This window comes from Nocardia araoensis NBRC 100135, from assembly GCF_000308435.1.
Lineage (GTDB): Bacteria > Actinomycetota > Actinomycetes > Mycobacteriales > Mycobacteriaceae > Nocardia > Nocardia araoensis.
On the sequence record NZ_BAFR01000007.1, the window covers coordinates 1 to 43655 of the forward strand.

The window sequence follows — 43655 nt, forward strand, 5'->3', positions numbered from 1 at the left end:
GAGCACGAGGTAGCCGTTGGCTTCGGTTTCCCCGCGTTGGACCGGTTTGCCTTCTTCGTCGACGACTTGGGCGGAGATGCCGGGCAGCGGGGTCATGGCGGCGCCGGGTTTGGCGGCGGTGACGCCGGGCAGCGGGGAGATCATGATGGCGCCGGTCTCGGTTTGCCACCAGGTGTCGACGATGGGCGTGCGGCCCGCGCCGATGACCTCGCGATACCAGCGCCACGCCTCTGGGTTGATCGGCTCGCCGACCGAGCCGAGCACGCGGATGCTGGACAGATCGTGGGCGGCGGGTATTTCCCTGCCCCACTTCATGAAGGTGCGCACCAGGGTGGGGGCGGTGTAGTAGATGGTGACGCCGTATTTCTCGACGATCTGCCAGTGGCGGTGTTCGTCGGGGAAGTTGGGTGTGCCTTCGTAGACGACTTGGGTGGTGCGGTTGGCGAGGGGGCCGTAGACGATGTAGCTGTGTCCGGTGACCCAGCCGATGTCGGCGGTGCACCAGTAGATGTCGTGTCCGGGTTTGTGGTCGAAGACGTTGTGGTGGGTGTAGGCGGTTTGGGTGAGGTAGCCGCCGGTGGTGTGGAGGATGCCTTTGGGTTTTCCGGTGGTGCCGGAGGTGTAGAGGATGAACAGGGGGTGTTCGGCGTCGAAGGGTTGGGGGTCGTGGTGGGGTGCGGCGGTGGTGACGGTGTCGTGCCACCACAGGTCGCGGCCTTCGGTCCAGGGGACTTCGATGCCGGTGCGGCGCACCACCAGCACATGTTCGACGCTGGAGGGGGTGTCGCCGTGGGCGTAGAGGGCCTCGTCCACGGCTTCCTTCAAGGGTGCGGCTTTGCCGCGCCGCCACTGGCCGTCGGTCGTGATGACCAGGCGGGCTCGGGCGTCGTCGACGCGTTGGCGTAGCGCGGTGGGGGAGAATCCGGCGAAGACGACGGAGTGGGTCAGGCCGAGGCGGGCGCAGGCGAGCATGGACACGATGGCTTCGGGCACCATCGGCATGTAGATCGCCACCCGGTCGCCCGGGACCAGACCCAGTTCGGTGAGCGCGTTCGCGGCCCGGCAGACCTCGTCCCGCAACTGTTCGTAGGTGATGGCGCGTGCGTCGCCGGGTTCGCCTTCCCAGTGGATGGCGACCTGGTCGCCGTGTCCGTCCAGGACGTGGCGGTCCACGCAGTTGTAGGCGACGTTGAGCTTGCCGCCGACGAACCACTTCGCCACCGGCGCCTCGCTCCAGTCCAGCACCTGGGTGAACGGTTCGTGCCAGTGCAGCCGCCCAGCCTGTTCGGCCCAGAACGCGTCGCGATCGGCTGCCGCCCGCTCGTAGAGCCCCGCGTCGGCGTTCGCCTGTGCGGCGAACTCCGCGCTCGGCGGATACGAGTCCCTGTGGTCGGCGCTGGTTTCAGTCATCTCGTCTCTTCTTTCCACGTAGCCTGAGCGCACGATTCGACGCAGCCGAGTTCGACAGTAATCAACTGTGACCCACGCCGCGTGCGGTGTGTCGACCGGGTTTCGCCCGCGTCACGCCGCCGTGCCCGCTCCCGGGGGGCCGCCTCGACGAAGGCAATGCTCCGGCCGTGTGGGCATTTCCGCAGGAAACTCCGGGTGTTTCGGCAAAGTTGCCGGATCGGTAACAAGTACAACGAACTCGGATCAATCAGGTGACAGTGCCCGTGCCGGTGGTTACTCTGCCAACCACACAGGGGGATCGCGTCGGCATGCGCTGACGGGCCTCCCGCGGGTGCCGATCGGCTCCCACCTTCTCGCACCGGGAGGACGCGTTGAAATTCCACAGAGCGATGGCGCTGACCGCGGCGGTCGTACTGGCCACGAGCCTCGGGTTGTCCGCATGTTCCTCGGGCGACGGCGCCGATGCCGACCTCGTCACCGTCAACGGTGGCGAGCCGCAGAATCCGTTGGTGCCGACCAACACCAACGAGAACATGGGCGGGCGCGTGGTCGACCGGCTGTTCGCGGGCCTGAAGTACTACGACGCCGACGGTAAGGCGCACGACGAGATGGCGGAGTCGATCCAGACCGCGGATCGGAAGAACTATCGGGTCACCATCAAACCCGGCTGGAAATTCAGCGACGGCACTCCGGTGACGGCGAAGTCGTTCGTCGACGCTTGGAACTACGGCGCGCTCGGCACCAACGCGCAGTTGCAGAGCTATGTGTTCGGTCCCATCGTCGGTTTCGACGAGGTGTCCGCGGAAAAGCCGACGGCGCAGACGATGTCGGGCCTGAAGGTGCTCGACGACCGCACCTTCACCATCGAACTGAAGGCGCCTTCGATCGATTTCGAGACCGAACTCGGGTACGCGCCGTTCTATCCGTTGCCCGAGGCGGCGTTCAAGGACATGAAAGCGTTCGGGGAGAACCCGATCGGCAACGGCCCCTACAAGTTCGCCCGCGCCGGTGCGTGGGAGCACAACGTCAAGATCGATCTGGTGCCCAACCCGGACTATCCCGGCGGTCGCCCGGCGAAGAACAAAGGGCTGCGGTTCGTGATGTACCAGTCCTTCGACACCGCCTACGCGGACCTGCAGGCGGGCAACCTCGACGCACTCGACACGGTGCCCGACAGCGCGCTCACCTCCTACGAACAGGATCTCGGCGACCGCGCGATCACCAAGCCGACCGCTCAGAACCAGCACATCGGCATCCAGACCAACGTCGCGCACTTCTCCGGCCAGGAAGGACTGCTGCGGCGCCGGGCGATCTCGATGGCGATCAACCGGGAACAGATCGCGCAGAACATCTTCCACGGCACCCGGATCCCGGCGCGCGACTTCACCGCGAGCACACTGCCCGGCTTCGACCCGAACCTGCCCGGCGCGGAAGTGCTGAAGTACAACCCCGACGAGGCCAAGAAGGTCTGGGCGCAGGCCGACGCCATCTCGCCGTGGTCGGGCCGCTACGAGATCGCCTACAACTCCGACGGCGGCCACCAGGCCTGGGTGGAGGCGGTGGCCAACAGCGTCAAGAACACCCTCGGCATCGACGCCATCGGCGTGCCGTACCCGACGTTCAAGAACATCCGCGACGAGGTGAACGCACACACCATCAACAAGGCCTTCCGCTACGGCTGGCAGGGTGACTACCCGACCATGCTGCAGTTCCTCACCTCGCAGTACTACAGCTACTCCGACACCAACAACGTCGACTACAAGAACCCGGAATTCGACCGCCTCCTCGATGCCGCCTTGGCCGCGCCGACCCAGGACGAGTCCTACAAGATCGTCGCGCAGGCGCAGGCCCTGCTGATCAAGGACCTGGCCGACGTCCCGGTGTTCGACTACGTGGCCGCCGCGGGCCGCTCCGACCGGGTGCGCAAGGCCGAACTCGCCTGGAACGGTCTGTTCGACTTCGAGAACATCGAGAAGTAGCCCGCTGGCCGCAGGGCGTCCGCGGGACGCTCCGCGGTCCTGTTCAGGAGGCGAAATGGCCTGGTATGTCGGGCGGCGTCTGCTTCAGATGATCCCCGTGTTCCTCGGTGCGACCCTGCTCGTCTACGCCCTGGTGTTCCTCGTCCCGGGCGACCCGATCCACGCGCTGGCCGGTGACAAGCCGATGACACCGGCCGTGGAGGCGCAACTGCGGGCGCGCTACCACCTCGACGAGCCGTTCCTCGTGCAGTATCTGCTGTACCTGAAGGGCATCGTCACGCTGGATTTCGGCACGGCCTTCTCCGGCAGACCGGTGCGCGACGAACTCGCGCGCGCGTTCCCGATCACGCTGAAGCTGGCGTTCATGGCGGTGCTGATCGAGTCGGTCTTCGGCGTGCTGTTCGGGCTGATCGCCGGGCTGCGCAAGGGCAAGCTGTTCGACTCGGCGATGCTCGTGATCAGCCTGGTCGTGATCGCGGTACCGGTCTTCGTGGTCGGCTTCCTCGCACAGTTCCTGCTCGGCGTGAAATGGGGGATCGCGCCCGTGACCGTCTCGGGTAAGGCCACGGTCGGCGAACTGCTGGTGCCCGCGATCGTGCTCGGCTCGCTGTCGTTCGCCTATGTCCTGCGTTTGACCCGGAACTCGGTGGCGGAGAACATGTCCGCCGACTACGTGCGCACCGCGACCGCCAAAGGCCTCGGCAGGCCACGTGTGGTGACCGTGCACATCCTGCGCAACTCGATGATCCCGGTGGTCACCTTCATCGGGGCCGACCTGGGCGCGCTGATGGGCGGCGCGATCGTCACCGAGGGCATTTTCAACATTCCCGGTGTCGGCGGCACGCTCTACCAGGCCATCACCAGGGGCGAGCCGCCGACGGTCGTCTCCTTCGTCACGGTGTTGATCGTCATCTTCCTGCTCACCAACCTGATCGTCGACCTGCTCTACGCCGCACTCGACCCGAGGATCCGCTATGCCTGACCCGACCGCAGGTCCGCGCCGCGGCCAGGAGCACTTCGTCGCGCCGCCCGACGAGGTCGAGGTGCTCGCCACCGACGCCGTGTTGGACGCGGGCGCGCCGACCAGCATCTGGCGCGACGCGTGGCGGCAGCTGCGGCGCAACCCGATCTTCGTCGTCGCGGCGGTGCTGATCGTGTTCGTGCTGATCGTGGTGATCTGGCCGGGGCTGTTCACCGATCAGGACCCCCGGTACTGCAACGGCGACTTCAGCATGGACCCGCGCGGCGCGGGCCACCCGTTCGGTTTCGACAAGCAAGGGTGCGACATCTACGCCCGCACCGTCTACGGAGCGCGGGCGTCCGTGCTCGCCGGTGTCGGCGCGACGCTGCTGTTCGTGCTGATCGGGGGAACGCTGGGCGCGTTGGCGGGCTTCTACGGCGGCCCGCTGGACTCGATCGTCTCCCGGATCGCGGAGATCTTCTACGCGATTCCGTTGATGCTGGCCGCGATCGTGATCATGCAACTGCTGGACGCCCGCACGATCTGGACCGTGATCGTCATCCTCGCCTCGTTCACCTGGCCGCAGGCGGCGCGGATCGCCCGCAGCGCGGTGATCCAAGCGAAGAACAGCGACTACGTCACCGCGGCGAAAGCATTGGGCGTCTCCCGGATGCAGACCCTCGTGCGCCACGTGCTGCCCAACGCGGCGGGACCGCTGATCGTGGTGACCACGTTGTGGCTGGGCGTCTTCATCGTCACCGAGGCGACGCTGTCCTATCTCGGCGTCGGTCTGCCGCGCACCGTGGTGTCATGGGGCGCGGACATCGCCACCGGTCAGAAGGAGATCCGCACCTCGGCCATCCTGTTCTATCCGGCGGCGGCGCTGGCGCTGACGGTGCTGAGCTTCATCATGCTGGGCGACGCCGTGCGCGACGCCCTCGATCCGAAGGCGAGGAAGCGATGAGCGAGGCCGACCGGCCGCTGCTGGAGATCACCGGTCTGAACGTCGGTTTCACCGCCGACGGCAAGCCGGTGCCCGCGGTCCGTGATGTGAGCCTTTCGGTCTATCCGGGCCAGACCGTGGCCATCGTCGGGGAATCGGGCTCGGGAAAGTCGACCACCGCGCACGCCATCATCGACTTGCTGCCCGGCACGGGCCGGGTCACCTCCGGCTCGATCCGGTTCGACGGCAAGGAACTCACGGCGGCCTCGAAACGCGAGATCCTCGCGGTCCGCGGCAGCGGCATCGGCCTGGTCCCGCAGGATCCGATGTCGAATCTGAACCCGGTGTGGAAAATCGGGTTCCAGATCCGGGAGACGCTGGAGGCCAACGGCATCGCGAAGGGCAAGGCCGCCGCGCGGCGAGCGGTGGAGCTGCTCGAGGAAGCGGGCATGCCCGACGCAGAACGCCGGGTGAACCAGTATCCGCACGAGTTCTCCGGCGGGATGCGCCAGCGCGCGCTGATCGCCATCGGTCTGTCCTGCCGGCCCAAACTGCTCATCGCCGACGAGCCGACCTCCGCGCTGGACGTGACCGTGCAGCGGCAGATCCTCGACCATCTCGAACGGCTCACCGCCGAACTCGGCACCGCGGTATTGCTCATCACCCACGATCTGGGCTTGGCGGCGGAGCGGGCCGAACACTTGGTGGTGATGTATCGCGGGCGGGTCGTGGAGTCCGGGCCCGCGCTGCGGATCCTGCGCGATCCCCAGCACCTGTACACCAAGCGGCTGGTGAGTTCGGCGCCGTCGCTGGCCGCGCAGCGGCGGTCCGCGGTGCGGCAGCGAGCCGAGGTCCACGCGCGGGCCGTGCAGGTGGCAGCGGCCGATACGGCACTCGCGGTGGCGCCGGACGACGTGCTGGTAGCCGAGCACCTGACGAAAACGTTCGGTATTCGCGATCGCACGCCGTGGAAGTCGACCGAGTTCGTCGCGGTGGACGATGTGTCGTTCCGGCTGCGGCGCGGGTCCACCACGGCGATCGTCGGTGAATCCGGCTCGGGCAAGACCACGGTGGCGCAGATGGTGCTCGGACTGCTCGCACCGACTTCGGGCACGGTCACGTTCGACGGCAAGGACGTGACCACCTTGGACCGCAAGGCCGCCTTCGCATTCCGGCGCCGGGTGCAACCGATCTTCCAGGACCCGTACGGCTCGCTCGACCCGATGTACACGATCTACCGAACCATCGAGGAGCCGTTGCGCACCCACCGGATCGGCACCGCCGAGGAACGGGAGGCGACCGTGCGGGAACTGCTCGACAAGGTCGCACTGCCGACGGGCGTGCTGCGGCGCTACCCCAACGAGTTGTCCGGAGGGCAGCGTCAGCGGGTGGCGATCGCGCGGGCGCTAGCCCTGCGGCCCGAGGTGGTGGTGTGCGACGAGGCGGTGTCCGCGCTCGACGTGCTGGTGCAGGCCCAGATCCTCCGTCTGCTCAACGAGCTGCAGGCCGAACTGGGACTGGCGTATCTGTTCATCACCCACGATCTGGCCGTGGTGCGGCAGATCGCCGACGACGTGCTCGTCATGCAGCGCGGCAAGGTGGTCGAAGCGGCGACGACCGACGAGGTGTTCGACGATCCACGGCAGGAGTACACGCGCAAGCTGCTCGACGCGATCCCGGGACGCGATCTGCTGGCCGGGTAGCGCGGATCGGCCCTGGCGGGCGCAAGTAGCCTCGTATGCCGTGACCGATCCGCTACAGCCCCTCGTCGATCTCCCCGGTGTCCGGGACGCGGCCGACCGTGCCCGCGACGCGCTCGCCGAGGTGCACCGGCACAAGGCGAACCGGCGTGGGTGGCCGACCACGGCGGCCGAGGCCGCGGTGCGCGCGGCCAGATCCTCGGCGGCCATCGATGGCGGCAGCACGGACATTCCCGCCGACGGCCGCGTCGCGGACCCGATTCTGGCCGGTTCGCTGCGCGTCGGCCAAGCGTTGGACGGGGACGCGCTGCGGAATCTGGTCGGCACCTGGCAGCGCGCTCCGCTGCAGGCGCTGGCGCGGCTGCATCTGCTCGCCGCGGCCGATCTGATCCCCCACGAAGAGTCGCTCGGCAGGCCACGCGGCGACTCGGGCGTCGCGCAGCGGCTGGATCTGCTGGCGCAGACGGTGCTCGGCTCGCGAGCGCCCGCGCCGGTGCTCGCCGCCGTAGTGCACGGTGAGCTACTGGCGCTGCGGCCGTTCGGATCGGCCGACGGCGTAGTCGCGCGAGCGGCCTCCCGGCTGGTCGCGGTGTCGAGTGGGCTGGACCCGCACAGCCTCGGTGTACCGGAGGTGTTCTGGTTGCGCAGGCGCCAGGCGTACCTGGACGCGGCCGCGGGATTCGGAACCGGGGATGCCGAGGCCGTCGGCGGCTGGGTGATCTTCTGCTGCGGGGCGTTCGAGGACGGTGCGCGCGAGGCCACATCGATCGCCGACTCGGCGGCGGGATAACCCCCGTACACGTTCAAAGCGGGCGGCGTTGTCTGTCGACCTCACCGCCCGCTAGCACGGACTACCCGGTTACCAAGCGTGCTAGGTGGGTTGTGTTCTGCGGCCTCGGCGACAATTCGGGCACCGAGCGGTTCATCCCCGCAACCTGTGCGAGGCCTTCGCCGTCGACTATCCGAATTTCGCAGGCCCACAACGCTTCTGCCCTTGTCGCGGCGCGCTCCGCGTGGGTGCCTGGTGTCCGTGCTGGGAAGGAGGGTCGGGAGACAGTGCCTTCTCTTCCGGTGCTGCCTTGGCCTTCCGTCCTTCCGTAGTTACCTTTCTACACTGTGACTGCACTCACATCAAGAGATCCGAGAACATTGAATAATCGGCGTTTTTCTCGGCGTTTCGTGGTTAAATGCCTGGTCCGCGGCCTCGTCTGCCGAGTCGACTGAGGTGCCGGCAAGCATCTGGCGACCAGTTGTGGCGGGCTGCCCGAGCGTCCGTTCTCAGCGTCGGCGGCGCAGCATTCGATAGCTGATCGCGCCGGCCACCACCGCGCTCAAGCCGACCGCCGCGGTGGCCGCGAGCGTCGTCGAGGACGGAGCTTGGAAGCGCGCCCACAGCGACACCGGGTTGGAGAAGGTCAGGATCGGCCAACCCCGCGCGGTGGCCTCGCGGCGCAGATTGCGATCCGGGTTGACCGCGGTGGGGTGCCCCACCGCGGCGAGTAGTGGTAGGTCGGTGATCGAGTCGGAGTAGGCGTAGCAGCGGGACAGGTCGTACCCCTCGCCTGCGGCGAGTTTCTCGATCGCGGTGACCTTGCCCTCCCCGTAGCAGTAGAACTCGACCTCGCCGGTGTACTTTCCGTCCGCGACGACCATGCGGGTGGCGGCGGTATGCGAGGCGCCGAGCGCTTCGGCGATCGGGCCCACGATCTCCTCGCCGGAGGCGGAGACGATCACCACGTCGTGCCCCCGGATCTTGTGGTCGGCGATCAAGTCGGCCGCCTCCGCGTAGATCAGCGGATCGACCAGCTCGTGCAACGTCTCGGCCACAATGGATTTCACCTGTTCGACGTCCCAGCCCGCGCACATGCTGGTCAGGTGGGCGCGCATCCGTTCCATCTGGTCGTGGTCGGCGCCCGACAGCAGGAACAGGAAGTGGGCGTAACTGCTCTCGAGGACGGCGCGGCGGTTCAAGAGGCCCTGCGCGTAGAAGGGCTTGCTGAATACGTACGTGCTCGACTTCGCGATCACGGTCTTGTCCAGATCGAAGAAGGCCGCGACGCGATGACCTGTAGTGGCTGAGTGGTCCACCCGACCAGGATAGGCGGCGGTATGGCGTCCGCTCGGCCAGGCGGGCGGATCGGACCCGCCGCGCCTGTTGTGTGGCCGCCCTGCCTCGATCGGCCTCGAGTGGGCGGCGGCTGGGCCGCGGTTACCGCCGTTCGGCACGGGTGGACCGCATGGCGGCGCGGCCGCGGGCAGCGCGGCGATGGAGTTTGCCCCGCAGACGCCGAGGCCGCGACGGCCACAAAGATGTCCGTCGGCAGACTTGCGTTGTGGCCGGGGCTTGGGTGTAGTATTGCTGGCACCTGGACATGGTCCAGGCGCGTTCAGCCCGACCCCCCGGGGCTGAACCCCGACGGCCCCAGCCTCCTCCCCCCCCGGCTGGGGCCGTCCTCTATTTCCAGGACAGTGCGGTACCTCACCGGCTCGGATGGTTGTCCACAGCCCCGGAGTTGTCCACATTCGGCAGATCGCCTCTTCTATCGCTGTTCGCGTTCGGCCACGCTGACCTGCATGAACCTCGATACATCGGAGCCGAGCGGGCCTGCGCCCGCCCTCGTGCTGATCGGTGACGACCGCCTGCGCGACGAAGTCCGGCGTATCGCGGCGGCCGCCGAACGGCCACTCGACGAGCGGGCCCAACTTGTCGGCCGGCATTCCTGGACGAGCGCTCCGCTCGTGATCCTGGACACCGACGCGGCGCGTGCGGCGGCAGACGCGGGGTACCTGCGCCGAGCCGGCGTGGTGGTGGTAACCGATGGTGAGCCAGGTTTGCTCGACTGGCAGGCCGCCGCCGCGGTCGGCGCGGAGCGGGCTATCGCCCTGCCCGGCGCGGCGGTGGGGCTTATCGAGATGTTTGCTGAGTACGGCGAGCAGCGCGCGGGCGACGGCGTGGTCGTCGCCGTCGTCGGCGCGGGCGGAGGAGCCGGTGCGTCCACCCTCGCCGTCGCGATCGCGCTGCGCGCCGCAGCGGAGGGGTTCCGGCGCGAGACCTTGCTGGTCGATGGCGCACCCTTCGCGGGTGGTCTCGACCTGCTGCTCGGTATCGAGAACGCGGCGGGGTTGCGCTGGCCCGACCTGGTGGTGGAGGACGGTCGGGTCTCCGCGACCGCGCTGCACGGCGCCCTGCCCGTCGCGGCGCCAGGACTCGCGGTGCTGTCGTGTGGGCGCTGCGGTGCGGGACGATTGCCACGTGCGCTCGGTGCGCCCGCGGTTCGCGCTGTCATCGAAGCAGGCCGTACCGCAGGCGATTTCATAGTTTGCGATATTTCCGGTGAGCGCGGGCCGCATGCCGACCAGATGCTCGACTCGGCGGACCTCGTGGTGCTGGTCGTTCCGGCTCGGCTGCGTGCGGTCGCCGCCGCCGAAGCGGTGTCGGCCCATATCGCGCGGCGAAACCCGAACCAGGGGTTGATCGTTCGCGGCCCGGCGCCCGGCGGCCTGCGCGCAGCCGAGGTCGCCGAAGTGCTCGATCTCCCGCTGCTCGCCGCCGTTCGCGCACAGTCCGGTCTCGCGCATCGGCTGGAGCGCGGCGGGATGTCGGTAGGCCGCCGCGGCCCGCTGCGCGATGCCGCCGACGCCGTGCTCGGCGTACTGAGCGCGCCGCCGGGACAACGGCGGTGAGGAAAGGGCGATGAGCGCGATACTGACCAGCGAGCTGTTGGACCGGGTACGAGAGCGCTTGGCGGGCGAGACCGGCGACCCGGATCCGGCGCAGGTCGCCGCCGCGATCCGCGCCGAGGCGGGCGGGGTGCTCGGCGACACCGACCTGCTGCGGGCGCTGCGGCTGCTGCAAACCGAACTCACCGGCGCGGGCGTACTCGAACCGCTGCTGCACGATCCCCAGGTGGCCGACGTCCTGGTGACAGGTCCGGAAGCGGTGTGGATCGATCGCGGGCACGGTCTGGAGAAGACCTCGATCACCTTTCCCGACGAGGCCGCGATCCGGCGGCTGGCGCAGCGCCTGGCACTGTCGGCGGGGCGACGACTCGACGACGCGCAACCATGGGTGGACGGCCGACTGTCCGGAACCGGTGCGGCATCGGGAGATTCGTTCGGGGTCCGCTTGCACGCGGTCCTCGCGCCGGTCGCGCACGGCGGCACATGTCTGTCGCTGCGCGTACTGCGTCCGGCCACCCAGGGGCTCGCCGCACTCGCCGCGGCGGGCTCGGTGCCCGCCGCCGCGAAGCTCCTGCTGGAACGAATCGTCCTGGCGAGACTGGCGTTCCTCGTCGTCGGCGGTACCGGGGCCGGGAAGACGACGCTTCTGTCCGGCCTGCTCGCCACGGTGGACCCCGCCGAGCGGATCGTCTGCGTCGAGGACGCGGCGGAGCTCGCGCCCCCGCATCCACACGTGGTCCGGCTGGTGGCCAGGACCGCGAACGTGGAAGGCGTGGGTGAGGTCACCGTGCGAGACCTGGTTCGTCAAGCGCTGCGCATGCGGCCGGACCGGATCGTGGTCGGCGAGGTCAGGGGCGCCGAGGTGGTCGACCTGCTGACCGCGTTGAACACCGGACACGACGGCGGCGCGGGCACCGTGCACGCCAACTCGCCGCAAGAAGTCCCCGCCCGGCTGGAAGCCCTCGCCGCACTGGGCGGTATGGATCGAGCGGCGCTGCACAGCCAACTCGCTGCCGCGGTGCAGGTCGTCCTGCATGTGCACCGCCGATCCGACGGCTCGCGCGGGCTGCGCGAGATCGGCCTCGTACACCGCACCGGCGACGGGCGCGTGCGGATCACACCGGCCTGGCACAGCACCGGTGCGGCCCCCGCCGCCGCGGACCTGGCCGCCCTGCTCGCTGAACGGCTCGACCGATGAGCGGCGCGGCGTTGTGTCTTGCGCTGGCGCTGATCCTGGTCCCGGCGCCCCGGTCGCGCCGTCGGTTCGGGCAGTTGTTCACCGCGCGCATCGAGTACCGAATGCTTCCCTGGCGCTTGTTGTCTCGGTTCTGTGTGGGTGCTGTCGCGGTGATCGTGCTCGCCGTCTTCGGACCCGGTTCTTTCGTCGCCTCCGGTCTGGTCGCCGGCACGGTCGGGCTGCGGACCCGCCGAGGGGTGCGGGACCGGCGCCGGAATGTCGAGCAAGGGCACCTGCTCGCCGCCTTGGAGGCCGTGATCGCGGAACTGCGGGTGGGGGCGCACCCGAGCGCCGCCGCCGAAGCCGCCGCGCGCGAGGTGCGGGGCGATCCGGTGCGCGCCCTCACCGTTGGCGCCGCCCGTAGTCGGCTCGGCGGCTCGGCGGCGGAGGGTCTGCGCCGACCGGATTCTCCGATCGCCGCGGAACTCTCCCGGGTCGCCGGGGCCTGGCAGGTGGCCGAACAGCACGGCTTGGCGCTGGCCGAGCTCCTGTCGGCGGCCCGATCGGATCTCGCGGGCCGCATCAGATTCCACGGCCGCACCACCGCTGCGCTGGCCGGCGCACGGGCCACCGCCGCGGTCCTTGCGTGCCTACCGTTCCTCGGCATCGCCCTCGGCCAAATGATGGGCGCCGCACCGCTGCGCGTCCTGTTCGCCTCGCCCGCGGGGACGGTGCTGTTGCCGCTCGGCGCGGGCCTGGCCTGCGCGGGCCTGCTGTGGACCGATGCCATCACTCGAAAGGTACTGAGATGAAGGCGTTCTCGACGACGAGTCGCGGTCGGCCAGAGCCGTCGCCGCGTTCACGGCCGGTTTCGGTCGGCGTGGAAGGCCGGTTCGCCGGCACGCCAGTGACAAGCGTTGTGAGTGTGGTCGCCGCAGGTGGTACGGCTCGTCGAAGCCGCGGCCCGGTCGGCAGTTTCCTCCGGCTCCGGCGACTGCTGGTCGGCCTCATCGTTACGCGTGTCGGCGTTGCCGCGGCGGTGATGCGCGGTACCCCGCCGCGTGGCCTGACGGTGGGCCGCACGGGAAGGTGTCACACAACCAGGAAGGCTGCTGATGGCGTTCACTCCGGGGACGGCGCTGCCGTTGCTGATGATGGCGACCGCACTGGTACTTCTGCCGAGTCGAGTGGCCGTGAGCAGAAGATTGCGCGCTTTCGACCGGACGCTCGACGCACCGGTCGAGGCGTCGCGCCGAGCGAACCAGGAGACCGATCCGCTGGCTGTCGCCTCGGTTCTCGATCTGCTGGCCGCTTGTCTGCGCGCCGGGCTTCCCATGGCAGGGGCGGCGCGCGCGGTGGCGCCGGAGGCGCCGGAACCGCTCGGCGAAGCACTGCGACGGGCAGCGGACCTGCTGGCCCTCGGTGCCGACGCCGCCACGGCCTGGCAGCAGGTGGCACGGGATACGAGGGGGCGTCCCGGGGCCGAGGAAATCGAGTCGCTGGCCCGGATGGCGCGCCGTTCGGCGCGGTCCGGGTCGTCCATGGCGGCAGCGGTCACGGAGCTGGCCGAGCAGCGCAGAGCCGCGGTCGAAGACATCGCGGCCGCGAAGGCGGAGCGCGCGGGTGTCCTGATCGGCGGCCCTTTGGGGCTGTGCTTCCTCCCGGCCTTCGTGTGCCTCGGCATAGTGCCCGTGGTGATCGGCTTGGCGGGCCGAGTGCTCGACGGCGGGCTGCTGTAGCTCCGCACCGAGCCGCGACCGCGCTGCCCATCGTGTCGGCAGGGCAGGGCTGGCTCATCGCGCAGGTGCGGCGGGCCGGGCGTCCCGCGCTCATCGCTCCACCTCGAACCGCAGCGGGAGATACGCCGCCGGGCGGGATCCCACTGATCACAGGGACGGATCAGGTGCGCGGTCGTGCGTTCGTGCATCGCCGCTACCGACATCGGCCGGGGAGGCTGACGCGTCGCCGGTCGATCTGCCTACGGCTCGGCGGCTCGGCGGCGAGCCGGGGATTCGGCGGTTCGGTGGCTGCGTCGGGTCCGGCGGTCGGTGGTTCCTGGAACCGGGCACTGCTGGTCGGCAAGCGCTCGCGGTCCGTTGCGGACCGAAGCGTAGGTGACCGTGCTCGGGCGGCGGCGCGTGCCGGATCGGAGAAAGCGTGCTCGTGCGGACCGGCCGCACGGGCCGGAAAGGAGGAATCGGGTGCGTATCCAGGGGGTCGCGAGGTCCGTGGGCCGCAGGATGAGGGCTGTATATATGGGCCTGCGTGCGCGAGCGCTACGGGCGATGGTCGCGGAGGACGGTATGAGCACGGCGGAGTACGCGATCGGCACGATCGCGGCGGCGGCTTTCGGCGCCGTGCTGTACGGGGTGGTGACGGGCGACAGCATCGTGAACGCGTTGACGAAGATCATCGACCGGGCGCTCAACACATCGGTGTAGCCGTCGCCGCGCCGGCGTTCGGCGACGATCGGGGAGGGGTGACGATCGAGGCGGCGCTCGCGTTGACCTCGGTCGTCGCCACTGTCGTGCTCTGTCTCGGGGCGCTGCTGGCGGCGTCGACACAGGTGCGCTGTGTCGACGCCGCCCGCGAGGCCGCCCGCCTGACCGCGCGGGGCGATCACGCCAACGCCCGCCCAGCGGCCGAGCGCATCGCCCCGCCGTCGGCAGACATCGCGGTCCGCACCGAGGGCACCCGTGCGATAGCCGTGGTGTCCGCGCGAACCCCGCTTCTGCCGCTGCTCACCCTTCGCGCGGAGGCGGTCGCGACCCTCGAGCCCGGAGCCGCCGAATGAGGGCCTCTTCGGCGCTACGGGTGCGCGATGAGCAGGGTCTGGCCACCGTGTTCGCATGCACGGCGCTCGTGGCCCTGATCGGTGTGACGCTCCTGATCGCGCAGGTAGGAGCCGTGGTGGTGGCGCGGCATCGGGCGCAGGCGGCCGCCGATTCGGCGGCATTGACCGCGGCGGGCGCTTTGGTCGATGGCGTCGACGCCGCATGCGGCGAGGCGGACCAGGTGGCACGGCGGATGGGTACGCGAATCCGTCTTTGCGAGGCCGCGGAGTGGGACGCCACGGTGGTGGTGGAAAGGAATGTACCAATAGGTCTGTACGGTGATCGCATCGTTCGGGCGAGTGCGCGGGCCGGGCCGGTTGAAGAGTGACGGAGTTCGATACACGGTCGGCCCCGCGTCGCTTCCAGTAGCGGAAATCGGAAATTCTACTGGCCGGTTTAAAAGCAGCCTCGGGGAATTACCCGCGCGGACCCGGATATCGAAAACGAAGGAATGCGGGTACCCGCAATCGATGAAGTGGCAATAGTCTAGTTAACATGAATCTATTCCTTTTTATTCGCCAGGGCTGAAGCAGAGCCATTCCACTGGGAGGTCTCCCAGCCTTCTCGGCATGTGCGCTGGCAAGGTCGACAATTGGTCACATGTCCGACTCTGCGCCGTCACGAATCGAGTGAGGCCTCCGCGCCAGTGGACAGTTCGGCGAGCACGGCGGTGAGCAGGCGTGCCGCTGCCGCCTTGTCCAGGGGGTGGTTCCCGTTGCCGCATTTGGGCGACTGGACGCAGGACGGGCAGCCCGCGGTGCAGCCGCACGACTCGATCGCCGACAGGGTCGCGGTGAGCCACTGCCGCAGTTGGGCGAACCCGCGCTCGGCGAATCCCGCCCCGCCGGCCTGGCCGTCGTAGACGAAGACGGTGGGCAGTCCGGTGTCCGGATGCTCGGCGGTGGATACACCGCCGATATCCCACCGGTCGCAGGTCGCCACCAGGGGCAGCAGGCCGATCGCCGCGTGCTCGGCCGCGTGCAGCGCTCCGGGGACATCCTGGGGTTCGATCCCCGCCAGTGCCAGCAATTCCGGCGTCACCGTGTACATGACCGCCTTGGTCGGCAGGGTCTGCGGCGGCAGGTCGAGGTCGACCAAGTCGAGCACGTCGCCGGTGATCAGCGTGCGCAGATAGCCGATCACCTGGCTGGTGACCCGGACCCGGGCCAGTCCGGCCGTCACGTGACCGTAGGCGCGGTGCTCGGTCACCGTGTCGATGACGATCGAGGTCACCTGGCGCGCGCTGGTGGTCCAGCCGGGCTCGGCGGCGTGCACGAAGGCCACGCCGTCCTCGAGCTCCAGCTCGTCGACCACGTAGGTCTCGCCCTGGTGCAGGTGCACGGCGCCCGGGTGCAGCGTCGCCCTTGCCCGCCCCGCATCGGCGGTGCCGAGCAGCCTGCCGGTCTCGCCGTCCACGATGGCCACCGGTGTGCCGATCCCGCCCCGGACGTCCACCGCGTCGTGCGGCTGTGTCTCCGCGGTCACGTACCAGCGCGCCCGATCTCCCGTTCCACGCCGTCTGATCAGCCCTTTCGCCGTCAGCTCCGCCAGCACCTCGCGGGCGCCGAGTTCGTTCACCTCCGCGTCGGTGAGCGGCAGCTCCAGCGCGGCGCACAACAGCTGCGGGCCGAGCACGTAGGGATTGCGCGGATCGGTGATGGTGGCCTCGACGGGCTTGCCGAGCAGCGCCTCCGGGTGATGGACCAGGTAGGTGTCCAACGGATCGTCCCGCGCCACGAGCAGCGCCAGCGATCCCTGCGTGCGTCGTCCCGCCCGCCCGGCCTGCTGCCAGAACGACGCAACCGTTCCGGGAAAACCCGAGATGACCACGGCATCCAGTCCCGCGATGTCGACGCCGAGTTCCAGTGCGTTGGTCGTGGCGGCGCCCAGCAGCGACCCATCCGACAGGGCTGCTTCCAGGTCACGCCGATCCTCCGCGAGATAACCGGCACGGTAGGACGCCACGCGCGCGGCAAGATCGGGATCGACCTCGCCCAAGAGCCTTTTCGCGTCCATCGCGGTCAACTCCGCGGCCCGGCGGGATCGCACGAAGGTCAAGGTCCGCGCGCCTTCGGCGACGAGATCCGCCATGATCCGCGCCGCCTCCGCGGTGGCGGGCCTGCGCACCGGCGCGCCGTTCTCGCCGGTCATGGCGGTGAGCAAGGGCGGCTCCCAGAGGGCGATCGTCCGTGGTCCATGCGGCGATCCGTCCTGCGTAACCGCGGTGCAGGGCGCACCGATCAGGCGTGCCGCGGCCGCCGCGGGCTCCGCGGAGGTCGCCGAGCAGAGCACGAACACGGGATCGGCGCCGTATCGTGCGGCGATCCGCCGCAGCCTGCGCAACACCAGCGCGACGTGCGAACCGAAAACACCGCGATAGGCGTGGCACTCGTCGACCACCACGTAACGCAACCTGCGCAGTACCCGTGCCCAGCGCTGGTGTGATCGAAGAATGCCCAGGTGAAGCATGTCCGGATTGGTGAAGACCCAGCGCGCGTTGGCGCGTACCCACTGCCGGATCTCGGCGGGCGTATCGCCGTCGTAAGTGGCCGGATGGATGTCGCGCAACGGACCTTCGTGGGTGAGCGCGCCGAGCGCGCGCAGCTGATCGGCGCCGAGTGCCTTGGTCGGCGACAGATACAACGCGGTGGCCTTCGGATCGGCCTGCAGCGTCGTGAGCACCGGAAGCTGATAGCCGAGCGATTTGCCCGAGGCGGTTCCGGTGCTCACGACGACGTGTCGTCCTCGGAACGCTTCCTCCGCGGTCTCCACCTGGTGACGCCACGGAGCCGCGACGCCCGTCTCGCGCAATGCCGCGACCACGTCCGGCGATGCCCACGCGGGCCACTCGGAGTGCTGGGCTGCCCGCGCGGGCAACTCGGCCACGTGCGTCAGCCGAGGGTCACCTTCGGGCCCTCCGGCCAGGACACGATTCAGCAACGATGTCCCGTAGGTGAGCTCGGTTCCAGGCCGCCCGCGCAGCGCCGAGTCGGGCGGATTCACGAGCCGAACCCCGCAACACGCTCGGGGAGTGTGAAACGTGTGTGTCCGGGAAGCGCCACCTGCCATTTCGATACCCAATAGCGACCTGGGTCACAGCTTCTTTGCTGAACGTCGACTCGGTTATCACCAGGCAAACGAACCTCGAGTCTGGATTCCGCCATTGTGTCCCTCACCTGCGCATTCGCAAGATCAACTTTTTTGCAAATTGTCGGTAACTCGACTGTTGAATTGCCCGAAGACATGGTTCACTGGTTCCTGGTCGCAAGCTTCTGTGTTCGAGGGACGGATCCAAAGTCCAAACCGTCAGCAGGATCGATGTTGCGAACGGTGTGCTTGGTGCTTTCCTGCAGGGGGAACCAACAGTACAGCGGTCACAACGGACCCGGTGGACGAACCCAGTTGTCCGCCGTTCCGGTAAGAAAAGAGAAGGAACAGAATGGCACAGGGAACTGTGAAGTGGTTCAACGCGGAGAAGGGGTTCGGCTTCATCGCGCCGGAGGACGGCTCCGCTGACGTCTTCGTCCACTACTCCGAGATTCAGGGTTCGGGTTTCCGCACCCTCGAGGAGAACCAGAAGGTCGAGTTCGAGGTCGGCCAGGGCACCAAGGGCCCGCAGGCCACCGGAGTGCGTGCGCTCAGCTGAGCGGCGCAAGGATCCACAGCTCGTCCCTCACCACCGGCAACGGGGTGAGGGACGAGCTATATCTGGGGTAGTCACGGCCCGTGTGAGCCGGCGGAACGGGTCCGCCGAGCATGCCGCGGCGCAGGTGTGGCGAAACGACAAGGCATACTGATTCGAACTCACGGGCGTACGCTCGGTGGTTCGAGTCGCAAGCACTCGACCACACGCGGCGTCACGGTATAAACGTGTCTGGTGCGGTGTTCAGCCGTCGCAGCCGCTCACCCCAGCCGCGCACAGCGGGAAACGACGCAGCGCGGGTCGATCAGGAAAGGTGTATTCGCCGGTGGCAACACGAGACCTCGGTGCAGCCGACCAGGGCCGTCCCCTGCGTCGTCTCGTGATCGTCGAGTCCCCGACCAAGGCCCGCAAGATCGCGCCGTACCTGGGTCGTAACTACACGGTCGAGGCGTCGGTCGGTCATATCCGGGATCTGCCGCGCGGTGCGGCCGATGTCCCGGCCAAGTACAAGGGTCAATCCTGGGCGCGTCTCGGCGTGGACGTGGACAACGACTTCGAACCCATCTACGTCGTGAGCCCGGACAAGAAGGCCAAGGTCACCGAGCTCAAGAGTCTGCTGAAGGACGCCGACGAGCTCTACCTGGCCACCGACCCCGACCGCGAGGGCGAGGCGATCGCCTGGCACCTGCTGGAGACGCTCAAGCCCAAGGTGCCGGTCCGGCGGATGGTGTTCCACGAGATCACCGAGCCCGCCATCCAGGCCGCCGCCGCGGACACCCGCGACCTCGACAACGATCTGGTGGACGCCCAGGAGACCCGCCGCATCCTGGACCGGCTCTACGGCTACGAGGTCAGTCCCGTGCTGTGGAAGAAGGTCATGCCGCGGCTGTCGGCCGGCCGCGTGCAGTCGGTGGCCACCCGGGTGATCGTGCAGCGCGAACGCGAGCGCATGTCGTTCCGTTCGGCCGAGTACTGGGACATCGCCGCCAAGCTCGACGCGGGCAACGGCGAGGAAAGCGACGCCACCAACCCGAGAACCTTCGGTGCGCGACTGGTCACCGTCGACGGCGCGCGGGTCGCCACCGGACGCGATTTCGGCTCCGACGGCCGGCTCAAGTCCACCAACGGCGTCGTCGTGCTGGACGAAGGCTACGCGCGCCGCCTGGCCGAAGCGCTGGACGGCGCCGATCTGGTGGTCTCCTCGGTGGAGGCCAAGCCGTACACCCGCAAGCCCTATCCGCCGTTCATGACCTCGACGTTGCAGCAGGAGGCGGGGCGCAAACTCCGTTTCACCTCCGAGCGCACCATGCGGGTCGCACAGCGACTGTACGAGAACGGCTATATCACCTATATGCGAACCGACTCGACGACGCTGTCGGAGTCGGCCATCGCGGCGGCGCGTGCGCAGGCGACCCAGCTCTACGGTTCGGAGTACGTGCACCCGAGCGCGCGGCAATACAACCGCAAGGTGAAGAACGCGCAGGAGGCACACGAGGCGATCCGTCCGGCGGGCGACACCTTCGCCACGCCAGGTCAACTGCACGCGCGGTTGGACAACGACGAGTTCCGCCTCTACGAGCTCATCTGGCAGCGCACCGTCGCCTCTCAGATGGCCGACGCCAGGGGCACCACGCTGACGCTGCGCATCACCGGCGTCGCGGGGACCGGCGAGGAGTGCGTGTTCTCGGCTTCCGGTCGCACCATCACGTTCCCCGGCTTCCTGAAGGCCTATGTGGAGAGCGTCGACGAGGAGGCGGGCGGCCAGTCCGACGACGCCGAGTCCAGGCTGCCCGCGCTGGAGGAAGGTCAAGCGGTCACCGCGGTCGAGCTGAATCCCGATGGGCACAGCACCAATCCGCCCGCTCGCTACACCGAGGCGTCGCTGATCAAGACGCTCGAAGAGCTGGGCATCGGCCGCCCGTCGACGTATTCGTCGATCATCAAGACGATCCTCGATCGCGGTTACGTCTACAAGCGCGGCAGCGCGCTCGTTCCGTCGTGGGTGGCGTTCGCCGTGATCGGCCTGCTCGAAGAGCATTTCGGCCGACTGGTCGATTTCGACTTCACCGCGGCGATGGAGGACGACCTCGATGCCATCGCCGGTGGACGCGAGCAGCGCGGAAACTGGTTGTCCAGCTTCTACTTCGGCGGCGATCACGGGGTGGAGGGCTCGGTCGCGCGGTCCGGCGGTCTGAAGAAGATGGTGGGGGACCGGCTCGACGACATCGACGCCCGCGAGATCAACTCCATCAAGCTGTTCACCGATGCGGCCGGACGAGACGTTGTCGTCCGGGTCGGCAAGTACGGGCCCTACCTGGAGCGGATGGTCACCGATCCGGATGACCCCGAAGGCAACGCGGTGTCGCAGCGGGCCAACCTGCCGGACGATCTTCCGCCGGACGAGCTGACTCCCGAGGTCGCCGAGAAGTTGTTCGCGACTCCGCAGGAGGGCCGTTCGCTCGGCGTCGACCCCGAGTCGGGGCACGAAATCGTCGCCAAGGAAGGGCGTTTCGGTCCGTACGTCACCGAGGTCCTGCCCGAGCCGCAGGCCGAGGAGGGACAGGAGCCCGCCAAGAAGACCGCGAAGAAGGCCGCGGCGCCCAAGCCGCGCACCGGCTCGCTGTTCAAGTCGATGGACCTGGCCACCATCACGCTCGACGACGCGCTCAAGCTGCTGTCGCTGCCGCGCGTGGTGGGCACCGACCCGGCCAGCGGCGAGGAGATCACCGCGCAGAACGGGCGTTACGGCCCGTACCTGAAGAAGGGCACCGACTCGCGTTCGCTGAACACCGAGGACCAGATCTTCACCGTCACACTGGAAGAGGCGCTGAAGATCTACTCCGAGCCGAAGCGCCGTGGACGGCAGGCATCGAGCGCCGCTCCGCTGCGGGAACTCGGGAACGACTCGGCCACCGGCAAGCCGATGGTGATCAAGGACGGCCGCTTCGGCCCGTACGTCACCGACGGCGAGACCAATGCGACACTGCGCAAGGGCGACGAGATCGAATCGATCACTCCGGAGCGGGCCATGGAACTGCTCGCCGACCGGCGGGCGCGCGGACCGGTGAAGAAGACCGCCAAGAAGGCCGCGGCGAAGAAGGCGCCGGCGAAGAAGACCGCCGCGAAGAAGACCGCCGCCAAGAAGGCGACCACCACCAAGACGGTGGCCAAGAAGACCACGGCGCAGAAGGCGGCGGCGAAGAAGACCGGCGTCGGGAAGTCCTGAGTTCCCAGTCGTGGCCGCGGCCGTAGCCTGAGCGCCATGAGTACCGAACAGGAGCGCGAGGATCTGATCGCGATGCTCGCCGACCAGCGCGAGATTTTCCGGATCACGCTGCGCGGCATCGATGACGAGCAGGCGCGGCGGCGGACCACGGTGAGCGAGCTGACCCTGGGCGGGCTGCTGCACCACCTGATCAGCTGCGAACGGCACTGGACCTCGGTGATCGTGCGGCGGGACGAGAACGCGGAGCTGGACGTCTCGAAGTTCGGCGCCGAGTACGTCATGGCGGACGACGAGACCGTGGCCGGCCTGCTGGCCACCTGGGACGAGGTCGCCGCGGCGACGGCCGAGCTGATCCGTTCGGTGGACAGTCTCGACACCTCGATCCCCACCCCGACGACGCCGTGGACGCCGGAGCGGATCTGGCAGTCGGTGCGCTACACGGTGCTGCACATCTTGCGGGAGATCGCGCATCACTCCGGACACGCCGACATCATCCGTGAGGAGCTGGACGGGGCGAACAGTACGCGGCAGCGCGCTTCCTGATCCCGGACCCGGGACGCGCCGTGGGCCGCGGTCACGCCGGCGCGGCCGCGGGCAGTGGCGGACCGGCGTGCACTGCCACCGAACGCGGTTGTCGCGAGTTCGGTATCGGGACCGAGCTGTCGGTGGCGGCGGCTAGGGTGTACGCCGTGGCGGGAGTCTTCGATCGGTTGGTCGGCCAGGAGGCGGTCGAGTCCGAGTTGACGGCTGCCGCCGTCGCGGCCCGCGGGGGAGTGGTCGAGGGCGCGATGACGCATTCGTGGTTGTTCACCGGCCCGCCCGGGTCGGGCAGATCCGTTGCCGCGCTGTGCTTCGCGGCTGCGCTGCAGTGCACCGATCCGGCAACGCCCGGGTGCGGCAGGTGCCACGCCTGCACCACGACCATGGCGGGCACGCACGGCGACGTTCGCCGGGTGGTGCCGGAGGGGCTGAGCATCAGCACCAAGGAGATGCGCGAGATCGTGCAGGTGGCCTCGCGCAGGCCGAGCACGGGGCGCTGGCAGGTGGTGGTCATCGAGGATGCCGACCGCTTGACCGAGGCGGCGGGAAACGTTCTGCTCAAGGTCGTCGAGGAGCCGCCGGACCGGACGGTGTTCCTGCTCTGCGCGCCGTCGGTGGACCCCGAGGACATCTCCATCACGCTGCGCTCTCGATGCAGGCACGTGCACCTGGTGACGCCATCGGTGGCCGCCATCGCGCGGGTGCTGCGCGAACGCGACGACCTCGATGAGAAGACCGCCACATGGGCCGCGTCGATCAGCGGCGGACATGTCGGCCGTGCCCGCAGGCTCGCCACCGACGAGGACGCACGCGCGCGCCGTCAGCGCGCTCTGGCTCTGGTCACGGCGGTCGGGAAGCCCGGCGCGGCTTATGCCGCCGCGGACGAGCTGGTACGCGCGGCCGACGACGAGGCCAAGCAGATGAGCGCTGCCCGCGACGAACGTGAGCGCGAGGAACTCGCGACCGCGCTGGGCGCGGGCGGCACCGGCAAGGGCGCCGCGAGCGCCACCCGCGGCTCCGCGGGCGTGCTCAAGGACCTCGAGCGACGGCAGAAGTCCCGCGCGACCCGCACCGGCCGCGATGCACTCGACCGCGCCCTGATCGACGTCGCGGGTGTCTACCGGGACGCACTCGCCGTCCGGTTCGGGGCCACCCGGCTCGGCTCCGGCGTCGCGCTCACCCACCCCGACCTGTCCGACGAGATCCACGATCTGGCCGATCGCATGCCCCCGGAGGGCCTGCTGAAGTCCATCGAGGCCGTTCTCGCCTGCCGCACCGCACTGGACCTGAACGTCAAACCTCGTTTCGCCCTCGCCGCGATGGCCGCCGCCCTCATCGCGGCCCGCGCACAGTGACCGTTGACCACCCGTTTTCGCGATCGGGCCCGCGAGACGATAGACTGCCCTGGCCGAAAGGCACGCCGCCTTAGCTCAGTCGGTAGAGCGCTTCACTCGTAATGAAAAGGTCGGGGGTTCGATTCCCCCAGGCGGCTCAACAAAAGGCGAGGTCAACCACTGTTCCGATGCCTGGAACGGGCACGGATTCATCATTCGCATCTCGAGGTGACGAAGGTTCATCGCAGCCCCCGCACGCTTGTGGCGCCGCAGCGCCGGTGGGTCGCCTGGACGTCTGGTTCTACTGCCGCGACACCGAGCGGAAACTGCTGTGATCTAGGTCACTTCATGTCGGATCTGGGTGGTGGGGCGTGTCTGAAGGGCATGACTGATTTCAACGCCATCACCAAGGTTGTCGTTCTCGGCGGCGGTTATGCCGGTGCCGTGGCGGCCAATCGGCTGCGGCTGCGTCGCGACGTCGAGATAACACTGGTCAACCCCCGGCCGCAGTTCGTCGAGCGGATGCGGCTACATCAGTTCGTGGCTGGTACCCACGAGGCCGGTATCGGCTACGACACACTGCTCGGCCCGGGCGTGCGGCTGGTGGTCGACCGCGCCGTCCGTATCGATACCGCTGCCCGCACCGTGGAGCTGGGCTCGGGTCGCGAACTCGATTACGACTATCTCGTTTACGCGGTCGGTAGTACCGCGGCGATGCCGGCGTCGATACCCGGTGCCGCCGAGTATGGATACCCCATCGCCGAACTGGAGCACGCGCAACGGCTGCGCGACGCTATCAGCGAAGTGCCCGCGGACGCGCCGATCGTCGTTGTCGGCGGTGGGCTCACCGGAATCGAGACAGCCGCCGAACTGGTCGAGCAGGGCCACACCGTCACATTGGCCGGCGGAGGTAGGTTGGCTGCGAGCTTCTCGGATCCGGCTCGGCGGTCGGTCGTGAAGTGGCTGGCCGAGAACGGAGTCGAGGTGCTCGAGAACACACGGGTAACTGAAGTGCGGCGTGATGCCGTGGTGCTGTCCGATGGCGCTGTGCTGCCCAGTGCGGTCACGATCTGGACCGCGGGATTCGGTGTGCCCGATCTGGCTTCGCGTAGCGGTCTGCGCACCGATGCGTTGGGCCGGTTGCTGACCGACGAGACGTTGACCAGCATCGATGACGACCGTATCGTCGCCGCCGGTGACGCGGCCGCCCCGTCGGGTCGCCCGCTGCGGATGAGCTGTTATGCCGCACAGCCCTTGGGCGCCCAAGCCGCAGACAACGTGCTGGCCCGCATCGCGGGCGACAAGCCCGCCGTGCTGGATGTGGCTTTTGTGGCTTGCACAGTGGGTTTGGGCGGCCGCGCCGGTGCGATGCAGTTCAGCCGTCGCGACGACACTCCGGTGAATCTGCACATCAGCGGACGTGTGGCAGGGTTGATCAAGGAGAAGGTGGGGCTGGCGGGTCCGGTGGGAACCATCCGCAAGGAGGCCCGCAAGCCGGGCGCGATCCCGTCCTTCCTGGGTCTGGGCAGGCGGAAGGGAATACGAGGAGCCGAGCCGGAGGCGGTGTCGCACTCGTGACCGGGATCGACGAGCACACCGAGCGTTTCCTGCATCTGCGACCTCTGCTGTTCACCATCGTGTATGAAATCCTCGGTTCCGCGACCGAGTCCGACGATGTGCTGCAGGACAGCTATCTGCGGTGGCGAAGTGTGGATCTGGCAACTGTCCGCGACACCAAGTCATATCTGGCGCAACTGGTCACCCGGCAAGCCCTCAACGCGTTGCGGGCCAGTGCCAGTCGCCGCGAGGAGTATGTCGGTCCGTGGTTGCCCGAACCGCTGCTGCTCGCCGACGGTGACGCCTCCGCCGATGTCGTGCTCACCGAATCGGTGTCGATGGGGATGCTGGTGGTGCTGGAAACGCTCACCCCCGCCGAGCGGGCGGTCTTCGTACTGCGCGACGTATTCGGCTTCGACTACGCCGAAATCGCCTCGGCGACGGGTCAATCCGTTGACGCCGTACACCAGATGGCCCGTCGCGCCCGCAGTCACGTCCAGGCGCGGCGCAAGCGGTTCGGGCCTGTCGACACCACCAGAACCGCCGCGGTCACCGAACGATTCATGTCCGCCGCGACCACAGGTGACATGGAGGGCCTGCTGTCGATCCTCGCACCCGACATCACCTGGACCACCGACAGCGGCGGCAAGGTGACCGCGCTCCGAGAGCTGGTCATGGTCGGCGCCGAGCGAGTAGGCGCCATACTCATGGCGGTCTTCCGGTACGCGCAGCACCGCCCTGGCGTCCGGATCGAGGCGGTGAACTGCAACGGCCAGCCCGCACTCGCCTGCTATATCGGCGACAACCTGGAAGCGGTGCTCGTGTTCGAAATCGCCGACGACAAGATCGTCAACGGCTACGGCATCCGCAACCCCGACAAACTGGCAGCCCTCGACATCCCACGTGTGATCAGCCGTACCGCCACGCCGCGACCCTGACCGCGCGTAGATTCCGGCTCGAGCCCGCGCCTACGGGCGAGAGCTATTCAGCCTCTCCCTACGATCACGATCAAGTCCTGTGGCGTCGCTCCATGAAAGGGGTCGCCGGTCATCAGTAGCACCGTCGAGGTGCCGGAAATCAACGAGGAAAGCATAACGACATCCGGTGGACCTTCGGGTGCGAGTACACGTCCGTCCGGTAGTGGGGTCGCATTCTGGTACACACCCAGTACCTGGACCGTAGAGCCCGATATCACGCGCGCTCCCGCGGCGGGCAGCAGCACGATGTCACTGGGCTCCAGCTCCAATCTCTCCCCCACCGGACCTGTGCGGAGATCAACCAGCCGAGGCATATGCTTGCGCGAGCGCGGAGTCCATGCTGATGTCCTCGGCCTCATCCCAGTCCGTTTCCTGGCTGGAAAGCGGCCAGAACCTCGGATAAATGGAATTCGCGAAGGTGCGGTCGGCGACGTTGATGTCCAAGCCGCCGCGAATCGGCTGCCCATCCGTTGTGATCTGGCCGGGCAACTGGTAGCACATGATCGAATCCTGGTCGGCGTTGGGCGTACCCATGATCGAGCGTTCGTCCAACGGCGTCAGAACATTCGACCGTGTCTGTTGCTCGCTCCACCCGTAGGTGTCCCGGAAGTAGGCGATCGTCTTGGCGACATCGAGTCGATCGACCAGAGCGCGGCGCAGATGCTCATGCGGGAAGCCGAGTGTGTGGCCCGTCTCATGGCGTACGACCCGCTTGTACTCGCCCTCCGCCGTGGTCATCGAGAACCCCTGCAGGTTCATAGTCGGGCGGTTCTGCGGGATCAGCAGGATGTCCGTTCCGAGATAGGACCAATAGCCCTGACCGGCGCGGGAAATACGCACCTGACCTGTGCCGTTCGTCAGGACGAAGGTGACGCTGAGGTTCCAGGCGTTCATGTGGCTGAGTATGCGCTGCTGGAGGTCGGCGGACGTCGTCTCCATAAAGCTGACCGACAGTGTGCGCCGCTGCAAGCCCCAGTACTTCGAGGTCAGCACTGCCAGCTCGGCCACTTCCGGCAAGCCGTTCTCGGTTGCCGCGCTCTGAGTGAGCGGCGCGTTCACCGGATTGAGAATCGAGGCTATTTCTGCCGCGCGCTTCAAAAGCCGGGGCGGCAGAGCGGGCACAACGCAGCCCGCGTCCTCGTCCGGGGGAGCTGTAGCGGCGAAGTCGTCTATCTCGGTCTCGGCATCCGTCATCGAGTAACGGCCGTCGCTCTTCTGTTCTTTGTCGGGTTGGGTACGCATCAGATCCTCCTCAACGGAAACAATGTGGTTGTGACTGTTGCATGGTGAATCGATGAGGTCCCGAGTAGCCGACTACTCGATCCGAGTAGTCGATAAATGGATGAGGCGGCACAATGGGGCGACCATCCCCGATTTCGCGCGATTGCCGTACTCCGCGCGGAAGCCTTGCTTACCGGAGAACTCGGTAGCTAGGCGGCAATCAACTCGGCGGGCATGGAGCGGTAGGCGTGCAGATTTCGCAGGGGATGGGGGGTCGGCGGGCCGTCCAGGCGGAGCTTCGGATACCGCTCGAAGAGGATTCGCAGCGCGACGGCACCCTCCAGACGGGCCAACCTGGCTCCCAGGCAGCCGTGTATCCCGCTGCTGAACGCGAGATGTTCCGCGGCGTTTTCCCTGGTCACATCGAATCTTTGGGGGTCGGGGAAGACCGCGGGGTCGTTGTTGGCGCCCGCCAACGACAGCAGGACCAGGGAACCCGATTTGATGTGCGCATCATCGATGTCGACGTCATAGTTCGCGACCCGGCCGGTCATCCGTACGGGACCGTCGTAGCGCAGGATCTCCTCGACTGCGTTCGGCCATAGCTCCGGCCGTGCGGCCAGCAGTGCCAACTGGTCCGGGTGGCTGGTCAGAAGGACGATTCCGTTGCCGAGCATGTTCACTGTCGTCAAGAATCCGGCGTCCAGCAGCAGGGCCGCGTTGGCCACCTGCTCGCGGCGGGTGAGTTCGCCACCTGTCACCAGCATGCTGAGTACGTGATTGTCCGGTTCGGCGGTGAGCCCGTCGAAATAGTGGTCGAAGTACTGCTCGACCTCGACCAGGTCTTCCATGGCGTGGCGGTAGGTGGTCCAGGCCAGGCCTCTTTCGAGCAATGGCGCGCCGGTGTCTCCCCATTTCAGCAGGGTCGAATGCATGTCGGCGGGCAACCCGAGAATCTCGGCGATGATCGTGACGGGCAGCTGCGCGGAGAAGTCGGTGATCAGGTCCGGGCGAGGCTTCGATTCCAGGCGGTGGAGTAGGTCTTCGGTGACTTCGGTAATCCGCTCCTCCAGCATGGCGATGGCTTTCGGACCGAATGCCTGTCGGACCGAGCGGCGGTACCGGGTGTGATCCGGCGGATCGGCCACCAGCATCGAGGGCGGTTCCCCAATGTTGGGAAGTCCCAGATCCGTCTTTCCCATGATCCAGCGGATCGGCTTCGGCAGCGCTGGATGGATGGGCGTGACCACACCGAAGCGCCGGTCTCGCAGGATGAGTCGGCACAGTTCGTGGTCCGCCGTGACGTGTACGCCCGACATACTGGCAATTCGGCCCCGCCGCCGGATCTCCTCGATGTACGGCGACGAGCCGAGCAAGCGATCCTGACCGACGGCGATTTGCCCGAGGGGATTACCCCGACGCGCCGCCAACTGGAGATAGGTCCGTAGCAGGCCATGCGTGAGCAGCCACCGGATCCACGCGCGAGTCAACATCGACATCTCCTCAGTCCCGGACCCACTGCTCATAATAGAGAGTAGCTACGACATAGCGCTGCTATTAATTCTGTCGACTTATGCCTCGCGATGTGGCGGTTGACCGGGTTGGGAAGGTAGTACGCATGGTTGTCATGTTTGGTTGCTGGAGGTGACGGAGCGGCGGTTGGATCGGGCCGGAGGCACGATGAACCGGCGTGGTTTCGTCAAGGGCGCCGCGGCGATGCTGGGTTCAGCGGGTGCGAGTACGGCCGCGTCCGCGGCAAGGGCGGAAAACTTCGTCCCGAGTCCGAGAACGGCGATGTATCGCATGTTGGTGCCGGAGATCTTCGCCCCGCTGCCGGATCCGGCCGATCATGTGCCTGCGATCGTCATCGGATCGGGCTTCGGGGCGTCGGTCACCGCGCTGCGCCTGGCGCAGTCGGGGATCCAGGTCGCGGTGCTCGAGCGCGGGTCCCGATGGCCGAATGATCCATGGCGTGACATCTTCGCCACCGACACGATCCCGGATGGCCGCGGTTTCTGGCACCGCACCACCTTCACCGGGGTGAACAGGATTCCACTGGCGATCGATCCGTTCGGCGGGGTCCTCGATGTCACGAGTTACCCCGGCATGGACGTGTGGCGTGGTGCGTGTGTGGGCGGCGGGTCGGTCGTGTTCACCGGGGTGATGATCGAGCCGGAGCAGCGGTTCTTCGAGTCTGTGTTCCGCGGCGTGGTCGACTATCGCGAAATGCGCGACGTCTATTACCCCCGGGTCCGAAAGATTTTGCGGCCCAGTGTTATTCCAGAGGACATCTACAGCTCTTTCGCCTTCGCGCACTCGCGAGCCTGGGACGAACAGGTTCGCGTGGCAGGCTACGCGCCGCAGCGTATCGACGGCACATGGAACTGGGACGTCATCCGCGATGAACTGACTTTGCGATCGAGGCCGTCGGCGACGGTCGGCAATTCGAACCTCGGCAATTCCAACGGCGCGAAGTTCGATCTCAACCAGAACTATCTACGCTATGCCGAGGAGACCGGCCGCGCCCGGATCTATCCCGGCCATCGCGTGGACGCCATCGGGAAGGAACCGGGAGCGTCGGGCCGCTATACCGTCGACGTGACCAAACTCGCCCCGACCGGTGAGGTGCTGCGCACTCGGACGTTGACCTGCGACATGCTGTTCCTGGGCGCGGGCTCCATCGGCACCTCCGAGTTGTTGGTGCGTGCGCGGGAGACCGGTGCGCTACCGAACCTGAACGAGCACATCGGCGAAGGCTGGGGCAGCAACGGCGATGTCGCCCTGGCCCGGCCGCTCAGCACGTTCCAGGTGGGCACGCAGGGCACGCCGTCCGCGAGCCGGATCCTCGATGAGGCGGGCGTACCCGTGGCGCTGGAGAGCTGGTATATCCCCGGCACGACGCCGTTCGACGTCACCCTTCTCGCGTCGTTGGGCATCGTGCTCGACGACACCCGTGGCCGGTTCGTCTGTGACCCGTCCGACGGGCGCGTGGTCCTGGACTGGCCGGCCGGCGGCGCCGCGGGCTATCTCGAGCGAGCGCGGGAAGTGAACGACAACGCGGCCTGCAACTGCAGGCCCATCTCCAGGCCTGCCGTGGACGCGGATGCCTCGTTCACCTCCCATCCGCTGGGCGGCGCGGTGCTCGGACTCGCGACAGACGGCTACGGCCGGGTGCGTGGTTACCGGAACCTCTACGTCATGGACGGGGCGGCAGTGCCCGGTAGCACCGGAACGGTGAACCCCTCACTGACGATCAGCGCGCTGGCCGAGCGCAATATCGAACAGATCATTCGAGAGCTGTGAACGGGAATCCGGCCCCGAATCGTGGGCGGTCGCTCGCCGAACGGGTGGCGATCCGGCTGATGTACCCGAGGTTCCGGCCCACCGAGGAATCTTTGCGTGCGGCTGTCGCGGGCAAGGTGGTGCTGGTGACGGGGGCCTCGCACGGTATCGGCAAGGCCAGTGCGCGGAAGCTGGCCGCGGCGGGGGCGGTGGTGGCGTTGGTGGCCCGTTCCCGTCCTGAACTGGAACAGCTGGCCGCCGACATCGCCGCCGACGGCGGCACAGCCCACGCGTACGCGACCGACCTGACCGACATGGATGCCGTCGACCTGCTCGGCCGGACGCTGCTGGCCGACTACGGGCACATCGATGTCGTGATCAGCAACGCGGGAAAGTCGATCCGGCGGCCCATCGCCGAGTCCTACGACCGCTTCCACGATTTCACCCGCACCATCGACGTCAACTATCTGGGCCCGGTGCGGTTGCTGCTCGATCTGTTACCCCATATGCGTGCGCGCAAGCAGGGACATATCGTCAACGTCTCCACCTGGGGCGTGCTCATGCCGCCGGGTCCGCGCTGGTCGGCCTACTTCGCCTCGAAAGCGGCCTTCGATGTCTGGCTGCGCAGCGTCGCCGTCGAACTCGCCTGCGACGATGTCACCACCACCTCCGTCTATATGCCACTGGTCCACACCAGAATGAGCGCCCCCACCGACTTCAGCCGCATCCCCGGTCTGACCGTCGACGAAGCCTCCGACCTCATCTCGCATGCCGTCACCGCCAAACCCCTGGACATCGCCCCTTGGTGGGCGGTCCGGGTTCAAGCCTGGTCCGCCGTCCACCGCGACCGAGCCCGGCGCTTGCTGGAGCGTAGGTACCGTCGTTGACCACCGGACCGGCAGTGCGCTCCAGTAGAGAACCGACGAGCACATCGGATGCGGCGGCTGGAGCGGCCGGCGGAGCGATCGATGGTGGGCGTTCGCGTGGAACTTCTGCGAAGGTGTCTGTGTGGAGGTGTTGAGCAGGAACCATGTGACGGTCCGCGGCAAGAACGGCGCGCCGGTGGTCGTGCTCGCCCATGGATTCGGGTGTGACCAGCACATGTGGCGGCTGGTCGCGCCGGTTCTGGAGCGTGACTTCACCGTCGTCCTGTTCGACCACGTGGGCGCGGGCCGCTCGGACCTCTCGGCGTGGACCGCGTCGCGCTACTCCAGCATGGACGGCTACGTGGAGGATGTGCTGGCGCTACTTCGCGCGCTGGAGCTGGGGCCGGTGGTCTTCGTAGGGCACTCGGTCAGCGCGACGATGGCAGTGCTCGCCGCCGCACGCGAACCCTCGGCATTCGCCGGACTGGTCCTGGTGACTCCCTCGCCGTGCTTCATCGATGATCCGGCCACCGGGTACCGCGGCGGTTTCAGCGCCGCCGACATCGAGGAACTCCTGGAGGCGCTCGACGCGAACTATCTGGGCTGGTCGGGGGCGATGGCGCCGGTCATCATGGGCAACCCGGACCGTCCGGAGCTGGCCGAGGAGCTCACCAATAGTTTCTGTCGCACCGACCCGGAGATCGCGCGCGTCTTCGCCCGCGTCACGTTCCTCTCCGACAACCGGGACGATCTGGATGCGGTCGATGTCCCCACGCTGATCCTGCAATGCTCCGCCGACGCCATCGCCCCACCCGAGGTCGGCGCGTTCGTCCAGGAACGGATCAGGGGCAGTCGGCTGACCACGCTCACCGCGACCGGCCATTGCCCCCAGCTCAGTTCTCCCGCCGAGACCGCCGCCGCGATCGCCGCCTTCGCCGCGGAAACCGGATGACGCACGCGGCGGGCGACCGAGGCCGCGGCAGTGCGCTCGGAACCGGGACGGATGACGACGCGGTATTCGCGGCGCTACTCGAGGACAGCGCCGAGGACCTGTACGAGAACGCCCCCTGCGGTTACCTCTCCACCTCGCTGGACGGCCGCATCGCCAAAGTGAACGCCACGCTGCTGGACTGGCTGGGCTGGCAGCGCGACGAACTCGTCGGCCGCAAGCACTTCTCCGACCTGCTCACCGTGGGCGGCCGTCTCTATCACGAAACCCATTTCGCACCTCTGCTCCGGATGCAGGGCGATATCCGCGGCATCGCGCTGGAAATGAAGACCGCCGACGGTCGTCGACTACCGGTCCTGGTGAGCTCACATGTCAAAACCGGTAGGGAGGGACAACCGCTACTGATTCGCACCACCGTCTTCGACGCCCGCGAGCGCCGGGCCTACGAGACGGAGCTGCTACGGGCGCGCCGGGAAGCCGAGCAGGAACGCGAACGCCTCCAGCGTCTGAACGCCACTTTGCAGACCACCCTGCTGCCACCCGAACTGCCCCAGGTTCCCGGCCTCGAAGTTGCCGCGTACTACCACATCGCCTCGACCGACGAGGTCGGCGGCGACTTCTACGATCTGTTCCCCATCACTGCCGACACTTGGGGCATGTTCCTGGGCGACGTCTGTGGCAAAGGAGCTCCCGCCGCGGCACTCACGTCACTGGCCCGCTACACCCTGCGTACGGCCACCGCCTACACCCACGACCCGGCGGCGATACTCGACACGCTCAACACCACACTCACCGAGCGGTACCACGGCCACAGGCCCCGATTCTGCACGATCATCTTCGGACTCATCCGGCCCACTGCCGATCGCGGAGGTTGCGAGATCACCTTGGCAGGTGGCGGGCACCCGCCTGCGCTGCTGCTGCGTTCCGACGGCGAGGTGGAAGAGATGCACACCCGGGGCGGCCAGCTGATCGGGGCGATCCCGCACGCCCGGATCGTCACCAGGAGCTTCCGGCTGGAGGTCGGGGACACGCTGCTCCTCTATACGGACGGACTCACCGAAGCTCGCATCGCGGAGGACGGCGCCCGTTACAGCGACCGAGCACTCGTCGAATTCGCTCGCGCCCTCGCGCCCGTCACCGCGTCCGGCGGTATCGAAGCTCTTCGGGAACTGCTCGACTCCTTCGGGCCCGGAGTGGAGGACGACACCGCCCTTCTCGCCGTCCACGCGCTGCGACCTGGAACCAGAACCACCACCAGCTGAGGCGCATCCGGTCCACCGCTCGAGCACGTCGCGGGCCATAGCTCGCACCGTGCACCGCCATGACAGAATGACGGGCCATGGAATTGCCCGTCGAACTCGTCGAGGCCCTCGACCGAGCGTGCGCGGGCGTTCCCGAGCGGCAGCTCGCCACCTCGGTCGACCGGCTGATCTCGCGCTACCGGGACCCGCGCCCGGCGGCGACGCCGATTCTCGGTTCGACCGCCGACGTCACCGCCTACGCCGCTTATCGCATGCCCGCGACGTGGGCCGCTGTGCACAGTGCGCTGGAGCGGTTCGCCGAGCAGGCGCCCGCCTTCCAGCCCAGGACGATGCTCGACGTCGGCGGGGGGACCGGCGCGGCGTTGTGGGCAGCGGTCGGACTGTTCCCCTCGTTGGCCGAGGTGACCGTGCTCGATCAGGTGGACGAAGCACTGCGGCTCGGGCGCAGTCTTGCGGGCGGCGCAACCGCTGCGGCGCTGCGCTCCGCCGTGTGGCGGCAGACCTCGTTCGCCGCTCGGGAAGCATTCGGCGGAGCGGACCTCGTCACGATCTCTTACGTGCTGAGCGAGCTTTCCGGGGCAGACCAAGCCGACCTGGTGGCCCGGTCCGCCGAGGGGGCGGAAGTGGTGACCGTCTTCGAGCCCGGAACTCCGGACGGCCACCGCAGAATCCTCGCCGCACGCGACGTTCTGATCGATGCCGATATGACGGTCGTGGCACCCTGCCCGCATCAGCGCCTGTGCCCGCTCGCCGAGGGGTCGGACTGGTGCCACTTCAGCACGCGAATCAACCGGACATCCCTGCACCGGCGGTTGAAGGGCGGCGAACTCGGCCACGAAGACGAGAAGTTCTCCTACGTGGTCGCGTCCCGGACCGCGCACGCCCCCGCGCCTGGTCGAATCCTGCGTCATCCGCTCAAACGCAAGGGCCTGGTCACGCTGCAGGTTTGCACGGCCGACGACGGCGTGCGGCAAACCCTCGTCTCGAAGCGGCAGGGCGATGCGTATCGCCGGGCACGGGACGTGGAATGGGGCGACGCCTGGCCACCAGCCCACCGCGCGACGGATTGATCGCCACCACCCCCGCGGTCTCGCGCCCGTCAGTCCTGACACGCCACGTCGCTCGGTGAGTCCGGCCTGATGTCAACGGGGGCAAGCACAGCGGACTTTAACGAGCCGCCAATCAGTGGCACAATTCACAACGATCCAATATTTACGTAAATCGGGCGTAACCACGTTCCGCTCAGCCGTTGAGGAGCGACACCAGTGCAGATGTCCAGGCGCGATCCCGGCTCGCGATCGCGCTGTGCTGGGACTTCCGCGTTCCGGGCACTGGGTGGTGCCGCCGTTCGGCCGAGGTGGCGAGGGGGCGAGGTGATCCCGGTGCGGCGTTCGGTCGGGGGCGCTGCGCAGGTCCCTCGACGATCCGGCCTCCTTCTGAAATCGAGGTGATCCGTCAAGTGCTGGAAACGCAAACCAAGGTCGTACGAAGTCTGGTTCCCGCCCGGATGGACCGGCTTCCGTGGACCAAATTCCACTGGCTCATCGTCGTGGGGCTGGGAGTCTCCTGGATCCTGGACGGAATCGAGATCCAGATCGTCAGCAGCATGGGCGGACCGCTGCAAGACGTCGAAACGCTGCATCTGACCTCAGGGCAGGTCGGTGCGATGGCCTCGTGGTACCTGGCAGGCCAGGTCGTCGGCGCATTGGTGTTCGGCCGGCTCACCGACCGGCTCGGGCGCAAGAAACTGTTCATCCTGACGCTGGCGATCTACCTGATCGGCAGTGGGTTGGCCGGTTTCTCGTGGAACGCATGGTCGCTGTACTTGTTCCGCTTCATCGCCGGCACCGGAATCGGCGGTGAATACACGGCGATCAATTCGGCGATCGACGAGATCATGCCGTCCAGATATCGGGGACGGGTCGATATCGCGATCAACGGCACCTATTGGGGTGGCGCGGCGTTGGGAGCCGCGGCGAGCCTGATCCTGTTCAACGAGAGTTTCGTTCCGACCGGCTGGGGATGGCGGATCGGATTCTTCATCGGGCCCGTCCTCGGCTTCATCATCATCTTCCTGCGCAGGCACATTCCGGAGAGCCCGCGCTGGCTGCTCACCCATGGGCGGGCCGAGGAGGCGGAGCGGACCGTCGACGACATCGAAGCGCAACTGCGGAAGCAGGGCATCGAACTCCCTCCGGTCGACGAGAGCAAAGCCCTGGACATCGTGGACGCGGATCGGCTCTCCTACCTGCAGATGGCCCGGATCTTCTTCGGGCGATACCCGTCGCGCTCGTTCCTCGGATTCACGATGATGGCGACGCAGGCTTTTCTCTACAATGCGATCTTCTTCACCGTCGGCTTGGTGCTGATCAATTTCTACAACGTGCCGGACGATCACACCGGATATTATTTCTTCCCGTTCGCCATCGGTAATTTGATCGGCCCCTTGGTGCTCGGCCCGCTCTTCGACAGCATCGGCCGCAGGAAGATGATATGCGCGACATACCTGGGCTCCGGTTTCCTGCTTCTGATCTCCGCATGGGCATTCAACGCGGGCATTCTCAACGCCACCACCCAGACTCTCTTCTGGTGCGTCATCTTCTTCTTCGCCTCGGCGGGTGCGTCGTCTGCCTATCTCACGGTCAGTGAAATCTTCCCGCTGGAGTTGCGTGGTCAAGCCATCTCGTTCTTCTTCGCCATCGCGCAGGGTGCGGGCGGGGTCGTCGCGCCGTTCCTCTTCGGCCATCTGGTGGGCGGCGCCGACAACCCGAGCCCCGACCGTTTCCCGCTCACGGTGGGGTACGTCATCGGTGCCGGGTTCATGATCTTCGGCGGCCTGGTCGCCTGGTTCTTCGGAGTGAACGCCGAAGGCCAGTCCTTGGAGGACATCGCGGATCCACTGTCGGTGGCGAAACCGTCTGCGACGAGTCCCGGCGTGGCCGACGGCCGAGCGAACGGCGATGCGCCGCAGGCCCCCGAGCCGAACGCTTCTCAGGAACCGGCCGGACGCCAGCCTGCTGCCGTAGGTAGCGAGCCGATATCTGACGGCTCGTCACCTATCGATTCGGTCGAAGGGGTGTAGCGAGATGGTGCAGCCAACTCCTTGGCGAGCGAGTCGTGACCGGCAGCAACAGGCAGGCTCGACGACCCGCGCGCCGAGTGGCACTCGAAAACGCCGGGTCGACCTCGCCCGGCTCCGGGCGCGGGTGTCGAGGCTCCGAGCACGGATGCCGAATCCCCGGACCCGGGGTCCGCAACTGCGGGCTGCGGTGCAACCGCTGGTGACCTCGCTCCGGGACAACTCGGGTTACCTGTGTGCCGCGGCCGGGAGCATCCTCACGTTCAGCTTGCTGTTCAAGCCGTGGCTCGCTACCGGAGGACCGGATGGCACGATCTGGAGCAACGCCTTCGGCCAAACCCACATCACCACTACGCTCGTGGGTCTCTGGTCGAAGAATCCGCCGGCCCATTCCAATCTCAGCGGCACCTGGGCCATCCTCGCCACCATCGCGATCTTCCTCACCGTGCTCGCCGCGTTGGCCAATCTCCGTGCGCCCACCGAGATCCTTGCGCGTTTGACGACCGGTTCCGCGGTGGCGGTGGCGCTTTTCATCGCCTTCACGCTGGTCTATCTCAACAGCAAGGGGCCGGAACTGCGCTCCATGATCGGCTCCGGCCCGCCAACCGACCTCGGAACGCAGGTCGGCTACGTGATCCGATGGGCCTCGGGCAACGGGCAATACCCGCTGCCAGGGCTGCGCAAGGTCGAATTCGAGACCGCGAAACTCACGGGTACGGCGCTGTTCGCCGGTGCGACGGCGATGTTCTCGGCCGTGGCGGCTATCGCGCAATGGGTTCGGAGGATGAAGTTGCGCCGCAGCACCGACTGAGCCGTAGCGTGCGGATTCGGTCGCCTGGCGTCGCGACGAACGCTGATTAAGTCACGACGAAGACGCCCTTTCCGGGGACGTGGGGAGCGTCCGTCGCGATCAGGACTTCCACACGGCCCAGACCGGACGGAATGGATACCGGAATCCAAGAGCCCGCGACGTTCTCCTCGGCCGGTGTGCTGTCGTCGACCCGGATAGGGGCAAGGGTGCCGAAGACCCCGGTGTCGGAATTCCGCCATGAAACCGTGACTTCCACGCCGCAGGAGCCGCCGGGCCGGTCGGGAGCGTAGACGAACTCGGGGCGTATCCACAGCGTGGGGACACCGGAGTAGTTGCGATCGGGGTCGTAGTAGGCGGCGATCATGCCGATACCGGCGAGGCCGCCGTCGCAGAGCGTTCGTGCCGGGGGGACACCGAGGGGAAGCGCGGATACCGACGGGGCGGTCGCACCGAGTGCGCCGATGACCAAGGCTAGGACCGCCACACCATGCCGGATATTCACCGCTGCTCCCTTCGTCGGACCCGAACTGTCTGTCAGCTGTGTCGACATGAGTTCGCCGAATGTTAACGGGGCGAGCGGTGGTGGGTGAACGCTGCTCCTGGGCCGGGCGCCGTCGACCGGTCCAGGAGAACGTTCTGCCGGGTCAGCCCGCGGCTGCGGAGCGCAGGTGGGCGCGCTCGGCGATGGCGGCCAATTCCGCGTTGAAGCGGTCGGCGGCTTCGATATTGCCCAGATGGCCCGTGGGCCAGACGTGGTAGGCGGCCAAGTGACCGGTTTCCGCGAGAGCGTCGGCGATGCGGCGCGACATGCGCTCGGGCAGCAAGCGGTCGTGGGCGCCTGCGATCACCGTGGTCGGCACGGTGAGGGACGCGGCGGCTTCGGCGAGATCCATGTCGGCGAGGGCGGCGGCGTGCCTGCCGCGGGTCAGCGGTCGGCACGAGCGCACGATGCCCAGCGCGAACTCCACCTGGTCGGCGGTCGCGTGCGGGGTCATCACGCGCGCCTTGAGCAGCGCGCTGGTCGGCCAGCCGCCAGGAAGCGGGACCGGGGCGGTGAGCAGCGTCTCGGCGACGATCATGGGCATCCGCACGGTGGCGCCGAGCACGGTGAGCGGGCGGTCCGCCAGCGTCAACGGCTTGTTCAGCAGCGGAAGCAGATCGGTGTCGTAGCGGATGTTGCCCGACGTACTGTTCAAGATGACGGCGGCCGCGGCCTGCTTGCGGACCTGCTCCGGATAGCGAGCGGCCCACGCCTGCACGGTGATACCGCCCATGCTGTGGCCGACCAGCACGGCCCGCTGTCCGGGACGGAGTGTGGCGTTCAGAACCGCCGACAGATCGTCGGCCAGTGACTCTTTGCTGGGAACGGACCTGCCGGATTCGCTCGCGCCGTGGCCGCGCTGGTCGTAGCAGACCACGCGGTACCGATCGGCGAACGCGTTGATCTGCGGGTTCCAGTACTCGATGCTGCAGCTCCAGCCGTGGATCAGGACGATGACATCGCCCTTGGCCGGACCGTAGGCATGTACTCGCAGGCGAGCGCCGTCTTTGGTGGTGACCGGAATGACCGCGTGACGGGCGGTCGGCGCGTTCAACGACGCGGTACGGAAGGTGCGGGACCGCAGTCCGGCACGGTAGTCGGCGGTGAGCGCACCGTTGTACGCGTCCGCCAGCGTCCTCATCGACTTCGCCAGCATCAGGCACTCCTTTGTGTCCACCGTCACCGTACAGTGCAAGCAGCGCTGCTTGCTAGTGTTAGCGCCAGACGACGGTATTGCTCTTCTATATCGGGGAGTACCCCCGTATTCGGTACGGCAAAAGATCATTTCGAGAGAAAAGATCAGCCGCGCTTGATTCGGGTTGTCGGATAGCGCCGTAGCGGCGCAGGTCGCCGCCCGGTTACGGTTGACCCGTGGACATCGCGCAGCATGCCTCCGGTCCCGTGGCGGACCAGGGAACCGAGCCGAAGACCGGGTGGCGCGGGGCGGCAGTTCCGCTGCTGGTGGCGGGTGTCGGCGTGGGCGTCGGCGTGTTGCTGCATCTGCGCGATCCGCACGTCGAGGGCTCCTACGGCACCTGTCCGGTCTACGCGCTGACCGGCTGGTACTGCCCGGGCTGCGGGGGGATGCGCGCCGTGCACAACCTCACCGACGGGCATGTCCTGGATGCGCTGCACAGCAACTTGCTCGCGCTTCCGCTGGTTCTCGCGTTCGCGGTGTGGGTGCTGGACTGGACCGTGCAAGCGTGGCGCGGCCGGAAGATGCGGCTGCCGTCGATCAGCCGGACCACCATGTGGACATTCTTCGCATTGCTGGCGATCTACACGGTCGTACGCAACACGCCATGGGGAACCCTGTTCACACCCGTGTAACACGCGAGTGTGCGGGCAGCCCTCAGGTATGAACGATTCGCTGAAGACCCGGGTGCAGCAGAAACTGCTGCGCCAGCTCATCGAGGACCCGCGGGACACCGAGCACGACGACCCCCGGCAGATCGCCGTGGAGACCGACCTGGACGCGCTGGCCAACGTGCCGGAGGACGATCCGCTGGTCGAGGAACTCGCCGCGCGGTATCTGGTGTTCTGATCAGGCCGTCGAGGCTCCGCCGTAGGGCGGCAGTTGCGGTAGTCGTTCGGCGAGCAGCCAGCTGTCCCACAGTGGGCGCAACGACACCAGGCTGTAGTGCCCGGCCAGATCGGTGAATTCCTCGGTGGTCACCGACGAGTGGCGGTAGCGAATGGTCCATTCCCGCAGCAGGTCGAAGAAGGTCGAGTCGCCGAGTTCCAGGCGCAGAGCGTGCAGGGTGAGCGCACCCCGCTTGTAGACGCGATCGTCGAACATGCGCTGCGGTCCGGGATCGCCGATGACGATGTCCTGGGGCTCGCGGGCCAGGTTGTGCCGTGCGGCCCGGGCCAGCTGATCGGCGGTCGGCCCGCCCGCGGCCTCCGACCAGATCCATTCCGCGTAGCAGGCGAAGCCTTCGTGCAGCCAGATGTCGCGCCACTGCCGGATGGTCAGGCTGTTGCCGAACCACTGGTGCGCCAGCTCGTGCGCGACCAGCCGTTCCGCGCCGCGGCGGCCGTCGCAATGGTTGGCGCCGAAGATGGAGATGCCCTGCGCCTCGATCGGGATCTCCAGCTCGTCGTCGGTGACGACGACGGTGTAGTCCGGGAACGGGTAGGGGCCGAACTTCTCGCTGAAGACCTCGAGCATCCTCGGCTGACGGGCGAAGTCGTGGTCGAAGTTGGCGCGCAGCCGCGGCGGCAGGATCGCGTGCATCGGCACCGGGGCGTGCGAAGAACCGATGCGGTGCCTGCGATAGTGACCGATCTGGATGGTGGCCAAGTAGCTGGACATCGGCTCGGCCTGCTCGTACACCCAGGTGGTCTGACTGGACTTGGTCTGCTTGCGCAGCAGGGCTCCGTTGGCCACCGCGTAGTACGGCGAATCGGTGGTGATCGAAACCCGGTAGCTGGCCTTGGAACTCGGGTGGTCGTCACAGGGGAACCAGGACGCCGCGCCGTTGGGCTGGCTGGCCACGATCGCCCCTTCGGTCAGCTCTTCCCAGCCGACCTCGCCCCACGGCCCGCGCACCGGTTTCGGGGTGCCGCCGTACTGCACCACCAGCGCGAGCACGCCGCCCGCCGGAATCCGCTGTTGCGGCGTGACGACCAACTTGCCGTGCTGGTGGGCGAATTTCGCGGCCTTGATGCCGTTGACGGACACCTTCGACACGCTCAGCGCCTGGCCGAGATCCAGTGCGAACCGGGTGCGCGCCTCGGTGGTCACCGCGGTGATCGCGGCGCGCCCCGTGAGCCGGTTGGCCGACACCCGGTAGGTCAGCTCCAGCTCGTACCGGGAGACCCGATACCCCCGGTTGCCGTTCTGCGGGAGGTACTCGTCGATGGGGGCTTCGTAGAACTTGCCCGCCATCAGCGCGCCCCGGGGTCGCCCGTGAACCAGGGCGCGATCGGGTTGCCCCACCAGCGCGTCGAGGCGGGCACGGCGTCACCGCGCATGACCAGGGAAGCCGGGCCGATGGTCGCGCCGTCGCCGAGCGCCGAGGCGGGCAGCGCCACGCAGTGCGGACCAAGGGTGGCGCCCGCACCGAGGGTGACGGCGTCCATGGCCATGATCCGGTCGTGGAACAGGTGGGTCTGCACCACACAGCCGCGTTCCACGGTCGCGCCGTCGCCGAGAGTCACCAGGTCCGCCTCCGGTAGCCAGTAGGACTCGCACCATACCCCGCGCCCGATGTCGGCGCCGAGGCCGCGAAGCCAGACGTTCAGTACGGGCGTACCGGTCGCCGCACGCGCGAACCACGGCGCGGCAACCGTTTCCACGAAGGTGTCGGAGACCTCGTTGCGCCAGACGAATGAACTCCACAATGGGTGTTCCTCGGCGCCGATCCGCCCCACGAGCAACCATTTGGCCGCTACCGAACTCGCCCCCGCGACGGCGCCCGCCGCCAGCAGCACCAGCCCGCTGAGCAGCCCGGCGGCCAGGTGGCCGAAGGTTTGCGCGAGCCACGCGAGGGTGCAAAGGACGCCGAGACCGATCGCGAAGGTCAGCAGAACCGGAATCAAGCGGCAGGTCTCCACGACGGCGCGCGCGACGCGCAGGCGGGCGGGCGGATCGAAGGTGCGCGCCGTGTCGGCGTTCTCCGCGGCGCGGCGCAGCCGGACCGGCGGGCTGCCCAGCCAGGACGAGCCCGGTTTCGCCTTGGACGGCGCTGCCGACAGCACCGCGACCAGCCCGTTCTTCGGGACTCGCCGTCCGGGGGCGGTCATGCCCGAGTTGCCGAGGAAAGCGCGCTTGCCGACCTTGGCCGCACCGATGTGCAGCCAGCCGCCGCCGAGTTCGTAACCGGCGATCATGGTGTCGTCGGCGAGGAACGCCCCGTCGGCGACGGTGGTGAACTTCGGCAACAGCAGCACTGTCGACGCCTCGACGCTCTTGCCCACCTTCGCGCCGAGCAAGCGCAGCCACAGCGGGGTGAGCAGGCTGGCATACAGGGGGAACAGGAAGGTGCGCGCGGAATCCAGCAGGCGCTCGGTGGCCCATGCCTGCCAGCCGACCCGGCTGCGCACCGGGTGGTAGCCCTCGGTCAGGCCGATGCTCAGCAGCCGGACCGCGACGATGGTCGCCGCGGCGTAGACGCCCAGGCTGAGCAGGGTCGCGAAGGGGAGTACGGCGAACGCGCGCGCGACGCCGCCCGCGAGCGTGCCGGTGTCGCGAATGAACCAGGCGAGGAACGCGCCACCGGCGCCGATGCCGAGAATCGGCATGGCGGCCAACGCGATCGATGTGACGCCGAAGACGCCGACCCAGCGCCGGGCTCGATCGGGCGTGTGCGCGGGCCAGCGGTGCTGGGCCTTGCCCACCTTCACCGCGGGCGAACCGGCCCACTCCTGTTCCGCCTTCACCTTGCCCGCCACCGCGGAGCCGGGCGCCACCTCGGCGTTCTTCCCGATCTTCGTGCCGGGCAACAAGATCGAGCGCGAGCCGACCACCGCGCCGGGGCCGACGGTGATCGGGCCGAGGTGCACCACGTCGCCGTCGATCCAGTAGCCGGACAGGTCGACCTCCGGCTCCACGCTGCAACCGTCGCCGAGTTCGAGCATGCCGGTGACCGGCGGCAGGCTGTGCAGGTCGACACCCCTGCCGATCTTCGCGCCGAGCGCGCGGGCGAACGGCACCATCCACGGGGCCCCGGACAAGTTCTCCGCGCCGCTGGCCTCGGAGAGGCGGACGGCCGCCCACAGCCGCAGATGCACGGAGCCGCCGCGCGGATAGCGCCCCGGCCGGACACCGCGCAGCAGCAGCCGCGCGCCGGCCACGCAGATCGCCATGCGGCCGAGCGGGGAGATGAACAGCAGGAACGCGACCAGCGTCCACCACCAGGACAACTGCGGCAGCCACGGCAGCGAGCCGGACCAGGCCGCGATGTTGCCGACGATCGCCAGCCAGGTGAGCCACTGCAAGCCCGTGAGGGTGGTGAGCGGGATGGTGGCGAGCACCTGCGCCGCCTGCGCGAGCGGTGGCGTCGGCCGCACCGTCCGGTCGGCCACGGCCACGGCGGGCGTGGTCTGCTCCAGCAGCTCGGCGAGCGCGCCGAGGCGGGGATGGTCGTAGACGTCCGCGACGGCGATCTGCGGATACCGTTCGCGCAGGGCGGTGACCAGCTGCGCCGCCGCGAGCGAGCCGCCGCCCAGATCGAAGAA

The 43655-nt window shown here is 67.9% G+C and carries 36 protein-coding genes and 1 tRNA gene; 28 read left to right on the plus strand and 9 right to left on the minus strand.

Translation table 11 applies throughout. The features are described 5' to 3' along the window. On the minus strand, positions 1-1410 hold a 1410-nt coding region (locus ON21_RS01580), incomplete at its 3' end, for an acetate--CoA ligase (RefSeq protein WP_039794570.1). Between the two features lie 389 nt (positions 1411-1799). On the opposite strand from ON21_RS01580, the gene ON21_RS01585 reads away from it, so the two are divergent. The 5 genes from ON21_RS01585 to ON21_RS01605 are packed head-to-tail and all read left to right on the plus strand — an operon-like array spanning position 1800 to position 7783. Next, positions 1800-3389, plus strand: coding sequence for a peptide ABC transporter substrate-binding protein (locus ON21_RS01585; protein WP_039794572.1), 1590 nt, complete (start codon positions 1800-1802; stop codon positions 3387-3389). Positions 3390-3444: 55 nt separating this feature from the next. Then, positions 3445-4371 carry an ABC transporter permease gene (locus tag ON21_RS01590; RefSeq protein WP_039794574.1) on the plus strand — a complete coding sequence of 309 codons (927 nt, stop codon included), beginning with the start codon at positions 3445-3447 and terminating at the stop codon, positions 4369-4371. After that, positions 4364-5314: an ABC transporter permease gene (locus tag ON21_RS01595; RefSeq protein WP_039794576.1), complete on the plus strand. Its 951-nt coding sequence runs from the start codon at positions 4364-4366 to the stop codon at positions 5312-5314. The genes ON21_RS01590 and ON21_RS01595 overlap by 8 nt, the downstream gene beginning before the upstream one ends. Then, positions 5311-6996, plus strand: a complete 1686-nt coding sequence (locus ON21_RS01600) for a dipeptide ABC transporter ATP-binding protein (RefSeq protein WP_039794577.1) — start codon at positions 5311-5313, stop codon at positions 6994-6996. Before ON21_RS01595 ends, ON21_RS01600 begins: the two co-directional genes overlap by 4 nt. Before the next feature lie 40 nt (positions 6997-7036). Further along, the gene (locus tag ON21_RS01605) at positions 7037-7783 is read left to right on the plus strand and encodes a Fic family protein (protein WP_039794578.1); all 747 of its coding nucleotides are present in this window, start codon (positions 7037-7039) and stop codon (positions 7781-7783) included. Between the two features lie 488 nt (positions 7784-8271). On the opposite strand, the gene ON21_RS01610 is transcribed toward ON21_RS01605, so the two are convergent. Beyond that, positions 8272-9081: an HAD family hydrolase gene (locus ON21_RS01610; protein ID WP_039794579.1), complete on the minus strand. Its 810-nt coding sequence runs from the start codon at positions 9079-9081 to the stop codon at positions 8272-8274. 486 nt (positions 9082-9567) lie between these two features. Between ON21_RS01610 and ssd the strand changes: the two genes are divergently transcribed. The 7 genes from ssd to ON21_RS01645 all read left to right on the plus strand — a co-directional run bounded on the left by ssd (position 9568) and on the right by ON21_RS01645 (position 15013). Then, complete coding sequence (ssd, locus tag ON21_RS01615; protein WP_051020168.1) at positions 9568-10677, plus strand: septum site-determining protein Ssd; 1110 nt, start codon at positions 9568-9570, stop codon at positions 10675-10677. Positions 10678-10687: 10 nt separating this feature from the next. Next, positions 10688-11872 (plus strand): TadA family conjugal transfer-associated ATPase, encoded by a 1185-nt coding sequence (locus tag ON21_RS01620; protein ID WP_039794581.1) that lies wholly within the window; start codon positions 10688-10690, stop codon positions 11870-11872. Then, positions 11869-12663 (plus strand): type II secretion system F family protein, encoded by a 795-nt coding sequence (locus ON21_RS01625; RefSeq protein ID WP_039794584.1) that lies wholly within the window; start codon positions 11869-11871, stop codon positions 12661-12663. The genes ON21_RS01620 and ON21_RS01625 overlap by 4 nt, the downstream gene beginning before the upstream one ends. 303 nt (positions 12664-12966) lie before the next feature. Continuing rightward, positions 12967-13590: a type II secretion system F family protein gene (locus tag ON21_RS01630; RefSeq protein ID WP_039794585.1), complete on the plus strand. Its 624-nt coding sequence runs from the start codon at positions 12967-12969 to the stop codon at positions 13588-13590. Positions 13591-14106: 516 nt separating this feature from the next. After that, positions 14107-14292: a DUF4244 domain-containing protein gene (locus ON21_RS01635; protein WP_039794587.1), complete on the plus strand. Its 186-nt coding sequence runs from the start codon at positions 14107-14109 to the stop codon at positions 14290-14292. A gap of 38 nt (positions 14293-14330) precedes the next feature. Continuing rightward, positions 14331-14645 carry a TadE family type IV pilus minor pilin gene (locus tag ON21_RS01640; protein ID WP_039794588.1) on the plus strand — a complete coding sequence of 105 codons (315 nt, stop codon included), beginning with the start codon at positions 14331-14333 and terminating at the stop codon, positions 14643-14645. Between the two features lie 20 nt (positions 14646-14665). After that, the gene (locus ON21_RS01645) at positions 14666-15013 is read left to right on the plus strand and encodes an Rv3654c family TadE-like protein (RefSeq protein WP_245562416.1); all 348 of its coding nucleotides are present in this window, start codon (positions 14666-14668) and stop codon (positions 15011-15013) included. 290 nt (positions 15014-15303) lie between these two features. Here the strand turns inward: ON21_RS01645 and sftH are convergent, their stop codons facing one another. After that, on the minus strand, positions 15304-17688 hold the full coding sequence (sftH, locus tag ON21_RS01650; RefSeq protein ID WP_373281093.1) for a DEAD/DEAH box helicase: 2385 nt from the start codon (positions 17686-17688) through the stop codon (positions 15304-15306). Positions 17689-18124: 436 nt separating this feature from the next. Here sftH and ON21_RS01655 point away from each other — a divergent pair, with 436 nt between their 5' ends. The 7 genes from ON21_RS01655 to sigJ all read left to right on the plus strand — a co-directional run bounded on the left by ON21_RS01655 (position 18125) and on the right by sigJ (position 25923). Then, positions 18125-18331 carry a cold-shock protein gene (locus tag ON21_RS01655; RefSeq protein ID WP_011206895.1) on the plus strand — a complete coding sequence of 69 codons (207 nt, stop codon included), beginning with the start codon at positions 18125-18127 and terminating at the stop codon, positions 18329-18331. 376 nt (positions 18332-18707) lie between these two features. Then, entirely contained in the window at positions 18708-21554 is a 2847-nt protein-coding gene (gene topA, locus ON21_RS01660) for a type I DNA topoisomerase (protein ID WP_245562423.1), read from the plus strand. 36 nt (positions 21555-21590) lie between these two features. Continuing rightward, the gene (locus ON21_RS01665) at positions 21591-22097 is read left to right on the plus strand and encodes a mycothiol transferase (RefSeq protein WP_039794592.1); all 507 of its coding nucleotides are present in this window, start codon (positions 21591-21593) and stop codon (positions 22095-22097) included. A 146-nt stretch (positions 22098-22243) separates the two neighbouring features. Continuing rightward, entirely contained in the window at positions 22244-23449 is a 1206-nt protein-coding gene (locus ON21_RS01670) for a DNA polymerase III subunit delta' (protein WP_039794608.1), read from the plus strand. A 64-nt stretch (positions 23450-23513) separates the two neighbouring features. Further along, positions 23514-23586: transfer RNA gene (locus tag ON21_RS01675), tRNA-Thr, on the plus strand. A 226-nt stretch (positions 23587-23812) separates the two neighbouring features. Next, positions 23813-25006: an NAD(P)/FAD-dependent oxidoreductase gene (locus tag ON21_RS01680; RefSeq protein ID WP_039794593.1), complete on the plus strand. Its 1194-nt coding sequence runs from the start codon at positions 23813-23815 to the stop codon at positions 25004-25006. Beyond that, positions 25003-25923: an RNA polymerase sigma factor SigJ gene (gene sigJ, locus ON21_RS01685; RefSeq protein WP_039794595.1), complete on the plus strand. Its 921-nt coding sequence runs from the start codon at positions 25003-25005 to the stop codon at positions 25921-25923. Before ON21_RS01680 ends, sigJ begins: the two co-directional genes overlap by 4 nt. A 336-nt stretch (positions 25924-26259) precedes the next feature. On the opposite strand, the gene ON21_RS01690 is transcribed toward sigJ, so the two are convergent. Together ON21_RS01690 and ON21_RS01695 are read right to left on the minus strand one after the other, a co-directional pair. Next, complete coding sequence (locus tag ON21_RS01690; protein ID WP_086006339.1) at positions 26260-27204, minus strand: M12 family metallopeptidase; 945 nt, start codon at positions 27202-27204, stop codon at positions 26260-26262. A gap of 188 nt (positions 27205-27392) precedes the next feature. Next, positions 27393-28676 (minus strand): cytochrome P450, encoded by a 1284-nt coding sequence (locus ON21_RS01695; RefSeq protein WP_039794611.1) that lies wholly within the window; start codon positions 28674-28676, stop codon positions 27393-27395. Positions 28677-28827: 151 nt separating this feature from the next. Here ON21_RS01695 and ON21_RS01700 point away from each other — a divergent pair, with 151 nt between their 5' ends. The 7 genes from ON21_RS01700 (at position 28828) to ON21_RS01730 (ending at position 37432) form a co-directional block, all read left to right on the plus strand. After that, entirely contained in the window at positions 28828-30486 is a 1659-nt protein-coding gene (locus tag ON21_RS01700) for a GMC oxidoreductase (protein ID WP_505762779.1), read from the plus strand. Continuing rightward, the gene (locus ON21_RS01705; protein WP_245562418.1) at positions 30483-31352 is read left to right on the plus strand and encodes an SDR family NAD(P)-dependent oxidoreductase; all 870 of its coding nucleotides are present in this window, start codon (positions 30483-30485) and stop codon (positions 31350-31352) included. The genes ON21_RS01700 and ON21_RS01705 overlap by 4 nt, the downstream gene beginning before the upstream one ends. 121 nt (positions 31353-31473) lie before the next feature. Next, entirely contained in the window at positions 31474-32283 is an 810-nt protein-coding gene (locus tag ON21_RS01710; RefSeq protein ID WP_039794596.1) for an alpha/beta fold hydrolase, read from the plus strand. Then, entirely contained in the window at positions 32280-33542 is a 1263-nt protein-coding gene (locus ON21_RS01715) for a PP2C family protein-serine/threonine phosphatase (RefSeq protein ID WP_039794597.1), read from the plus strand. Before ON21_RS01710 ends, ON21_RS01715 begins: the two co-directional genes overlap by 4 nt. A gap of 77 nt (positions 33543-33619) precedes the next feature. Continuing rightward, a complete protein-coding gene (locus tag ON21_RS01720) occupies positions 33620-34612 on the plus strand; it encodes a small ribosomal subunit Rsm22 family protein (protein ID WP_039794598.1) in 993 nt (330 codons plus the stop codon). 389 nt (positions 34613-35001) lie between these two features. Beyond that, on the plus strand, positions 35002-36624 hold the full coding sequence (locus ON21_RS01725; RefSeq protein WP_245562420.1) for an MFS transporter: 1623 nt from the start codon (positions 35002-35004) through the stop codon (positions 36622-36624). A gap of 199 nt (positions 36625-36823) precedes the next feature. Then, positions 36824-37432, plus strand: a complete 609-nt coding sequence (locus ON21_RS01730) for a hypothetical protein (RefSeq protein WP_157170682.1) — start codon at positions 36824-36826, stop codon at positions 37430-37432. A gap of 46 nt (positions 37433-37478) precedes the next feature. On the opposite strand, the gene ON21_RS01735 is transcribed toward ON21_RS01730, so the two are convergent. Together ON21_RS01735 and ON21_RS01740 are read right to left on the minus strand one after the other, a co-directional pair. Then, complete coding sequence (locus ON21_RS01735; RefSeq protein WP_157170683.1) at positions 37479-37934, minus strand: hypothetical protein; 456 nt, start codon at positions 37932-37934, stop codon at positions 37479-37481. Between the two features lie 142 nt (positions 37935-38076). Continuing rightward, positions 38077-39129, minus strand: coding sequence for an alpha/beta fold hydrolase (locus ON21_RS01740; protein WP_039794602.1), 1053 nt, complete (start codon positions 39127-39129; stop codon positions 38077-38079). A gap of 215 nt (positions 39130-39344) precedes the next feature. Between ON21_RS01740 and ON21_RS01745 the strand changes: the two genes are divergently transcribed. Next, positions 39345-39803, plus strand: a complete 459-nt coding sequence (locus ON21_RS01745; protein ID WP_039794603.1) for a DUF2752 domain-containing protein — start codon at positions 39345-39347, stop codon at positions 39801-39803. Between the two features lie 28 nt (positions 39804-39831). Next, positions 39832-40017, plus strand: a complete 186-nt coding sequence (locus ON21_RS01750; RefSeq protein ID WP_039794604.1) for a hypothetical protein — start codon at positions 39832-39834, stop codon at positions 40015-40017. On the opposite strand, the gene ON21_RS01755 is transcribed toward ON21_RS01750, so the two are convergent. After that, positions 40018-41364, minus strand: a complete 1347-nt coding sequence (locus tag ON21_RS01755; RefSeq protein ID WP_083880349.1) for a M1 family metallopeptidase — start codon at positions 41362-41364, stop codon at positions 40018-40020. Beyond that, positions 41364-43655, minus strand: a 2292-nt coding sequence (locus ON21_RS01760) for a Pls/PosA family non-ribosomal peptide synthetase (protein WP_039794605.1), incomplete at its 5' end; no start/stop codon positions are given. The genes ON21_RS01755 and ON21_RS01760, both read right to left, overlap by 1 nt.

Excerpts from the sequence above, each read along its gene's own strand:
- ON21_RS01585 (WP_039794572.1), top strand. The coding sequence starts at position 1,800 with ATGGCGCTGACCGCGGCGGTCGTACTGGCCACGAGCCTCGGGTTGTCC.
- ON21_RS01590 (WP_039794574.1), top strand. The coding sequence starts at position 3,445 with ATGGCCTGGTATGTCGGGCGGCGTCTGCTTCAGATGATCCCCGTGTTC.
- ON21_RS01595 (WP_039794576.1), top strand. The coding sequence starts at position 4,364 with ATGCCTGACCCGACCGCAGGTCCGCGCCGCGGCCAGGAGCACTTCGTC.
- ON21_RS01600 (WP_039794577.1), top strand. The coding sequence starts at position 5,311 with ATGAGCGAGGCCGACCGGCCGCTGCTGGAGATCACCGGTCTGAACGTC.
- ssd (WP_051020168.1), top strand. The coding sequence starts at position 9,568 with ATGAACCTCGATACATCGGAGCCGAGCGGGCCTGCGCCCGCCCTCGTG.
- ON21_RS01620 (WP_039794581.1), top strand. The coding sequence starts at position 10,688 with ATGAGCGCGATACTGACCAGCGAGCTGTTGGACCGGGTACGAGAGCGC.
- ON21_RS01625 (WP_039794584.1), top strand. The coding sequence starts at position 11,869 with ATGAGCGGCGCGGCGTTGTGTCTTGCGCTGGCGCTGATCCTGGTCCCG.
- ON21_RS01630 (WP_039794585.1), top strand. The coding sequence starts at position 12,967 with ATGGCGTTCACTCCGGGGACGGCGCTGCCGTTGCTGATGATGGCGACC.
- ON21_RS01635 (WP_039794587.1), top strand. The coding sequence starts at position 14,107 with ATGGGCCTGCGTGCGCGAGCGCTACGGGCGATGGTCGCGGAGGACGGT.
- ON21_RS01655 (WP_011206895.1), top strand. The coding sequence starts at position 18,125 with ATGGCACAGGGAACTGTGAAGTGGTTCAACGCGGAGAAGGGGTTCGGC.
- ON21_RS01665 (WP_039794592.1), top strand. The coding sequence starts at position 21,591 with ATGAGTACCGAACAGGAGCGCGAGGATCTGATCGCGATGCTCGCCGAC.
- ON21_RS01680 (WP_039794593.1), top strand. The coding sequence starts at position 23,813 with ATGACTGATTTCAACGCCATCACCAAGGTTGTCGTTCTCGGCGGCGGT.
- ON21_RS01690 (WP_086006339.1), bottom strand. The coding sequence starts at position 27,204 with ATGCGTACCCAACCCGACAAAGAACAGAAGAGCGACGGCCGTTACTCG.
- ON21_RS01695 (WP_039794611.1), bottom strand. The coding sequence starts at position 28,676 with ATGTTGACTCGCGCGTGGATCCGGTGGCTGCTCACGCATGGCCTGCTA.
- ON21_RS01715 (WP_039794597.1), top strand. The coding sequence starts at position 32,280 with ATGACGCACGCGGCGGGCGACCGAGGCCGCGGCAGTGCGCTCGGAACC.
- ON21_RS01720 (WP_039794598.1), top strand. The coding sequence starts at position 33,620 with ATGGAATTGCCCGTCGAACTCGTCGAGGCCCTCGACCGAGCGTGCGCG.
- ON21_RS01740 (WP_039794602.1), bottom strand. The coding sequence starts at position 39,129 with ATGCTGGCGAAGTCGATGAGGACGCTGGCGGACGCGTACAACGGTGCG.
- ON21_RS01750 (WP_039794604.1), top strand. The coding sequence starts at position 39,832 with ATGAACGATTCGCTGAAGACCCGGGTGCAGCAGAAACTGCTGCGCCAG.
- ON21_RS01755 (WP_083880349.1), bottom strand. The coding sequence starts at position 41,364 with ATGGCGGGCAAGTTCTACGAAGCCCCCATCGACGAGTACCTCCCGCAG.